Consider the following 56,536-nt stretch of genomic DNA (forward strand, 5'->3'; position numbering starts at 1 on the left):
GGGGGCGGGGGGTGGCCGCGCGGGGGGGGGGGGGCGGGGCGCCCCCCCCCCCCCCGGGGGGGGGGGGGGGGCCCCCGCGCCCCCCCCCCCGCCTCGCGTCGTCGTCAGTCGCGGAAGTGCGTGCTGCTCCAGCCGCCGTCCACCGGGATGGTGAGGCCGGTGACGAAGGCCGCCTCGTCGGACGCCAGGAACGCGACGACCCGCGCGACGTCGATCGGCTCCCCGACCCTGGGCAGCGGGCGCGACCGGGTCACCAGGTCGTCGAAGGCGCCCGCGGCGATCTTCGCGCGGGTGGCCGGGGTCTCGATCAGGCCCGGCGCCACCGCGTTGACCCGGATGCCGCGCCGGCCGTAGTCGGCCGCCATCTGGCGGGTGAGGCTGGAGACCGCGCCCTTGGCCGCCGAGTACGGCGCGGACCCCGCGACCCCGGTCAGCGCGAACGCCGAGGACGTGTTGACGATCGCCCCGCCCGCGTCGCCGAATGCGATCACCGCGCGGCGGCTGAGCGCGAACGTCGTGCCGAGGTTGGTGCGCAGGAAGAACTCGAAGTCCTCGTCCGTGGTGTCGGCCGCCGGGCGGTCCCCGGCCTTGCCCGCGATGTTGGCGAGCACGTTCGGCGCGCCGACGGTCTCGGCGCAGTGATCGAAGACCAGCTCCGCCGCGCCCGCCGCGGTGAGGTCCGCGGCCAGCACGGCCACCTCGCCGCCCGCCGCCTCGTCCCGCAGCCCCAGCAGGCCCTCCTCATTGAGGTCCACAGCGAGTACCGCAGCGCCGCGGGCGGCGAACAGCGCGGCGGTCGCGCGTCCAATGCCCGACGCAGCCCCGGTGACGATCGCCGTCTTGCCGCGCAACTGCCCGTTCATGAAGCCTCCAGAAACCCGATGTCCATGCGCACCGATCATGCGCGTTGGCACAGTGCCCGGCCACCTGCGGCATTCCGCTCAATGAGAACGGGTCCTGGCGGCCGGAGCCCGCGTCCGGTCAGCTTGGGCCATGGATGTACGTGGACTGCGGGTGACGTTCCCCTCCGAAGGAATCGCGCTGCTGGAACTGGACCGGCCGCACCGCCGTAACGCGTTGGACCGCACCCTGCTCGACGGGCTGCCCGCGGTGCTGCGCGAGCTGGACGGTGACGCCACCGTACGGGCACTGGTGGTGACCGGGCGCGGCGGCGCGTTCTGCGCGGGCGGCGATCTGGACGCGATCGGCGACCTGGGAAACGAGACGCCGCAGGAGGCGCGGGAGCGCATGACCCGCGAGTTCTCCATCGCCGAACTGCTGCTGGAGTTCCACGCGCCGACCGTCGCCGCCGTGGACGGCGCGGCCGTCGGCGCGGGGATGGCCCTCGCCCTCGCGTGCGACCTGCGGATCGGATCGCCCGGCGCGGTGTTCGCCAGCCCATTCATCAAGATGGCGCTGGTCCCCGATTTCGGCGTGTCGTGGCTGCTCGCGCGGGCGGTCGGCGCGGCGCGGGCGACGGAGCTGGCGCTGTCCGGGCGCAAGGTCGCGGCTGAGGAGGCCGTGCGGATCGGCCTGCTCGACGTCGTCGTGGCCGACCCGCTCGCGCACGCGCTCGGCCGCGCCGAGCAGCTCGCGGCAGCACCCCCCGAAGCGGCGAGGGCGACCAAGCGCCTGATCGCCGCGGCGGCCGGTGGCGGGTTCGCCCAGGCGGTGGACCGGGAGATCGCCGAGCAGATTCGGGCGACGCGCTCGCCCGAGTTCGGGCGGCGGTGGGCGGAGTGGTCGCGCGCGGTGCGTGGCCGCTGACCGCGTTTCCCGGCGGATGGAAACCGTTCGTTGAGCGTGCGCCGATGGCACGCGGAGAGTGTACGGCACACCGAGAAAGAGGAGGACCAGGGGTGGAATCGTTCGGGCATGTCATCGCGGGCGAGGAGGTTGCCTCGGCCGATGGGACGACGTTCGAGTCCGTGGACCCGTGGACTCGGGAGCCGTGGGCCACGGTGGCACTCGGCTCGGCCGATGACGCGGGGCGCGCCGTACTGGCCGCGCGGTCGGCTTTCGACGAGGGGCCATGGCCACGGATGGGCTTCGCCGAGCGCGGCGCGATCCTGCACCGCCTCGCCGACCTGCTGGAGAAGCACATCGACGAGCTGGCGGCGGCCGACACCACGGACATGGGCAAGCCGATCACCCAGACCACGGGCCACGACGTCCCCCGCGCGGCGCGGAACTTCCGGTTCTTCGCCGATCACGCGCAGCTCACCCCCGCCGAGACGTTTCCCATGCCGGCCGGGCACCACGCCTACACCCAGTACGACCCCGTGGGTGTCGCGGCCGCCATCGCACCGTGGAACTTTCCGCTCATGATGGCGAGCTGGAAGGTCGCGCCCGCGCTGGCATGGGGCAACACGGTCGTGCTCAAGCCCGCAGAGCAGTCGCCGGCCTCGGCCACCATCCTGGCCCGGCTGGCGATCGAGGCGGGCCTGCCGCCCGGCGTGTTCAACGTCGTCCACGGGTTCGGGCCGAACTCGGTGGGCCAGGCGCTGACCGAGTCGCCGCTGGTCGACCGGATCACCTTCACCGGCGAGTCGGCCACCGGCCGGCTGATCTCCAGGGCCGCGGCGGCCAACCTCACCCCGGTGAGCCTGGAAATGGGCGGCAAGGGCGCGAACATCGTCTTCGCCGACGCGGATCTCGACCAGGCGGTCAGCTGGTCCATCCAGGCGATCTACAGCAACAGCGGGCAGGTGTGCCTGGCCGGGAGCCGGCTGTACGTGCAGCGCGAGGTGTACGAGGAGTTCCTGGCCAGGTTCACCGCCGCGGCCGACGCGCTCGTGCTCGGCGACCCGAAGGACCCGGCGACGCAGATCGGCCCGCTGTCCTCGTGGGAGCACTTCACGAAGGTGGCCGGTTACCTCGACCTCGCGACCGCGGCCGGCGCGCGGCTGCACACGGGCGGCGTGGGCGAGGGGTGGTCCGTACGGCCGACCGTGGTGGTCGGCGCGGGGCAGCGCGACCGGGTCACCCAGGAGGAGATCTTCGGGCCGGTCGTGGTCGTGCTTCCGTTCGACGACGAGGCGGACGCGGTGGCGGCGGCCAACGACACGCCCTACGGACTGAACGCCATGCTGTTCACCCAGGACCTCTCCCGCGCCCACCGCGTCGCACGCGCGCTGCGGGTCGGCACCGTCTGGGTGAACTGCTTCTTCGTCAGGGACCTCCGCGCGCCCTTCGGCGGCGCGAAGAACTCCGGCGTCGGCCGCGAGGGCGGAACGTACAGCCGGGAGTTCTTCACCGAACCCAAGGCCGTCATCATGGAGATCTCGTGACGGCGGTCGCCGCACCGCGACCGCACGTCCGACTCAAGGAGCAGGTCATGACCGACATCCGACCCGTCAGCACCCGCAACGCACCCACCGTGGGCTTTTCCACGGGTACGGCCGCGCCGCTGTCCCAGGCGATCGTGCACGGCGACACCATCTACTGCTCGGGCACCGGGCCGCTGGACCCGGAGACCCGCACCATCGTCTCCGACGACTTCGCCGAGCAGGCCAAGCAGACGCTCGCCAACCTGGTCGCGGTCGTCGAGGCGGCGGGCGGCAGCCGGGAGACCATCCTCAAGTGCACCTGTTTCGTGCGCGACGTGGCGAACTTCCCGGTGTTCAACGCCGTCTACCGCGAGTTCTTCGAGGGCAATCCACACTTCCCCGCGCGGACCACGGTCATCGCGACCCCGCACCGCACCGGCGTCCAGGTGGAGGTCGAGTGCGTCGCCGCCGTGAACCGGCCATGACCCTGGTGACCGACCTGGTCCTGCTCGGCGGCCGGGTGCACACGCTGGATACGCGCGGCACGGTCGCCGAGGCGGTTGCGATCACCGGTGGCCGGGTGTCCGCGGTCGGCCCGGCCGCCGACGTCGCACGCCTGGCCGGCCCGTCCACCAGGGTGGTACACCTGGCGGGCCGGACCGTGATCCCCGGCCTGGTCGACTCGCACTGCCACTTCGAGAACGCGGGCATGGACGGGCACACCGTGTCGTTCGCGGGCGTCCGCACGCTCGACGCCGCACTGGACCGGATCGCCGCGCTGGCCGCCACCCGCGAGCCCGGCGCGTGGGTGCAGGGGCAGCCGTGGAACCCCGCGCTCCAGCTCGTCGAGGGCCGCGGGCCCGACCGGCGTGAGCTGGACCGCGCGGCGGGCGGGCGCCCGGTGTACCTGCCGGAGGGCCACGCCGCGACGGCCAGCACCGCCGCGCTGGAACGGTCCGGCATCGACCCAGGCGGGCACGACGGCAGGCTGGTCGAGGGCGCCATGCACACCGTCGCGCGGGTGGTCCCGGATTGGACCCGCGAGGAGCGGGCTGCCCAGCTCACCGCCGCCATGCGGGCGCTCAACCGGCGTGGGATCACCTCCGTCGTGGCGGGCGCGCTGCGACCGGCAGACGTCGAGACGGTGCGCGAGCTGGCCAGGGACGGATGCTCCACGCTCCGCGTGGCCGCGATGGTCATGCCGACCGGCGAGCTCAACCCGTCCGTCCCGCTCGCGGACTGGGAGGCGCTGCTGGCCTCCGGCCCGCCCGCGCCCATCGGTCAGCACTACCTCACCCGGGGTATAAAGCTCCAGGTGGACGGTGGCATGACGCTCGGCACCGCGGCCACGCGCGAGCCGTACCTCACCCGTCCCGGCTACCACGGCGAGCTGTTCGCCGGCCGGGACCGGCTGGCCGAGCTGGTAGGCGCGGCGCACCGCGCGGGCTGGCCGGTCGGCACGCACGTGGTGGGCGACGCCGCGATCGACCTCGCGCTCGATGTCTATGAGGCCACCCGGCACCGGGGCCTCCTGCCGGACGTGCTCATTCACGCCAGCCTGATCCAGCGTGACCAGATCGCCCGCGCCCGCGCGCTGGGCGTCCAGGTGGCCGCGCAGATCCCGTTCCTGTGGCGCAATCGGGCGGCCATCGCCGGCCACCTCGGCGATGCCCGCACCGAGGCCGCCGTGCCGCTGCGCGACCTCGTGGACGGTCTCGGGCTCGACGGCGTCGCGGCCGGCACCGACTATCCGATCAACGCGCTCGACCCGTTCCAGAACATCTACGCCATGACGACCAGGCGCGATGCGGCGAGCGAGGTCGTGGGGGGCGCGCAGGCGGTCACCCGGGCGGAGGCCCTGCGCCTCTACACCACGTCCGGTGCCGCGCACACCGGTGAGCAGGAGGTGAAGGGCCGGCTCACCGCGGGTGCGCTCGCCGACCTGGCCGTGCTCGGCGCCGACCCGCTCACCGCGTCCGACGACGAACTGCGCGCGACCGAGGTCCTGATGACCGTCGTCGGCGGCCAGATCGTGCACGACACCGGCCTGCTCGGCTGAGCAACACACCAGGAGGTAGCAATGCACCCCAGCCAGATGCCCATCGTCGAGTTGCGGAAGGCGGCCGGTGAACTGCGGGAGAGCGGTCGGCGGGTCAAGGTGTTGTGGCAGGAGAGCGAGTCGCTCGCCTTCCTCGCCCGTGGCCGCGAATACCGAAGCGAGTTCCACCTCAACCCGAGCGACGAGGTGATGTTCATGGTGCGGGGCTCCATGGACCTGCACTACCGCAGGCCGGAGGGCGGCTCGGACATCGCGGTGATCCCCGAGGGCGGGACCATTTTCACGCCGACCGGCATCGCTCACTCGCCCAGGTTCGCGCCGGACGCGTTCGTACTGGTCATCGAACGGCTGCGGCGGCCGGGCGAGCTGGACCGTTTCCGCTGGTTCTGTCCCGCCTGCGATGAGTTCCTGCACGAGGAGGCCGTCCACGTGAGCGACTACCGCACCGACCCGGTGGCGGGCGCCTACCAGCGGTTCTACGGCGACGTCGCCGCGAGGACCTGCAAGTCCTGCGGCACGGTCATGCCGGATGAGCGGCTGTGACGGCGATCGGCGGGCTGGTGCTCGACGCGTTGCGCGCGCGATCCGGCCACGTCGCGTTCCGGCACGGAAGCGCCGAGGTGACCTACCGCGAGGCGGAGCGGCTGGTGCTGGGCGTGGCGGACGCGCTGGCCGGGGCCGGCCTGCGGCCGGGCGACACGGTGCTGCAGATCCGGCCCAACGACCCGCTGCAGTGGCTGGTGAACGCGGCCTGCTACGTGGCGGGTCACCGCTCCGCTGCCCTGCCGCCGGGGGCCCTGCGCGGCGCGGCGCTGGCCGAGCGGCTTGACCTCGTCGCGCCGGACGCCGTGCTCGCCGAGCCGGGCGACCCGGATCTGGACGCGTGGCTGCGGGCCCGTCCGGAGGTTCGCGTGCTGACCGATCGTGACCTGACCGCCGTGCGGGAGCCGGCCGTACGTGCGGTCGTGCCCGCGAGCGCGGTGGTACGGCTGGCGTTCACCTCCGGCACCACCGGGCCGGTCAAGGGCGTCGAGCTGTCCGGCGGCGCGCTGGGCGCGGTGGCGACCGCGCTGCGCGACACTCTTCCGTGGCCGGAACGGCCGCGCGTGCTGTGCCCGGAGTCGGTGTCCGGCGGCTTCGGCAACATGGTGCTGCCGACGCTGATGCTGGGCGGGACGTTCGTCATTCCGGAGCGTCCCGGCCCCGACGCGCTGCTGGAGGCCGCTGCGGCGCACCGCCCGACCGTGCTGATGGCGATGCCGCCCGCGCTTCGCGCCCTGCTGGCCCACCCGGGTGCCGCCGGGTACGACTGGTCGTCCCTGGCACTGGTGGTCTACAGCGGGGCCTCGTTCACCGGTGAGGAGATCGACCGTGCGCACGCGCTGTTCGGCGAGGTGCTGTGCGGGGTGTTCGGCCAGGTCGAGGTGCCCAAGACGATCGCGTGGACCCGGCCGGCCGACCACCTGGACCCGCGATTCCGCTCCTCGCTCGGCGTGCCGTTTCCCGGGACCGAGGTCCGTGTATGCGGTCCCGGCGGCCGTGACCTACCGGCGGGGCAGGCGGGGGAGCTGTGGGTGCGTGGCCCGACCACCGCGCACGCCTACGCCTTCCCCGCGGGCACGCCGGTCGAGGACGGGTGGCTGCGCACCGGAGACGTCTGCCGGCGTGACGCCGACGGCTGCCTGCACTATGTGAACCGCGTCCAGGACGTGCTGCGGATCGGAGACGCCTACGTGTGCCCGAGCGACCTGGAGGCCGTCGTGTCGCGGCACACCGGGCATCCGGTGGCGGTCGTCCCGACCGGCCCCGCGAGCGTCGCCGTTCTCGTCGAGGGCGTCGCGCCGCTGGACACGCTGCCGAGGGAAACGGTGGAGAAGGCCGTGCGCGACGCGCTGCGCGACGCCCCCGTCACGATCGACGCCGTCGTCCCGGCCGAGCGGCTGCTCCGCGACGTCATGGGCCGGCTCGACCGCGCCCGGCTCGCCGAGGTGGCCGGATGAGCGACATCACGCCGATGCCCGGTCCGGTGATCGACGTGCACAGCCATGCGCTGCCGACGCCCTTGCTGACCTGGCTGTCCGGCCGCGGCCTGGCCGATCTGTCCGACCTCGCCGCCGGCGTGGTCAGGATCGACCCGCGGGTGTCCGGGATACCGAAGGGCGCGCCGATACCGCTGCCGGCCGCCCAGTACGACGTCGCCGTGCGGCTGGAAGACCTGCGTCGCACGGGTGTCACCCGCCAGCTCGTGTCGGTGCCGCCGTTCGTGACGTGCGCCGACGCCGCCGAAGAGCGGGACGTCCTGGCTGTGGTCCGCCGCGGCAACGACGCGCTCGCCGACCTCCTCACCGGGCATCGCGGGGTGCTCGACCCGCTCGGGTACGTACCGCTCGGCACACCTGCCGCGCCGGACGAGGCCCGCCGCTGCCTGGACGAGCTGGGGTGCGCGGGCATCGCCATCGGCACCCGTGGCCTCGGCAGGGAGCTGGACGATCCCGTGCACGAGCCGCTGTGGGAGTTCCTCGCGGAGCGCCGGGCGTTCGTCTTCCTGCACCCCAACAGCGTCCCCGGCGGCCCGCGGCTCGCTGACTACTGGCTGCCCCAGCTGGCGGGCTACCCGATGGAGACCGCGCTCGCCGTCTCGCGGCTCGTGCTCGGCGGTGTCCTGGAGCGGCACGACCTGCGGCTGTGCCTCGCGCACGGTGGCGGGTGCCTACCGTCCCTGCTCGGCAGGTTGGACCTCGGCTGGTCGCGCAAGCCGGTCGCCCGCACCACGCCGCGCCCGCCGAGCGACTATCTACGCCGCCTCTACTACGACACCGCCACCTTCTCCCCCCCGCTGTTGCGGCGGCTCGTCGAGGACTTCGGCGTGGACCACGTGCTCGTCGGCACGGACTACCCCTTCGAACTCGCCGACACCGACCCGCTCGGCACGGTCGCGGCGCTCAGGCTCGCGCCCAGGGACGCGGCGACCGTCCGGGCGGGGACGGCTACCGCGCTGCTGACCGGATCGGCGTGACGGTGCCGGGCGGGCCGCCGACCTCCGGCCCGCCCGTGTAGCCCTTGGCCAGCTCGCGGGAGATCGACTTCGCCGCCAGCCGTAGCGCGGGCTCCACCGCTGCCAGCGACCGCGCGTGGGTGACGGTGTGCGAGACGACGGAGAGCGCGGCCACGACCCGGCCGTCGGGCCCGTGGATGGGGGCCGCCACGGAGGCCGTGCCCAGCGCCAGCTCCTCGGCGCACCGGGCGATGCCGGTCTCGCGGATTTCCTGCAGCGCCCGCATCAGCAGGCCGGGCATGACGATCGTGTGCGGCGTGTAGCGCTTCAGCCCGGCCGCGAGCACGGCCTGTCGCAGCTCGTGCGGCGCGTAGGCCAGCAGCACCTTGCCGACCCCCGTGACGTGCAGCGGTTGGCGCCCGCCGACGCGGCTGGCCACGCCGACCGAGCGGGGTCCCCACACGCGCTCGACGTAGAGGACCTCGTCGCCGTCGAGCACCGCCAGGTGGACGTTCTCCGCCGTGGCCTCGTAGAGGTCATGGATGAACGGCAGCGACACGTCCCGCAGCGTGCGCGGCTGCGGGCACAGCGAGCCCAGCTCCCACATGCGCAGCCCGATCCGGTAGGTCCCGTCGCGCCCCTTCTTCAACGCCCCCAGCTCGACCAGTTCGGCTGCGATGCGGTGCACGGTCGAGACCGGCAGCCCGGTGACGGCGGTCAGCTCCACGAGGCGGAGGGCGGGCCGTTCCTGGGAGAATGCGTCGAGCAGGGCGAAGACCCGGCTGGACACCGTCCGGCCGGTCTTGCGGGCGTCTCGCAGCGCGGTCATGGGGATAATCGTGGTTTCGGCTGTCGAAAACTCATCCATCCGGTTCACCGATGGTACCTTTCCGGGCGTCGCAGGTCATGAGCGAGTATGACGATTACGGCCGCCGCGACCACGGCCATCGCCACCGCGAGCGCGCGCGGTTCGGTGGGCACGGCGGGGTCGCCGGGAGCGAACGCGCCGACCAGCCCGACCGCGAGGATCGCGCCGACGTAGCGGGCCGACTGGAACAGGCCGCCGACCACACCGGACATACCGGCGGGCGCGCGCTCGTACATCAGCCTCTGCAGGCCGAGGTTGCACAGCCCGTACGGCACGCCGAGCACCACGCCGTCGAGCACGATGGCCCATGCGGGCGTCGCGGTATCGAACGTGGTGATCGCGGCGACCCCGGCCAGCAGCAGCCCGCCGCCGGCCAGCAGGGTCCGCCCGACGCCGAGCCGGCGCATGATGGGACCGCCGAGTACGGTCGCCACGACGCTCGTGGCCGCGATCGGCATGATCAGCAGCCCGGTGTGCGCCGCGTCGAACCCGAGTGCGGTCTGCAACCACGGCGGCAGCCCGTAGAACGCGCCGTAGTAGGCCAGGTTGAACAGCACGAACGTGCCGAGCACCGGCACCAGCCCGCGGGCCGAGCCGAGCGCGCGGACGTCCACGAACGGCTCGGCGGCACGCCGTTCCCACCACAGGAACCCGGTCCCGGCGACGACCATGGCGGCCAGGCCGGGAACCGAGACCCTCGGGAGGGCGAGCATCAGATCCAGCAGGCCGACCACCGCCACCGTGAACAGGACGACCCCCACCGGATCGATCGCACGGACCAGGCCCCCGTGTGCGGCCTGTCGCTCCTCGGGACCGATCGCGCGCCACGCGAGCACCAGCGCCCCCAGCATGACCGGCAGGTTGACCCAGAAGATGGCCTGCCACCCGGCCCAGGAGGTCAGCAGCCCGCCGAGCACCGGGCCGACCGCCCCCGCGGTCGTGTTGACCGTCGCGACGGCGGACAGCCGCGTCGCGTCGCCGTGCCGCCGGATGACGACCATCGCGCACGGGAACGCGGTCGAGACGCCGGCGGCCTGCACGCACCGGCACAGCACGAGCAGCGGCAGCGACGTGGCCGTGGCCGCCACCGCGGAGGCGACCGCCGCCACCGCCATCCCGGCCGCGAACAGTCTGCGCGGGCCGACGCGGTCCGCCACCCGGCCGAGCACCGGCTGGCAGACGCACGCGGTCAGGTAGAAGACGGTGACGACCCACGTCGTCGTGGCCAGCGGCTGGGCGAGGTCGCGCTGGATGGGCGTGAGCGCCACCGCGACCATCGAGGAGTTGAGCGGAGCGAGCAGGGTGCCCGCGAGCAGCGACGCCAGCGCCATCCTCGCCCTGCGGTCCGGACGGACGGCGGTCGTCATCCCGTCGGACCGCCCGCCCGCAGCAGCAGCTTGCCCCGGACCCGGCCGTCGGCCAGCTCGCGCAGGGCACGCGGCCCCTGGTCGAGCGGGAGCACGTCGTGCACGTGGTGGCGCAGCCGGCCGGCCGCGGCCCAGTCGAAGATCTGGCGCAGGTTCCGCTCCTGGGCCGCCCGGTCCCGCCGGACGAACTCGCCCCAGAACACCCCGACCACCGAGGAGCCCTTGACCAGTGGGATGTTCAGCCCGACGCGCGGGATGCCGCCGGAGGCGAACCCGACCATGAGATACCGGCCGCCCCACGCGGCGGCGCGCACCGCCGCCTCCGCCACCGCGCCGCCCACCGGGTCGAACACCACGTCCGCGCCCGCTCCGCCGGTCAGCTCCTTGATCGCGGCCTTGGCGTCGCCGGCGTCGCCGTAGGAGAAGGTCTCGTGCGCGCCGTGTCGGCGGGCCGACTCCGCCCGCTCCGGCGTGGAGGCGCCCGCGATCACTCGGGCGCCGAGCAGATCTCCCACGTCCACGGCGGCGGAGCCGACCCCGCCCGCGGCGCCGAGCACGGCGAGCGTCTCGCCCGCGCGCAGCCCGGCCCGCTGGACGAGCGCGTGGTAGGCGGTCGAGTAGGCCACCAGGATCGCCGCGGCCTGCCGGTCGGTGACGTCACCGGGCACTTTGGTGACCCGGTCCGCCCTGACCAGTACGGCGTCGCGGGCGCACCCGTACTCCTCGTTGCCCGCCACGCGGTCGCCGATCCGTACGGACGTGACCCCCTCGCCGACGGCCAGCACCGTGCCCGCGTACTCGCTGCCGGGGGAGAACGGCGGCTCAGGTCTTACCACGTGTGTGCCCGCGATGATCAGTGTGTCGTGGAAGTTCAGCCCCACGTGGCTGACCGCGACCACCACCTCGCCCGGCCCCGGGCTCGGCGTCGCCACGTCGGCCAGCTCAAGATCCTCGGGCCCGCCGAGCCGGGCGCAGACCAGCGCGCGCCCGATCACTCCCCGCCTCCGGGGGCGGACACCACACCCGCGGACAGGAAGCCGTCCACCTCGTCCGGGGAGAACCCGGCCGCGCGCAGCACCTCCACGGTGTCCGCGCCGAGTTCGGGGGGCGCCGTGCGCAGGCCGGGCAACTCGCCGTCGTAGCGGACCGGGTGCCGCAGCACGGTCGCCCGCTCCTCGCCCACCGGGAATTCCGCGAGCAGTTCTTCCGCGGCCACCTGGGGGTCGTCACGCACGTCGTCGTAGGTGGCCACCCGCTCGAACCAGAACCCGCGCGGCTCCAGCAGGGAGGCGACCTCCGCGTAGGTCATCCCGGCGAGCACACCTGCCACCGCCGCGGTGTACTCCTCCCGCTTGGCTCGCCTGGCCCCCTGGTCGTAGCCGGCCAGCGCGGGGGAGCCGAGCGCGTCGCCGAGGCCGTCCTCCGACCCGTTCAGCGCGATCACCATCGACGCGTCCAGCAGCCGGTACACGCCGTAGGGGGCGTCGATCGACCAGCATGCCAGCTCGGCGGGGCGGCGGACGTCCGCCTCGGTCCTGCGGCCGGAGTAGTACAGCGCGAGCGATTCCGCCTGCAGGTCGAGCCCCGCGCCGAGCAGGCTCGACTCGACCCGCGTGCCCTCGCCGGTGGTCAGTCTGCGCGCGTAGGCGGCCAGCACGCCCATCGCGAGCAGCGCCGCGCCGTGCTGGTCCACGACTGGCGTGCCGGCCGCGGTGGGGCGGTCGCCGGTGACGTCCAGCAGCCCGGTGCGTGCCTGCACGAGCAGGTCCACCCCCGGCCGCCCGGCCATCGGGCCGCGAGAGCCCCAGCCGCTGGCCGAGGCGTAGACGATATCCGGCTTGATCGCGCGCACCGCCTCGTACCCGAGGCCGAGCTTCTCCAGAGCGCCGCCCCGATAGTTCTCCAGCAGCACGTCGGCCTGCTCGATGAGCGGGCGGAGCACGGTGCGGGCGTCGGGGTGCTTGAGGTCGACGGCGATCGAGCGCTTGTTCCGGTTGACCGACAGGAACGTCACGCTGCGCCCGGCGACCCGGATCCCCGCGCTGCCGATCCTGCGCTCCCACGACCCGCCGGGCGGCTCGACCTTGACGACGTCGGCGCCGAGGTCGGCCAGGTACTGCGAGGCCGCGGGCCCCTGTACGAAGTGCGAAAAACTCAGCACTCTCATCGAGTCGATCATTTAGCCTCCCAGCAGCGGTGACACCGGCGGTACGACCGTAGGAACACGCGGTCCCAGCCCCCAACGCCGCGTTCCCGCTGGGCGGAAACGCGGCCACGCCGGGCGGGCCTCGGTCCGGCACCATGGCCGCCATGACAAGAGGGTCGTCCCCGATACGCGTCCGGCTCCCGGGCTACGTGATCAACTGCGTGGTCGCGGGGCAAGGACCCGCGGTGCTGCTCCTTCACGGGTGGCCGCAGACCGCCCACGCGTGGCGCGAGGTGGTGCCGCTACTCGCCGACCGGTACACCGTCGTGGCCCCCGACCTGCCCGGCTTCGGGGCCAGTTCGCGGCCGGATGGCGGGTACGACAAGCGCACGGTGGCGAGCACTCTGGCCCGGCTCATGGCCGCCCTCGGGCTGACCCGTTACCACCTCGTCGGCCACGACGTCGGCGGCCAGGTCGCCTACCCGCTCGCCGCGCTGTATCCGGAGTCGGTGCGCAGCCTGACGTTCGTCGAGGCAGGCATCCCCGGGCTCGGCGAGAGCCTCGCGGCGGCGAACCCGCTGACCGGCGGGTCCTGGCACTTCGGCTTCAACATGGTGCCCGACCTGCCGGAGTTCCTGATCGCCGGTCGCGAGCGCGGCTATCTGGGGTTCATGTTCCGCCGCGACACGGTGGGCCTGTACGTGACCGGGGCGATCGACGACGCGGCCATGGACGTCTACGCGCGTGCTTTGGCCGCCCCCGGAGCGGTGCGCGCCATAATGGCCTACTATCGGGCGCTGCCGATTGATATCGCCGACAACCGGGAGCTGTGCGCCGCCGGGCCGCTGCGGATGCCCGCGCTGGTGGTGGGCGCGCGGCACGGCGTGGGGCTCGGCTGGCTGGACACGGTCCAGGAGGCCGTGGCGGACGTGTCGGCGCGCTGGGTGGAAGAGTGCGGACACTACGTGCCCGAGGAGCGCCCCGCCGAGCTGGCGCGGCTGCTGGCGGAGGCGTGGCAGGAGGTCGAGTCGCGTGACCGGCACGAGTGACGTGGTGCTGATCCACGGGGCCTGGCACGGGGCCGGGCACCTGGTGGCTCTCGCCGGGGCGCTGACCGCCAGGGGCCACCGCGTCCTGGCGCTCGACCTGGTGGGCCACGGCACCCGGGCCCGCTTCCCGGCGAGCTATCTCACCGGGGACGTCGCCGCGCTGCGCACGGAGGTGTCCCCGCTCGCGGGCCTGAGCCTCGACGACGTGGCGGCGGACGTGGTGGCCACGCTGCGCCCGTTCGCCGCCCCGCCGGTCGTGGTCGCGCACAGCATGGGCGGGACGGTGGCCACCCGGGTCGCCGAACTGGCCCCCGAGCTGGTGGCCGGGCTGGTGTACGTCACCGCGTTCGTCCCCACCTCGCTGGGTCCCGCGGGCGCGTACCTGGCCCTGCCGGAGGCGCAGACCGCGCTCGGCGGCGGGCTCTACCTGGGCGATCCGGCGGCCATCGGCGCGGTGCGGATCGACCCGCGCAACACCGACCCCGCCTACCAGGACGAACTGCACGCGGCCTACTTCAGCGACCTCGACCGCCCCGGCTTCCTGGCCATGGCCGCCTCCCTCACCCCTGATCAGCCGATGGCGTTCCTCACCACCCCGACCGGGGCCACGGCCGAGCGCTGGGGGACCGTGCCCCGGACCTACATCCGCACCACCCGTGACCGCGCGCTGCCCGTCGCGCTCCAGGACGTGATGATCCGGCACGCCGACGAGCTGGCCCCCGCGACCGCGTTCGCCCAGGCGACCCTCGACGCGGGGCACGCCGTCTTCGCCGGCGCCCCGGCCGAGGTGGCGGACATCATCCACCACGCCCCGGCACGACGGTGACGACCATGCCGATCACGCCGATCACGCCGAGGTGCGGCCCACCGGCGGCCCACCCGGGACGGCGGCCAGCAGCTCGCGGGTGAACGGCGCCTCGGGGGCGGCGAGCACACCGGCGGTCGGGCCGGACTCGATGATCCTGCCGTCCCGCATCACCGCGAGCCGTCCCGCGGCGGCGGCCACCACGGCGAGGTCGTGCGAGATGAGCAGATAGGCCATCCCGTGCCTGTCCTGGAGCCGGCGCAGCAGCGCGAGGATCTGGGCCTGTGTCACCGCGTCCAGGGCGGACACCGGCTCGTCGAGCACGATCAGGTCGGGCGACGGCGCCAGCGCGCGGGCGATGGCGACACGCTGGCGCTGCCCGCCGGAGAGCGCCGATGGCCGCCGCCGAGCGACCTCGGGGGGCAGGGCGACATCCTCCAGCAGGCGTCGCACCCGTTCCCGGCGCTCCGCCCGGGTGCCCGCGCGCAGCGCACGCAGTGGTTCCGCGATGATCCGGCCCACGCTCATCAGCGGGTCGAGCGACGCGTACGGGTTCTGCGCGACGAACTGCACCCGTCCGGCCCTGACGGGCGCGCCGTCCAGCAGTACGCTCCCGCCCGTCGGCTCGACGAGCCCGGTGATCATGCGGGCGATGGTCGACTTGCCCGACCCGGACGCGCCGACCAGCCCGAGCGTGCCCGCCCGGTCCAGCGTGAACGAGGCGCCCTCGACCGCGACCGTGCCGCCCGGGTACACCTTGCGCAGGTCGCGGACCGCGAGCAGCGGGTCTCCCACGGTCGGCGCGGGCCCGGTCAGCGGCCGGGGGACCGAGTCGAGCAGCAGCCGGGTGTAGGCGGCCTCGGGGCTGCCGAGCACCCGCTCCGCCGGGCCTTCCTCCACGACGCGGCCCTCGCTCATGACAGCCACGCGGTCCGCGCGGTCCGCGGCGACGCCGAGGTCGTGGGTGATCAGGAGAATGCTGGTGCCGTCCCTGGCCGCGACCTGCTGAACGAGATCGAGCACGGTCTTCTGCACAGTGGTGTCGAGCGCGGAGGTCGGCTCGTCGGCGATCAGTAGCGCGGGCCGTCCGGCGAGCGCCATGCCCAGCAGCACCCGCTGCCGGAAGCCGCCGGAGAGCTGGTGCGGGTGGCGGTCGAGCACCGCCGCCGGGTCGGGGATGCCCACGCGGTCGAGCGCGTCCTCAAAGGCGGCCTCGCCGGGCCGAGGGATCCCGGTCAGCCGCAGGGCTTCGGCGAGCTGGGCGCGCACGGTCATCAGCGGGTTGAGCGCGGTCCCCGGGTCCTGGGGCACGAACGCGATCCGCCGTCCGCGCAGCCGCCGCCATGCCCGCTCCCGCAGGCCGTCCACCCGCTCGCCGCCGAAGGTGACCCCGCCGCCGGTCACTCTGGCCGTGTCCGGCAGCAGGCCGGCCAGCGCGTGCGCGAGCGTGGACTTGCCCGACCCCGACTCGCCGACCACCGCCACGATCTGCCCGGCCTTCACCGTCAGATCGGCGCGGTCCACGGCCGGCCGGCCGCGCCCGGACGGCCCGTAGCGGACGGTCAGGCCGCGTACGGCCAGCAGGGGTGTCATCGTCTCTCCGATCGCGTGCGCAGCACGTGTCCAAGGTGGTTGACCGCGAGCACCACGGCGACGATGACAAGACCGGGCACGGTCGTCAGCCACCACGCCGAGGCGAGGAACGGGCGCCCCGCGGCGATCAGCGAGCCCCACTCGGGCGCCGGCGGCGGGGCCCCGAAGCCGAGGAAGCTCACGGCGGCGACGGTGAGGACGGCGTTGCCCAGTTCGAGCGTCGCCAGCGCGGCGAGCGGCCCCGCGGCGTTGGGCAGGACGTGGGTCAGCAGCACGGTGGGACGCCCGGTCCCGCACACCGCGGCGGCCTCGACGTACCCGGACCCGCGGACCCTGATGACCTCGGCGCGCATGATCCGGGAGAACACCGCCGCGGCCGACACGCCGACCGCGACGGCCACCTCGCGCGTCCCCGGCCCGAGCACCGCCACGACCACGAGGATCAGCAGGAACGACGGCACGGCGAGCAGCACCTCAACCCCGCGCATGACCAGGTCGTCCAACCGCCCCCGCGCGGTTCCCGCCACCAACCCGATCGCCGAGCCGGCCAGGACGGCGATGCCCACCGCGATGACGGCGGCCTGCAGCGAGGGGGCGGATCCGTGCACGACTCTTGCGAACACGTCCCTGCCCAGCTCGTCCGTACCGAACAGATGCGCGGCTCCCGGGGGCAGCAGCCGTTCCGTGAGATCACCGCGCAGCGGGTCGGCGGCGGAGAACAGGGCGGGCGCGAACGCGGCGGCCATGGCCGCCAGCAGCACGAGGGCCGACGGCACGACGCCGAGCCGCCTCGCGAACGTCATGCGGCACGCTCCCGCAGCCGGGGGTCCACCAGCGGATGCGCCATGTCCACCGCGAGCGTGAGCAGCGTGACGACCGCCGTGGCCACCACGACCAGGCCCTGCAGCATGGGCAGGTCCCGGGTCGTGACCGCCGACTCGATCAGCCGGCCGAGCCCGTTGCGCGCGAAGACCGTCTCCACCACGACCGACCCGGACACCAGCCAGCCGGCCAACAGCGCGATCATCGTCAGCGCGGGCATGGCGGCGTTGCGCAGCGCGTGCGCCGTCACCGCTCGCGCCCGCGACGCGCCCTTGGCTCGCGCGGTGTCGACGTACGGCTGCCGCATCTCCACGGTCAGCCGTTCGAGAAGAACCTGCGCCATGAAAGCCGACGACGGCACCGCCAGCGTCACAGTCGGCAGCACCAGACCGGCGAGCCCGTCCTCGGCCCTGGCGGGGAACAGCGGCAGCCCGAACGAGAACGCCTGCAACAGCACCAGCCCGAGCCAGAAGGTCGGGACGGACAGCGACAGGCCGGGCAGTGCGCCGAGCAGGCGGCGCAGCCACATGTGCCGGGTGTACGCGGCAGACCAGGCGATCAGGAAACCGAGCGGGAGCGCCACCAGCAGCGCGCCGCCCGCCAGCGCGAGGGTGCGCGGCGCCGCCTCGGCGATCGTCGCGCCGACGTCCCGCCCGGTCTGGAACGACGTGCCAAGGTCGCCGCGCAAGGTGTCGAGCAACCCGTCGAGATAGCGCTCGACCGCCGGGCGGTCCAAGCCGTACTCGGCCCGCAGCGCGGCCACCCGAGCCTCGTCCACCCCGTTCTCCGGCCCCATCATGATCCGCACGGGATCGGCGGGCAGCATGTCGAAGGCCGCGAAGGTGAGCGTGTAGGCCGCCAGCACCACGGCCGCCGCCTGCGTGAGGCGCCGCGCCACGAACCGGGTCATCTCAGCTCCGGATGTCCAGGAGGATCCGCTGCCCGCCGATCTCCTGGCCGGTGTAGAGCACCACGTTGCCCGGCCGGAGCCTGCCGAGCAGCGCGAGGGTCAGCGCGCGCTGCCCCCCGGTCGGGATGACGCCGCCCTCGGGCACCGCCACCTCCCCGTCCTGCCGGAGCACCGCGCACCCCGACCAGGCGTCGATCGCCGTGGCCGTGGCCGGCGAGTCTTCCGAGGCGGCCGGGCGGGCGGCGTAGCGGTGACCGCGCAGCGCGCGCCCGAGGTCGGCCGTCCACTCGTGGCCATCGAAGCCCACCACCAGGCTGAGCGTACGGGTCGCACCAGGACCGGGCGGGCCGGGCACCAGCCGGTCGGTCAGGCTGACCACCTCGACGTCGCCGATCACGCGCGCCGGGGCGGACAGCGTGCCCGCGGACTTCCCGTCCTGAAGCCCCTGGACGAAGTACGCGGTGTCCTCGGCGACCAGCGTCCCCTCGTGCCGGCTCAGCAGGTACGCCGGGCCGAGCAGTTCGCCGTCGAGGGCCACCGGCGGCAGGACCACCGCGCCCCCGTGCTGGAACCCGTAGGCCCCCTCGGCGTACCCGCCCGTCACGGCCTCGGCGGCGAACCGTACGATCGCCGCGTGGGCGATCCGCCGGGTCATCACCTGGACGGCGAACCAGTCGCGGGCGTCCTGGAGCCTGGTCAGACCGTCGGTGTCGGCGAGCACCCGCACCCGCGACGGGTCGGTGAACGGGATGAGGGCGTCCCGCAGCAGCACGAGCTGCCACAGCCACTCGTTGTAGAGGTTGCGCGCGGCGTGCAGGCCGGGACCGGCGATGAGCCGTTCGACCACCGGTGGAATCCAGGCGTACCCCACGCAACTGCTGTGGATGTCCGACGGACCGGGCGCTCCCGTGCCGGGCACGGTCCTCACCAGGTCCAGGACCACCTCGGACACCGCGATGGCGTTCTCACGCAGCTCGCCTCTGACGCCCTGGTCGGCGAGTCCGGCGTCCAGCCGCAGCGTCGCGTAAGGGCCGGACGTGCTCAGGCCGGCCTGGAGCCCGGCGATGAAGTCGGCCCTGGTGGCCTCGCCGCCGCCCGCGGCGGCGACCGCCGACTCCAGCAGCGTGCTCGCGGCGGCGACGAAGGTCACGGGATCCACCGCGCGGCCTCCGGCGAAGTCGTTCCATGTCATGCGCGTACCTCCGCGTCCTGGAAGATCGGCCGCCCCGACGCGTCGAGGCGGACCCCTGTCACCCGCTCCGCGAGCCCCACCGACGACGCCTGCTCGAAGAGCGGGATGCCGTGGCCGCCGGAAAGGATCGCCTTCGCCGCGGTCTCCACGGCGCCGGCGCGCTCGGCGGGATCGAGCACCGTGGCGATTCGGGCGATCGTGCTGTCCACTTTGTCCGGCTGAGTGCGCCGCAGCGGGTTCGCGCTCTCCACCGGGTACACGCTGGCGAGGACCGCGGGATCGCCCCTGGTCACCGCCCAGGAGACGAAGTCGTAGTCGCCCGAGCCCTGCCGCGCGCTGTTGGTGGCGTCGTCGAGCGGTGTCGGCCGTAACTCGATCCCGACCTCGGCGAGCTGCTGGGCCATGAGCTGGTACACCGAGCCGTAGGGTTCGTTGGCCGAGTAGACCAGGTCGAACGACAACCGTTGCGATCCCATGACGCGCACGCCGTCCGGACCGCGCCGCCAACCGGCCTCGTCGAGCAGCCGGGCCGCCTCGTCGGGCGCGAATGCCAGGTCGGCGGAGCGGTCGGCGTAGCCGGGCGTGGTGGTGGCGAGCACGTCGGTCGCCGGGCGTTCCCCCGCCGCGAGCAGCGGCGCGAACCGCGACCGGTCGAGGGCGGAGCCGATGGCACGCCGTACCGCGGGGTCGCGCAGCGCGGGCCGCGACTCGTTGGGCAGCAGCGTGAACACGATGCCGGGCCGGGTGGCGGAGAGCAGCCGGGGACCCCGCTCGCCGAAGGACCGCTGGTCCTGCTGGAGCACCTGCAGGTCGGCGTCCAGCTGCCCGGAGAGGAGGCTGCCGTGCCTGACGCTCGGGTCGGTGACGATGGCGAAGGTCAGCGCGCGTACGCGCGGGACGCCCTGGTGGGCGGCCAGCTCGCTCGCCCAGGCGTATCCGGTGCGCGCGGAGAGCCGTACCTCCTCGTTGAGCGCGACCTGGCCGAGAACGAACGGCCCGGAGCCGGCGAGTGCGCCCGCGCAGCGCTGCTCAGGGGTCTTCCCGAGCGTGCCCGGGGAGAGCATGCCGAGCGTCACTGTCGAGGTGGCCTGGAGGAACTGCGCGCTCGGGGCGCCGAACCGCACCTCGACGGTCTTCGCGTCGGGCGCGGAGGCTCCCGCGTACCCGGCGAGGTAGCCCGAGCCGAGCGGGGACCGCGCGCCGAGCCTGGAGATGTCGTCGAGGTTGGCGACGACCGCGGCGGCGTCCAGCGGCACGCCGTCGCTGAACGTCGCACCGTCGCGCAGGGTGAAGGTGAACCGCTTGGCCTGCTTGTCGACCTTCCATGACGTCGCGAGCCACGGCACGATCTCTCCGGTGCGCGGGTCCTGGTCGGTGAGCGAGTCCACGAGCTGGCGCGACACCTGAAGGTTGGAAGTCTGCGGGGTCTGGTGCGGGTCGAGGCAGCTCACCGGCGCGGCGAGCCCGACGGTGAGGGCGTCCCCGGCGGGCCGCTCGGCGTCCGCGGTTCCGCAGGCCGCGAGCAGTACGGCGCAGCACGCGAGTACAGAGGTCAATCGATGCACGGCCACCACTCTGCGAGCCTGCCCCCGAAATCCCGAGGCCCCGTTCTCACTCTGTGGAAAGCGGGCCGGGGTTTCCGCTCAGTGGAACCCGGGCGCCCCACCCCCTGCCACCAGACGATGTCCTACGGCGGGGTGCCCTTGAGGAGGAACCCGGCCGCGCCTACGCGCAGCGCCCGCAACAGGTGTGCGTCGGTGTGGAAGGTGGTCAGGACCGGTACCTCCGGAGCGCCGGACCTCACCCGCGAGCAGGAATCCGTGCGGCCGGATACTTAAGTACATCCATCGACCGCAGACGGCCGACTTTGGTCGCCGCGTGACCGTCCTAAGCCCGATTACGCGCCGGGCGTCATCTGCCTACCGTGGAGCCATGACCTCCACCGACTCGAAATCCCCCCTGGCCGGCCTGTCGGGTCTGCTCTGCTTCATCCTGGTCGCCGGTGGCGCGAGCGGCCTGCTGCACGAGTGGTTCGGCTGGATCCATTTCATGGGCTTCCTCCGGTTCCTCGCTCCCGAAGGCTACGAGATCTACAGCTACGCCTTGATGATCGTCCTCGGTCTTGCGATAGGCGCGGCCGGCAACGCGCTCACCCGACGAGGCCGCAGGTGAACCACTTCGGGTGACCGTCTCGGGGCCTGGGAGAAACGGATACGCGGGTCGGTGTCCGTGCCGCGCCACGCTGCTTGTAGCGTCCGCGTGTGACCGAGGAGGAGTGGGCCGAGCACCGGCCGGCGGTTTTCGGGGCGGCTTATCGGCTGCTCGGCAGTGTCGGCGACGCCGAGGACGTGGCGCAGGACGTCTGGCTGCGCGCGGCCGGCGCCGACCTGTCCGGGGTCGAGGATCTGCGGGCCTGGCTGGTGACGGTCGCCGCCCGCAGGTCCTACGACATCCTCCGGTCGGCACGGGTGCGGCGTGAGACGTACGTCGGTCCGTGGCTGCCCGAGCCGTTGCTGACCGGCCCGGACGCCGCCGAGCCGGTGCTCGTCGACGAGTCGGTGAGCATGGCGATGCTTCTCGTCATGGACCGGCTCACGCCGCCCGAGCGAGTCGCGTTCGTGCTGCACGACGTCTTCGAGGTGCCTTTCGACCGCATCGCCTCCGTACTCGGCGTCACTCCCGCCGCCGGCCGCCAGCTCGCCTCGCGGGCGCGGCGCCGGGTGGCCGCGACGCGGCGGCAGCCACGCGCGAGTCGCCCGGAGCGCGAGCGGGTGCTCGCGGCGTTCCGCGCCGCGTACGAGACGAGCGACCTGAAGGGGCTGGTCGAACTCCTGCATCCCGACGCGGTGTACGTCACCGACGGCGGCGGCAAGGTCTCCGCCGCGCGCAAGGTCATTTCCGGCGGTGAGCGGATCGCCATGGTGCTGTCCCGGGTGGCCGGGCGGTGGGGGCTCTTCCCGCTCGTTCCCCGCGAGGTGGGTGGGGAGCTCGCGCTGGTGGCGTACCGAGATAGGCGGATCGTCCTGGTCGATACCTTCGACATCGCGGCCGACGGCCGGATCCTGGAGATACGGCGGGTGGTCAACCCGGACAAGCTTTCGCATGTCGGCCCGGCGCGCTGATTTTTTCTGGCAAAGGCCGTCACATCGGCGGGTGCCGTCTCGTCTCCCTGGTGAGAACCGAAAGAGAGACCGGGAAAGGTGGGAGCACGATGTCACGCTTGAACATCGCCGAGGTGGCGCCCGAGATTTACAAGGCGTTCCTGCACACGGAGCAGGTGATCTCGAAGGGGCCGCTGGACGCCGTGGTCCGTGAGCTCGTCAAGATCCGTGGCTCGCAGCTCAACGGCTGCCTCTTCTGCATCGACATGCACATCCATGAGGCGCTGCGGCTCGGTGAGACGCAGGATCGGATCTACCAGCTGTCCGCCTGGCGGGAGTCGGAGCTGTACACCGACGCCGAGCGGGCCGCGCTGGCGTACGCCGAGGCCGCCACGGAGCGGCCCGACGGCGTGTCGGACGAGGTCTGGGACGCGGTGGCCGCCGCCTTCAAGCCTGAGCAGGCCGGGTACCTGGTCGCCCAGGTGGCGCAGATCAACCTGTGGAACCGCATCGCGGCGCCCATGCACACGCTCCCTCCGAAGCGAGGCTGACGGGGCGCGCCGGGACTCCCGGGTGACCTGGGTCGTCTCGTTCGGACAGGTCGGAGCGTCGGCCGGACCGGCACGACGCCCCGGGCCCCGGCGGGGGCGCCGTGCCGGTCCGGGGCGTCGTGCCGCCGTTCAGGAGTCTGGCCGCGACGGCGGCTCTGACCTCGTACGTGAGCTCGGACAGATCCTATGTACCGACATGGCGGGATCGGACCTCGTTGATCTCCGCCTCGTGGAGCACCGCCCAGTCCGCCAGTGCCGACAGCGGTTGGAGCAGGGTGCGCCCCAGCGGGGTCAGGCTGTACTCGACGCTGGGCGGCACGGTCTGGTGCACCTCGCGCCGCACCAGCCCGTCGGTTTCCAGGCTGCGCAGCGTGCGGGTCAGCATGCGCTGGCTGATGCCCTCAATGGCACGGTGCAACTCGTTGTACCGGTATGGGCGCCTCCCGAGCAGGACCACCAGCAGCATGCTCCACTTGTCGCCCATGCGCCGGAACACATCACCGACCGGGCACGCGGCGAGCTCGTCGGCCGGCACCGGGCGAGGCAGCTCGTGGGCGAGTACCGAGGGAACACCGGTGTTCGTACCGGACATGAAACTGCCTTCTTTCAGTCTGCGGCGGGACGACTCACGATGGACCAGTTGATGTCGAGCCTATGGAGGACACCGTGCCGAGCCAACCGTCGAAGACCGTGATCATCAGTGGTGGTACCGACGGTATGGGCCGCGCGACCGCCCTGGAACGGCTTTCGAGGGGTGACCACGTCACCGTGATCGGCAGCAGCGAGGCCAAGGGACGTACTCTGCTCGACCAGGCCGGGCATCCGAACCTGCGGTTCCTGCGGGCGGACCTGTCCTCGATCGCCGAGGTCGAGCGGGTGATCGCTCGCATCGGCGAGGAACACGACACCGTCGATGCGCTGGCGCTGTTCGCCAACCGGGTGAACCCGAAGCGCAAGGAGACCGCGGATGGCTTGGAGTCCACCTTCGCCCTGTACTACCTGAGCCGCTATCTGCTCAGTCACCGATTGCGCCCGCTACTCGACGCTGGCTCCGACCCAGTGATCATCAACGTCGCCGGTGTCGGAAACACCGCGGGCCGGATCCACTGGGACGATCCCCAGCTGACGCGCCGCTACGGCCAGGTGCGTGCCCAGCTTCAAGCCGGCCGGGCGAACGACCTGCTGGGCGTCATGTTCGCCGGCCAGGCCGGGAGTAAGGCGCGCTACGTTCTCTACCACCCTGGATTCACCCGCAGCGGGGTCGACGGCCACCCGAATCCAGTGGTCCGGGGATCGCTCAAACTGCTCGCGAAATTCTTCGCCCGCTCGGTGGCCGACGCGGTCCAGCCGATCGTCCAGTGGATCGACCGACCGCCGGCGGACCCGCTTTGCGCGATCGACCGGGGCAAGCCGGTCGAGAAGTCCCTGAAGACCCTCGACCCCGACGCCGCCGCCCGCCTGGCCGCCTACACCGAGAGCCTGCTCCGCGGCCGCTGAACCCGCACGAAGATGCCCGTGACAGCCTGTCCGCCGCTCGCACGCGGTCGAGCCTCGCGGCGACGTTCGCGTTCAGCGAGGTTCTCCCTTCGCCCTTGCGGCGTACCAGTTGGTGGAGCAGGGCTCCCGGGGCGTGATGCCGAAGACCTGGCCCGGCCCCCCAGGCCTCCCCGAAGCTGGGCGGCTCGAAGCCGGTCGCGCCGCGCACCGTGCTGCGCAGCCCATCCGGCCCGACCGCCAGGTCGTGCTCCTCGTGCAGCGTCAGCTGCCAGCGCTCCCACCCCGGGCGGTCGGCCATGCCTGTCAGAGGTGCGGTTGATTCTCACTCTCCCCACAGTTTCGCGGTCGTGTCGCCGCTGCCGGTGGCGAGGGTGGTGCCGTCGGGGTCGAACGCCACCGCGTTGATCGCGGCCTCGTGTCCGGTGAGGGTGGTGGTGAGTTCCCCGGTCTTGGTGTTCCACAGTTTCGCGGTCGCGTCGAGGCTGCCGGTGGCGAGGGTGGTGCCGTCGGGGTCGAACGCCACCGCGTAGACGCTGTGCGTGTGTCCGGTGAGGGTGGTGGTGAGTTCCCCGGTCTTGGTGTTCCACAGTTTCGCGGTCGCGTCGATGCTGCCGGTGGCGAGGGTGGTGCCGTCAGAACTGAAAACCGCCGAGGGAACCGAATCCTTGTGTCCGGTGAGGGTGGCGATGAGTTCCCCGCTCTTGGCGTTCCACAGTTTCGCGGTCGTGTCGCCGCTGCCGGTGGCGAGGGTGGTGCCGTCGGGGCTGAAGGCCACCGCGAAGACGCTGTTCGTGTGTCCGGTGAGGGTGGTGGTGAGTTCTCCGGTCCTTGCGTCCCACAGTCTCACGGTCCCGTCGTCGCAGCCGACGGCGAGGGTGGTGCCGTCGGGGTTGAACGCCACCGCGTGGACCCACCCCGTGTGTCCGGTGAGGGTGGTGGTGAGTTCTCCGGTCCTGGCGTCCCACAGTTTCACGGTCTCACCGCTGCTGGTGGCGACGGTGGTGCTGTCCGGGCTGAACAGCGCTCCGAAACTCCTATTCGTGTGTCCGGTGAGGGTGGTGGTGAGTTCTCCGGTTCTTGCGTTCCACAGTCTCACGGTCCCGTCGAGACTGCTGGTGGCGAGGACGGTGCCGTCGGGACTGAACACCACATCCCAGACCTCACGCTTGTGTCCGGTGAGGGTGGTGATGAGCTCTCCGGTCCTGGCGTTCCACAGCTTCGCGGTCCCGTCGTCGCTGCCGGTGGCGAGGGCGGTGCCGTCAGGACTGAACACCACCGTCTGAATCGACCTCTTGTGTCCGGCGAGGGTGAAGAGGAGGTGGTGTTCGCGGTAGTCGGGAGGCCCGGACTCGGTACTGACGCCGGGGGAGGTGGGGCTTCGCCTGGGTGCCGGGGAGTCGGTTTCGGGGTTGATGGCGACGAGGGCGAGGGGGACGGCCGCTGCGAGGGAGAGAGCGGCTGTGGTGAGGACGATTCGGCGAGATGGGCCGAGGCGGTGGCCGGGCGGGATGGGGCGGTGGTGGGGGACGATCGGAGGTTCGCCGGGAGGACGGGGTGCGGTGGCGGGGGGTGTGAGGCGCTGTTCGATGTGGTGCAGGTGGGTGAGGACGTCGTGAGTGTGGGTGGGACGCCGGTCGGGTTTCTTGGCCAGGAGTTTGGCGATGAGCTTGTCGAGCGCGGCGGGGACGTCGGGGTGATCTGCGCGAACTCTGGGGGGTTTGATATTCAAATGCTGCCCCATCAGCCCTTCGGCCCTGTCGCTGTTGAACGGCGGGTGACCGGTCAGCAGGGTGTACAGGATGCCGCCCAAGGCATACAGGTCGGTACGGTGATCGGTCTCCTGACCCAGCCATTGTTCGGGAGCCATATAGCTTGGGGTGCCGACAGGTCCGTCAAAGGTCTGCGCGGTGGACGCATCGACCATTTGCGCGATCCCGAAATCGCAGATCTTCAGCTGGTCTCCCGGCAGCAGCATCAGGTTCGCCGGTTTGAGGTCGCGATGGACCACCCCAATGCCATGCGCGGCCACAAGCGCGTCGGCCAGTTGCACCGCCAGCGACAACACCCGCCGCGTCGGCAACCCACCAGGGTGGTCGGCGAGCTCGGCCGCCAGATCACGGCCGTGCAGGAACTCCATCACCAGATACCATCGGCCGTCCCGATCCTCGCCGAAGTCGTCCACCCGGGTGATACCCGGATGTTCCAACCGTACCGCGATCTTCGCTTCCTGCCGGAACTTCGACAACACAATCGGATTCGACACCGAGATCTCCCGGTGCAGGAACTTGATCGCGACCACCTGATCCCGTAATAGATCGGTGGCTCTCCATACTTCACCGAAACTCCCGCCCCCCAGAGTTCGCTCCAACCGATACCGGCCCGAGACCTCCAGCCCAGCCTCCACCCAGTCACCCTCATTCGCATGGTCAAGAGCGATAATCGTCTACTGTGCGCCCGGACTTCAGAAAGAAATACATTAAGGCGATTATGGACCTAACCCGCGGTGCAGGCGGCCAAATAACCCCCATGTCGCCACTGCAAGCCTTAAATCCTCAAGGAAATGCAGCCCTGCGACCGCCGATCCGACCCCTGAAAATGGCCGAGGCGCTCAGGTGCCGCCATGTGGTCGAACAACGGTTCGGGTGCTGTTTTGGGAAGACCGTGGCCCGCGAGAGCACGCCTCGGTCTACGGGCTTGACAACAGTGGAGTCAACGCAAGACCCCTGGGACCTGTTTCGGAAGTCGGTCAGGGGATCTTCGATCTTGAGAGGGAAGTGCTGGTTTCCACCCGCTCGTCTCGGATGACAACTTGGGCCGGTGGCCCGTAGGGAACCGGGAGTCCTGGGGCGAGTAGATCGCGATGACGCCTCCGTACCGGATGGTTCAGTCGTCGAGGACCGTCAGGTCGAGCTCACAGAGGCGTTCGGGGGCGGCCAGTACCTCGATCGAGACGATCTTTCCGTCCGTAACGGTGAAGGCCATGACGGACAGCGGCCGGTGAGAACCTGTCTCTTGAGGGGGCCACTGTGGGCGAGTGGGTGCGGTAGCGGATCGGTCTGGTCCTCCGCTCCGCCGAGTGACCTTCCCGCCACTCGGCAACGGCCGTCCGGGGCCTCTCCGCGCCGCCGGAGACGTCAGGCGGTCAAAGGTCCAGGCCGGAGCCGCCGAACCGGTCCTGCAGGAACCTGCCCTGGTCGCGCAGGGCCTGCTCGTCGCCTTGGTAGACCGACTCGGCCACCTTGCGCAGCTGGGTGTCCAGCAGGTCGAGCTGGGCGAGCAGTTCCTCGTGGGCGCTGCGCTCCCGCTCGCCGCGCCGGGTGAGCGCGTACGAGCGGGGCAGGTTCGCGTACGCCTCCAGGCTGGACGGCAGGTAGTCTCTGATCGTCTGCGACACGATGTGCAGGTGGTCGGGTGCGGAGGTGAGCGTGTCCGCCCGCCGGAGGATGTCGCGCACCACCTCGGCCAGCACGCCGACCCTCGCCACCACGTCGTCGGGGAACCGGTTCCCGCCGATCTCGGTCAGCAGGGTGTCCAGGTCGGCGTGGAGCCGCCGGGACTCCACCTCCGCGTGTGAGATCGTGAGACGTACCCGGTCCGCCGGGGCCAGCAGCGCCCCGACGCCGTACAGCCCGGCGACCACGAAGGGCCAGAACGACCCGGCGACGTCGAGGAAGACCAGGGCCACCCCGACGAGTGCCAGGGCGCACCCGGCGATGTTCCTGGTCGACCCGGCGTAGGCGAGGATCCGGCCGCCGGGACTACTGGTAGCCACGGATCTCCTTGAAGGCCGCGGCCAGCGAACCCTTCCGGGCGTCGAAGGTCGCCCCACCGGTGAGCTGGGCGATCTGCCTCATCTCGTTGACGTCGCTCTGGTCGGCTCCGTCGAGCGTTCCGGCGTACGACAGCGCGATCCGCACGCCGATCGCGTCCTGGGCCCGCCTGAGCAGCGGTTCCAGGTCGCCGATCTCGCTTCCCGCGAGGACGCGGAGTACGTCGGGACCGTCCACGGGGGTGGCCGGCGCGTCGGCCCCGCCGCACGCGGCCGATGCCATCAGCAGGGTCAGCGCGGCCAGTGCCCGCCTGATCGGACGAGAACCCGTTCGTGCTCTCATCGCGGGAGCGCCCCTTCGCCGTCGTGCCGGGAGCGTTCCAGGTAGGTGCGCGCGTGGTCGAGTTCGACGGTCAGGCTGTCCACGGTGATCGCCATGTTCTCCACGGCCTTGGCCTTGAACGTGTCGATCATGTCCATGGTGGAGTAGACGTTGTCGAACGCCTTGCGTAGCGCGTCCATGTCGACCGTGGTGGATGCCGCCTGGGTCTGGATGTCGGCCGCCTGTGTGCGCAGCATCTCGCTGGTCGCCACGATCAGGTCGGAGGTGGTGGCGTTCAGCGTCGTGATCTGGTCGAGCACCAGCTTCTGGTTGGCGAGAGCCTGCGCCACGGTCACGGCTGTGCGCAGCGCCGCGATCGTCGTCGTGGTCGCCCGGTCCACGCCCTTGATCAGTTCGAGGTTGTTCCTGCGGATCAGATCCAGCGCGAGGTAACCCTGGGCGGACACCGCGAGCTGGGTCAGCAGGTCCTGGTGCTTCTGCCGGATGCCGAACAACGCGTCCGAGCGGAGGGCGGTGGCCTTCTCCGGGTCGGCCGCCTCGACATGCATGATCTTGTCTTCCACCGCGGCGTCGAGGGCGGCGGCGAGCAGGGCGTACTCCTGCAGGCGCTTCATCGACTCCCACAGGTCGGCCTTCTCTCCCTCGATGGCCGCGTTGTCCTTGCGCAGCTCGTCCTGTCCGGACTTGAGGGCGCGGATGATGTCGTCGATGTGCCGCTGTGCCGACTGATATTTCGCGAAATAGTCGCGCAGCTTATTGCCGAACGGGATCAGTCCCAGCAGCTTCCTGCCCGGACTGGACGCCTGCTTGGGGTCGAGGTCGACGATCGTCCGGCGCAGCGCGGTCAGCTGCCCGGCCACCACCGCCTGCGGGTCCTTGCCCTCGCCCCTGGCGGAGGCCAGCGCGGCCACCGGACGCTTCAGCATGCGGTTCGCCACCTGGGAGGAGGCTCGGATCTCCGAGTCGCCCATGGAGGTGATGTCGTGCACCTTGCGGGTGAACTCCGGCGACCGCGGGTCCAGGCCGCTCAGCTCCTCGGCGAAGTCACCCGCCTTCTCCGCCAGTTCGGCGCCTCGCCCCTCAGGGACCGGCAGCATGGTGGCCGCCTTCTCCACGGGCACCTTGGCCACGGGTTCCGGCGGGCTGAGCACGAGATCGCTCACGGTGGTCTCTCCTCGAAGCGGTGGGAAGGCGAGGTCAGGGGGTGGGAGGAGGGTGTGCTTGCTGAGGACCGTGGGCGAGGGGTAGAGCAGCCGCATGTCGGGGCGGATCAAGCCGTCCCGCGCGAAGAGGTGCGAGGCGTACTGCGCCTCGTAGATCATGACCATGGGCGTCTTCCCCATCCCCAGGTAGTCCTCGAACGGAGCCTCGGTGGAGGTCTCGGAGTACCCCTGGTCGAGGAAGAGGGGAGCGACGGCCCCGGCGACCTCGGTGCCCTGCGCGCTTGAGGTGATCACGTCGTCGCCGTTGGCCACGTAGCCGGCGATCGAGAGGTACATCGCCGCGGAGTTGGAGGTGCGGATGTCGGTGGTGGTGAGCAGGACGCGCTTGCGTGCCGGGTAGGCGGTGTTGCCCGGCAGCCTGTCCCACCGGGTGCCCTTGACCACCAGATCCAGATATTTCTTGATATCGAGCACCCGGTAACCCTGGCCGGAGTCCCGCACGACGCCCGCCTTGGCGAGCACGTCCGCGATCGGCTCGAAGGTGGCGATCGCCATGGGGGAGGAGAACGGTGCGAACGTGTGGGTGGCGCCCCGGTCACGCTTGATCTTCTCGGCCGCCGGAGCGCTGGACGGAAACGCGAAACCGTACTTCCTGAGATCCACCGAGGCGGCGATCTGGCGTGATCCGGCGGTGTCGACCTCCACCCGGAGGCCGTGTTCGGCGAAGACCGCCCGCACTCGCCGATCGTCGAAGAACGGCTTCTTCTCCGATCCGATCACCCCGCGCACCAGGGTGAGCTCCCGCGTCTCCGCGCCGCCACGGTTGCCCACCACGACCGCCGCCACCACGGCGGCGCCGAGGAGCAGCGCCAGCCCGACGCCGATCCAACGCTTCATGTGATTCCTCGAAAGCTTGCCTCATATAGCCATAAATCAGCGTTCTGCATTGAATTATGTGAGATATGACGACAGGGCGGAGTGAGGCATCCATGATGCGCTGATAATTCAGCTTTCATTCACCTGCGCGCCATAAAGTAAGGCGGGAATGCCGTCACCTACCGCGTACCGCGATCTCGGCTGTCCCAGTCTCCTGGTTCCGCACACCTTGAGCGGGTCCGGCGGCGATTTCCATGGATTCACCCGGAGCGGGGCCCGAAAAGCCGGTGTCGGCGTGAGATCCCAGGAGATGGGGCCGGGTGACGGGGGCGAGGCCTCACCGGTATCGGTGAGCACCTGTGGACGACCTCGACCATGGACCAGAGGCCGAGCCCGGGGTCACCGCCCCGGGAGGAGGCCGGTGTCGAATCGCACCTCGACGTCGTCGCTGACTTTGAGCGCGCCGAAGAACGCCGAATACGGCCGGATGCCCCACTCGGTCTGCACGATGGTCACCGAGCCGCGTACCCGGTCCTCGGCCAGCAGGCCCTGTAGCGTGACGGGCCGGGTGACGCCGACGACGGTGAGATCACCCTCGATGCGGAACGATTCCGCCGTTCCGCCGATCCGGGTCGACCGGAACGTGATCGTCGGATGACGATCGACGTGCAGGACCTTCTCCTGAAGGTTTTTCTTGATCTCCCGGCGATCGGAGTCCGTGAGCGGCTTGACGCCGCCGGTTCCCTCCCGGACTTCGAACGACCCGGCGTCGACCTCGACGGTCACCGAGGAGCCGGCCGGATCGGCGATGTCGATCGTGGCCTCGCCGTGCCAACGGGTGACCTCGATGGTGAGGTCGTGGCCGGCCTTCGCGCCCAGCCCGCTACGGGTCGTGTCGACGACGAGCCGGCCGGACTCAGGTCCCAACGTGTAGCTACCAGAGGTGATGCCCACCACGTCAGGCTATCCCGCACCCGAGAGCTCACCCTGGCACATGCGTCGGCATGGCGAAGACCGGGACCGGAGCCGACGCGTTTTTGGCCACCGGTCGCTTCTCGCGGGCGGGGATCGGGTAGCCGCGATCCGGTTTCGGTACGCGCGGAGCCGGCAGGGGGCTCGCCGGGGCCCGAGCCCGGTGAGGCCGGTGTACCGACGAATAGGACTTCCTTGACAATTTAATTTGTCGGTCATAGCCTGTGGTCATGCAGGACATCGCCGTGATCGAGGATCCGGCCGCCGCCGAGGTCTCGCTGGACCCCATCCGGGCCCGGTTGCTGGCCGAGCTGAGTGAGCCCGCCTCCGCGACCATGCTGGCCGCCAAGGTCGGCCTGCCCCGGCAGAAGGTCAACTACCACCTCAAGACGCTTGAGGCGCACGGGCTCGTCGAGATGATCGAGGAGCGGCGCAAGGGCAACGTCAACGAGCGCATCATGCGCGCGACCGCGGCCTCCTACGTGATCTCCCCGGCCGCGCTGGCGTCGGTCGAGCCCGACCCGGCCCGCTCTCCCGACCAGCTGTCGGCCGGCTGGCTGCTGGCCGTCGCGGCCCGGTTGGTCCGCGACGTCGGGGCGCTCATCGCCGGCGCCGCCAAGGCGCGCAAACGCGTCGCGACCTTCGCGATCGACGCCGAGGTGCGCTTCGCCTCGGCCGCCGACCGGGCCGCGTTCGCCCAGGAGCTCGCCGGGGCCGTCACGGCCCTGGTGTCCAAGTACCACGACCAGTCCGCCGAGCACGGCCGCGACCACCGGATCGTCGTCGCCGTCCACCCGAGCACGAAGGAAACCCGATGACGCACCCGTTCGAGCTGAACCAGGAGATCGAACTCAGCGCCACGCCCGAGCAGGTCTGGGACGCGATCGCGACCGGGCCGGGCGTCGACTCCTGGTTCATGGGACGCACCGAGCTGGGCACCGCCGAGGGCGGCCCGGCGAACCTGACCATGCTGGGCCAGACCGAGCAGGCCACGATCACCGCCTACGAGCCGGGCGCCCGCCTGGCGACCCGCAGCGAGCAGGCCCCCGACGGCCAGTTCATGGCGTTCGAGTACCTCATCGAGGGGCGCGCCGGCGGCACCACCGTGCTGCGGATCGTGCAGAGCGGCATGCTCGGCGACGACTGGGAGACCGAGTTCGAGGCCATGCAGGCCGGCTGGCCCATCTACCGGGAGACCCTCAAGCAGTACCTCGCGCACTTCACCGGCCGCACCCCATCGGTCACCACGGCCTTCCGGCCCGGAGCGGGCGGCCCGGACGCGGTCTGGAAGACCGTCACCCGGGAACTGGGCGTCACGCCGGACGTCGCCGAGGGCGACGACGTCCGTCTCCCGGACGGCTCCGCCGGGGTCGTCTACTACGCGAACCTGCCCGTCAACCTGGGCGTCCGGACGGATGAGGGCCTGTACCGGTTCATCCACTCCGGTACCGACCGCGGCGACGCCCTCGTGCTCGGCCACCAGAACTTCGCGGGCCGCGACGAGCAGCCCGCGTGGGACACCTGGATGGCCGAGCACTTCGGCTGACCGGCCGGTGCCGGACCACGACGAGCAGCACCTTCATCCCCCCGTACCGCGACCAGATCAGCGGTGCCGGAAATCAGTGACGCGAACCCGGAGGAGCCAGTCCCATGCGCATCGTGATCATCGAGTTCATCAGCTTGGACGGCGTCGTGCAGGCGCCGGGCGGACCCGAGGAGGACACCGACGGCGGTTTCGCCCACGGCGGCTGGTCGCACCCGTTCTTCGATCCGGAGGTGGTGGGCGGCGCCTTCGACGACGCGGTGGCCAAGGCCGGGGCACTGCTGTTCGGGCGCCGCACGTGGCAGACGATGGCCGCGGCGTGGCCCGGGCGGGCCGGTGACCCGTTCGCCGACCGGATGAACGCCATTCCGAAGTACGTCGTGTCCAGGACGCTGGGCGACGACGAGCTGACCTGGAACAACACCGTCCGCATCCCCGGCGACGAGGCCGTCGCCGGCATCCGGAAGCTGCACGGGAGCGACGGCGGCGATCTGGTGGTGATGGGGAGCCCCACGCTCGCGCGCACCCTGCTGAGCGAGGGCCTGGTCGACGAGCTCCGACTTATGATCATGCCGGTGCTTCTCGGTGGCGGGAAGACGATCTTCCCCGACGGCGGTGCGTCGCGCACGCTCGAACTGACCTCCACGGCCATCAGCGACAAGGGCGTGCACCTGTGCACCTACCGGCCGGTCGCCGAGGGGTAGGTCGGGTAGACGGCGGCGAACCTCACCTTCGAGCAGGCGGCCGTTCCCGTCTCGGCCTGCACCGTCCTGCGGAGTCTTCACGGGGCGGGAAGGGCGCAGAAGGTTCTGATCATCGGTGCGGGGGGAGGTGTGGGGACGTTCGCGGCGCGGAGGCCACCGGCGTGTGCGGCAAGGTCGTCGTCACCGTGTGAGATGTGACCGGTGGGGGCACACCTTTCAACGCGCCGTTGCTCCTGCCGCGAGGCCTGTCATCGCCGGCCGGTGCTCGACTTGATCGCGGGATCTCCGAATTGGATTCCAGTGTCTGGGGATGCTCTTCGTCGTTCTCCGTACACGCTCGGGGAAATCGGCGCCACGATCGATCGAAGGGTTGGCAGGGCATGACGACACGTATTCCGCCGTTGCCCGAGGGCGAGGGGGATGAGCAGGCACGGCGCCTGCTCGACGGGCTGGCCGTGGGGGGTGACCGGGTGCCGAACATCTTCACCACGTTCGCCAGGCATCCCCGGCTGCTCCGGCGCTGGCTCGGTCTCGGGCAGCACCTGCTGCGCGAGTCGACGCTGCCCGCGCGGGAGAGGGAGATCGTGATCCTGCGTACCGCCGCGCTGTCGGGTTCCTCCTACGAGTGGGCGCAGCACGTGGTCATCGGGCGGCGGGCCGGGCTCACCGAGGAGGAGATCGACCGCATCGCCGCGGGCTCCGAAGATCCCGGCTGGGCGGACGACGACCGCGTACTGCTGCGGGCGATCGACGAGCTGCACGGCGGGCACGACCTGTCGGAGGCGGCCTGGACGTCGCTGTCCACCCGCTGGGACACCCACCAGGTGATGGACTTCACGATGACCGTCGGCTTCTACACGATGACGGCGATGGCGCTGAACACCTTCGGCGTCGAGATCGATCCCGACCTGGCAGGTGCCTCGTGACCGACCGGCTGGAGGGGTACGCCGCGATCATCACCGGTGCCGGACAGACCCCCGGCCAGATGATCGGGAACGGCAGGGCGACGGCACTGGTCTTCGCCCGGGAGGGCGCCAAACTCGTCCTCATCGACCGCGACCTGGACTCGATGCTGGTCACGGCGGGGTTGGTCGAGGAGCAGGGCGGAACCGCGGTCACCGTCCAGGGTGACGTGTCGGTGGCCGACGACTGGTCGACCGCGGTCGCCACCTGTGTCGAGAGCTTCGGCCGCCTCGACGTGGTGCATCACAACGTGGGCGTGGCCATCGGCGACGGCTCGGCCACCTCGGTCGAGCCCGACGACTGGGCGCGGACCATGATGATCAACTCTGGCAGCATCCTGCTGATGGCCCGGGCGGTGCTCCCCGTGATGCGGGCCGCCGAGCGCGGTGTGATCACCAACATCTCCTCCATCGCGGCCATCGCCGGAAACCCCTCTCCCGGCAATCCGCCCATCACCTACAAGATGTCCAAGGCGGCCATGAACGCCGCGACCCAGCAGCTGGCCCTGGAGAACGCCCGCTACGGAATCCGGGTCAACGCCATCATGCCGGGCCTCATCGACACCCCGCTCGGCGTCGACCTGGGCGCGGCGGCGTACGGCTTGGACAGGGAGGAGTACGCGGCCCGCCGCCACCAGCGGGTCCCGCTCAAGGGCGGCATGGGCACGGCGTGGGACATCGCCAACGCGGCCCTCTTCCTGGCTTCGGAGGAGGCCCGGTTCATCACCGGCGTCCTGCTCCCGGTCGACGGAGGGCAGAGCGCCAGGATCGGCTGAGACACCGGTCTCGGCGCTGCCTCGCGCGCTGTGGGCGCGCCCCGCCGGAGGGGACGGGAGCCATGCGGCCATGGTCCGCATGGCTCCCGCCACCGTCAATGACGAGAGGTTTCCGGCCGGTCCGCTTCCCAGGGAAGCGGACCGTCATCCGTTAGCGGGGTCGGGGAGGCCATGGCGGCGGGTACGGAGGCCGCCACGGGACCGGGTACGAGTTCGGGTACGGCGGTCGCCAACCTGGGTACGGGGGCCGCCAGCCCGGGTACGGCGGGCGCCAGCCCGGGTACGGCGGGATCGGGTACGAGTTCGGGTACGGCGGTCGCCAGCCGGGATACGGCGGTCGCCAGCCCGGGTAGGGAGGCTGCCAGCCCGGGTAGTACGGCTGGCCGACGGGGCCGGAGATGGGCACGCAGTCGTACTGCGGGCACGGCGTGGTGAAACACTGCTTGGGAGAGGGCACGCAGACGCGGCCGGGGCCGCAGTTGACCGCCGCGCACGGCGATCCCGGGTCGCACTTCCCCGCCTGCTGCGCGGCCGGCGCGGCGGCGATGGCCGCCTGCGCGGCCGGAGCGGTGGACACCCCGTCCGCCCAGGCCGTGGTCGTGGCGGCCGGTGATCCGGCCGCCACGACCACGGCCAGCGCCAGGATTAGTTTTCGAAGCATTTTTCCCCCAGATGTCATGATCGGTTCTGCCTCTCTGGCGATGCTCGCACCGGCCATTCCTGCTGAGGGCAAAGCGACCATCAGAAAGTCGGCTGTCTTGCGGAGGATTAGGTATTGCTTCTGGGCGACCGGCATTTTAGCTGGAAATATCATGTCAATTCGGGCAGCCCAACTGCCGAGTGCGACACTTAAATCAGCTTATGACGTGATACTCAAATCAACCTATAGATAACGCATAGCGTAAAAAGCTGCTTTAAGTGCTGGTGTCGTCTATGTATTGATTCGGAAGGGCAGCAGGCAGACGAGCACGTCCGTGTGCTCCCGTAGCACGACCATCAGGAAAAGGTCACGCTGGTTGTGCAGTACCCGATGGCGGAAGTGCCGCGGCTCGACGGTGGGAATGAGCACGGCGACCCATTTGCCGCTGTCGGCGACCTGCCGGATGTAGTCGAGAACGGGACGGACCACGGTGTGCTGCGGGCTGTCGAGGATCTCAAGACGGACCCCCGGATCCCACAGGTTCCACCGCGTCCGCAGGTCGTGCACCTCCTCCTCGGTGAAACACACCGCGACGACCACCACCTCACCACCGAGGGCCAGGCCCGCGCTGACGGCCCGTTCCGTCCTGGTGGTGACGTCAGAGACCGGGATGATGATCACTTTCCCGGCCTCGGCGACCGCCGCGGGCCGGGTGGGCCTGGGCGGTGTCCGCCCGACCCCGAGCTGCTTTTCGACCGCGGTGTAGTAGCGCTCGATGCGGGCGAAGAGCAGGATGAGCAGCGGGATGACGATGGCGACCACCCAGGCGCCCTCCAGGAACTTGGTGGTGAGCAGCACCAGGGTGGCGCCGGCGGTCAGCAGGGCGCCGGTGCCGTTGAGCAGCGCCCTGCCGAGCCAGCGGGGCGGGCGCAGGGTCGCCCAGTGCCTGACCAGGCCGACCTGGCTGATCGTGAAGCCGATGAACACCCCGATGGCGAACATCGGGATCAGCCTGTGGGTCCGCGCGTCCACCGCGATCAGTATCACGGCCGCCGCCACCGCCACGGCCACGACGCCGTAGCGGTGGACGGGACGTTCGGTGCGCAGCGCGAACAGGTGGGGCAGGCGGTTGTCGCGGGCCAGCAGGCTCAGCAGGACCGGCAGGCCTCCGAAGCTGGTGTTGGCGGCCAGTGCCAGGGCGAGCGTGACCACGAGGTTGGTCGCGTAGTACGCCCAGCCCGTGCCGTAGGCACCGGCGGTCAGCTGGGCGAGGACGGTGACGTCGTGCCGGGGCTGTACCCGGTCGCGGTGGATGAGCAGCGCCAGCCCGACCAGCATCGTGCCGAGCAGCGCGCCGAGCAGCAGTTCGGTCCGCTGTGCCCGCGCGACCCTCGGCTCGCGGAACATGGGCACGCCGTTGGCGATGGCCTCGACGCCGGTCAGCGCGGAACATCCGGAGGAGAACGCCTTGAGGATCAGCAGCACCCCCAGCGTGTCGGTCACCGGGACGTGCATGGGAGCCCCCACCACGGCCGCCGGATGGGAGCGGGCCAGCCCCAGCACCACGACGCCGAGGACGCTCACCACGAACAGCGCGGTGGGCAGCATCAGCACCCGCGCGCTCTCGGCGATGCCGTACAGGTTCACCGCGGTCAGCAGGGCCAGTCCCACCAGGCAGATCGCCAGGAGATGCGGGGCCAGGACGGGGAAGGCCGAGGCGAGGCTGGCGGCGCCGGCCGCGAGACTGACCGCCACGGTGAGCACGTAGTCGACGATGAGCGCCGCGGCGGCCAGCAGGCTCACCCGCTCGCCGAGATCGCTCTTGGCCACCGCGTAGGAACCACCGCCGTTCGGATACGCGGCGATCACCTGACGGTAGGAGATCACCAGCACGGTGAGCAGCACGACGATGGCCAGGGTGATCGGCAGCGTGTAACCGATCGCGGCGCCACCGGCGGCGACCAGGATGAGCGCGATCGCCTCCGGCCCGTAGGCGACCGAGCTGAGAGCGTCGAGCGACAGTGCGGCCAGCCCCTGCAGGCTGGTCAGATGCTGCCTTTCACCCTCACCGTGGCGCAGCTGGGGCCTGACGCGCCAACTGACGTGAACAGGGCGGTTCAGTGGGCGGCGCGGGGTCATGGTGACGATCCGTCACGGCGACCGCCGGGCTCACCCCTCGGCAAAGCCCACGTCCGAGCCGGCGCGCTGCTCCTCCTCGGTCGCTCGCATCCGGAACAGCCTGTCGACCGCCTTCCCGATGACGAACGTGACGATGAAGCTGTACAGGCCGACGGCCAGGACACCGGCCACCTGCTTGCCCAGCAGTGCGACCGACCCGCCGTAGAAGAGGCCGGGGGTCCCGACGAGCTCGCCGGTGGCGAAGAACCCGAGCAGCACGATGCCGGTGATACCGCCGGCCCCGTGGAAGCCGACCACGTCCAGGGTGTCGTCGTAGCCCAGGACCAGTTTCATCTCGACCGCGTACGTGCACACGAGGGCGGCGATGATGCCGACGACGAGCGCGCCCTCAACGTTGACGAACCCGCAGGACGGGGTGATGGCCACCAGCCCGGCCAGGGCGCCGCTGGTCGAGCCCATCCTGGTCAGGTGGCGGAAGCGGATCCACTCCACCAGCCGCCAGGTCAGCATCCCCGCGCAGCCCGCGATCATCGTGCTGAGGAACGCCCGGGCGGCCAGCGGGCCGTCGGTCAGCGCGGAGCCCGCGTTGAAGCCGAACCAGCCGAACCAGAGCAGGGCCAGGCCGAGCAGGACCATGGGGATGTTCTCCGGCGTCGGGGCGCCCCTGCGCCGGAAGGCGACACCCGGCCCCAGCACCAGTGCGAGTGCCAGCCCGGAGATGCCCGAGTTCAACTCGACGACCAGCCCGCCGGCGAAGTCCAGCAGGCCCCACCTGTGCAGCCAGCCGGAGGTGGAGAACACCCAGTGCGCGACCGGCGCGTAGACCAGGGTCATCCACAGGACGCCGAAGAGCATCCACGGGCCGAACCGGGCCCGTCCCGCGATCGAGCCACTGATCAGCGCGACCGTGATGATGGCGAAGGTCAGCTGGAACAGCGCGAAGACGTACGTGGGGATCTGCTGGTGCAGCGTCTCGGGGGTGATGTTCGCGAACCGGAAATTGCTCCAGCCGATGAGCCCGGCACCACCGAGGTCATTTCCGAAGGCCAGCCCGTATCCGTAGGCGAACCAGATGACGGTCACCAGGCTGATCGAGATGAAACTCATGTAAAGCGTTGTGAGTAGATTATTGGAACGGACCATGCCGCCGTAAAAGAAGGCCAGTCCCGGAGTCATCAGCAGCACCATCGCGGTGCTGGTCAGCATCCAGGCCGAATCACCGGTGTTCAGCCCGCTCGATATCCAGCTGCTCATTCCGACTGACATTATGGCCCCTTCGTCCTTTTTTACCCCTTCGGCTCTTTCCGTGCCCGCCGGCGGAGATGCCCTGACCCACATGGTTGGCGTCTAAGTCGGGAGTTAACCTCAGCACCTTTGATATTTGACCGAATGCTGGCCTTGGTTGATTTTTGCCGGTTCGGCACGTGGAAAGTAGTGCTGTGTGCCCACATCGTGGATTCACCGTTGACGGCCGTCCGCGGGCGGGATGTGCGCCAGTGGTGGGAAGGGCGACGTTTATGACATCGGCGTTTCCGTCATCGGGCTCACCCGGAGGTGAGCACCCTGCCAAGGGGCGTCGCGCGCTGGAGTACCTGTTGACGATCCCCCGCGGGGTCGCGCAGGTCGATTTCCAGCCCAACCAGTGGACGGGCCTGGTCTTCATCGTCGCGTTGTTCGTCGGTGGCTGGCGGTTCGGTGTCTTCGGCCTGCTGGGCACGCTCGTCGCCACGGTCACCGCGTACCTGTTCGGCGTCACCTGGGACCGGGTCTCGGTGGGACTGGAGGGTTTCTGCGGCACGCTGATCGGTGTCGGCCTGGTGCTCTACCTGGAAGTCCGGTGGATGACCGTGCTCCTGGTCATCGCCGGGGCGATCGCCGGGAGCGTGCTCACCTCGGCGCTGAACGTGCTGCTCACCCCGTACGACCTGCCGACCTTCACCGCGCCCTTCTGCGTGATCACCAGCGTGATGGTGATCGGCGGGCCGTCCTTCAGCCGGATCTGGGCGGAGCACGCGCGCTCGGCCCCGCCGTCGGCCACCGCTCCGGGCACCGCGATGAGCTGGCACGACTTCTGGCGGGGCACGCTCAGCGGCGTCGGCCAGGTGTTCTTCCAGAACCAGTGGTACGTCGGCCTGATCTTCCTGATCGGGTTGTTCGTGGCCGGCTGGGTGACCGGGCTGGTCGCGCTCCTCTCCAGCCTGGTCGGCCTGCTCACCGGCTGGGTGCTGGGCGCGCAGGCAGCCGATCTCGGAGCCGGCCTGTACGGCTACAACTCCGTGCTGACCGGGCTCGCGCTGTGGGGCACGTTCGTGCTGGTGAACAGGGTGAGCGCGGTCTACGCGGTGATCGGCGCGGTGTCCGCGGCCGGTCTGACCGCCGCCATCGGCAACCTGTTCGCCGTCACCGGCGGTCACACCCTCACCTGGCCGTTCGTCCTGGTGAGCTGGGTGTTCCTGGCGGCCATCCCGATGTTCAAGAAAATCCAGCGCGCCGGATAGCCGTGCGGAGAAAGGACCCCGATGAATCTCACACCACGCGAGATGGACAAGCTGCTCATCTTCCTCGTGGCTCAGCTGGCCGAGCAGCGCCGCGGGCGCGGACTGAAACTGAACTACGGCGAGACGGTGGCGTTGATCAGCTCGACGATCGTGGAGGCGGCCCGGGACGGCAAGACGGTCGCCGAGTGCATGGAGTTGGGCAAGCAGGTGGTCGGGCCCGACGACGTGCTGCCCGGAGTGCGCGGAATGCTGAAGCTGCTGCAGGTCGAGGCCGTCTTCGACGACGGCACCAAGCTGGTCTCCTGCCATGATCCGGTCGGCGGGAAGTGATGCCCGGGGAACACGCGCTCCTGCCGCGCTGCGGACCGTCGTCAGCGGCGGCCGGACACCACCACGACCACGACGACCATCACCACGGCCTCCGGGCGGTGGCGAACCCGAAGGGGGCGACATCCCGTGTCGGATGACGACGTCTACATCTATGGCGAGGGACGGATCGAGCTGAACGCCGGTCAGCCCCGGGCGAAGCTGACCGTGCACAACACCGGCGACCGGGCCGTTCAGGTGGGCTCGCACTTCCATTTCTTCGAGACCAACCGCGCGCTGAGATTCGACCGGGACAAGGCGTTCGGCAAACGCCTGGACATTCCTGCCGGTACCGCCGTCCGGTTCGAGCCCGGAGACACCAAGGAAGTGAACCTGGTCGAGTACGGCGGGGGTCTGCGGATCGTCGGTTTCGGTGGGCTGCTCAACGGAAGCGTCCGCTCGCGCGAGGCGCATCGCGAGGCGCTGAAAAGGATGCGCGAACGCGGTTACCTCGACGAGCCGGGTGATTCCACAGCGGCCTCGTCGAAGAAGAACGGCTCCTCAGGCTCCAAGAAGAAGGGCTGAATCCCGATGACCACGATGAGCCGTAAGCAGTACGCGACCATGTACGGCCCCACGGTGGGCGACCGGATACGCCTCGGGGACACCAATCTCGTCGTCGAGGTGGAGAAGGACCACACCGAGGGGCACTACGGGGACGAGGCGCAGTACGGAGGCGGCAAGACGGCCCGCGACGGGATGTCGGCCGACCCGGCCTCGCAGAACGCCACGGTCGCCCTCGACGTGGTGATCACCAACGCGGTGGTCATCGATCCGGTCCTGGGCATCGTCAAGGGCGACATCGGGATCAAGAACGGCAGAATCGCCGGGATCGGCAAGGCGGGCAACCCGCACACCCAGAACGGAGTCGACCGGCGGCTCGTCATCGGCGCGGGCACCGAGGTGATCTCCGGCGAGAACCTCATCGCCACCGCCGGTGCGATCGACACCCACGTCCACTTCATCTCCCCGCGACAGGCACAGAACGCGCTGAGCAACGGGATCACCACCCTGGTCGGCGGGGGGACCGGTCCCGCCGACGGCACCCGCGGCACCACCTGCACCCCGGGACCGTGGAACATCGCCCGCATCCTGCAGGCGTACGAGGCCATCCCGATCAACGTCGGGGTGTACGGAAAGGGGAACAGCAGCCTGCCGGCCTCCCTGGAGGAGCAGCTCAAGGCGGGGGCCTGCGGGCTGAAGGTGCACGAGGACTGGGGGACCACGCCGGCCGTCATCGACTGCTCGCTGTCCGTCGCCGACGCGTACGACATCCAGATAAGCATCCACACCGACACGCTGAACGAGGCCGGGTTCGTCGAGGACACCATCAGCGCGATCAACGGCCGGGCGATCCACACCTACCACTCCGAGGGCGCCGGCGGTGGGCACGCCCCGGACATCCTGCGGGTGACCGGGGAGCCCAACGTGCTGCCGGCCTCCACGAACCCGACGCTGCCCTACACCGGCAACTCGGTGGACGAACTGCTGGACATGACGATGGTCTGCCACCATCTCAGCTACGACGTCCCCGAGGACGTGGCGTTCGCGGAGAGCCGGGTGCGCGCCGAGACCATCTCCGCCGAGACCGTCCTGCACGACCTGGGCATCATCAGCATCATCGGGTCGGACTCGCAGGCGATGGGCCGGGTGGGCGAGTCGTTCACCCGTACCTTCCAGATCGCCCATCACTGCAAGGACAAGCGGGGCGCGCTGCCGGAGGACTCCGAGCGCAGCGACAACTTCCGGGTGCTGCGATACCTGGCCAAGCTGACCATCAATCCGGCCCGCGCCTGCGGGATGGCCGACACGATCGGCTCGCTGGAGGACGGGAAGCTGGCCGACATCGTGCTCTGGCAGGTGCACTCCTTCGCGGCCAAGCCCTACCTGGTCGTCAAGGGCGGAATGATCAACTGGGCGCCGATAGGCGACCCGAACGCGTCCCTGCCGACGCCGCAGCCGGTCTACTACCGGCCGACGTTCGGCGCCTTCGGCACCGCGCTGAAGGAGACCTGCGTCACCTTCATGTCGCAGGCCGGGATCGAAGCGGGCGTGCCCGAGCGGCTCGGCCTGCAGCGGATGGTCCGGGAGGTACGCCAGTGCCGTACCGTCGACAAGCGCCACATGCTGCGCAACTCGACGCTGGCCGACATCATGGTCGATCCGGAGACCTACAAGGTCTCGGTGAACGGCAAGCCGGTCAGCATCGAGCCGGCCACCAAGCTGCCGCTGAACCGGCTCTACTTCATCTGATGAGCCTGGCCGGCCTGGGCCCGCTGCTCGCCCAGTTGCAGCTCACCGACTCCGGTTTCCCGAGCGGGTTGTACACGCTCTCGCACGGACTGGAGGGGTACGTCCAGCTCGGCGCGACCGGATCGGCGGACCTGCGCGGCCTGCTGACCGATCTGCTGTACAACTCGGTCGGGCCGGGGGACGCGACGGCCCTGGTGCTGGCGCACCGGGCCGCCGGAGCGGGCGACTGGGACCGGCTGGTCGAGGTCGACCGGCGGCTGCACGCGATCAAACTCAACCGCGAGCAGCGCTCCGCCTCGATCAGGACCGGCCGGCAGGTCCTCGACACGGCGGTGTGGGCGTTCGCCTCGCCGGAGGCGGCCCGGCTGGCGGCCCTGGTGGCGGAGAGGGCCGCGCCGGGCAACCACGCGGTCGTGGTCGGCGTGATCCACGCCGGCATGGGCGTGCCCGTCGCGCACGCGGTGGCCGGTGACCTCTACGCCTTCGCCGCGGGCTGGACGGCGGCGGCGGTGCGGCTGGGCCGCACCGACTTCCGCCGGGCCCAGCGGATCCTGGGCGAGGTCCGGCCGGACCTCGCCCGGGTCGCACGGGCGGCGCTCGCCGCCGAGGACCCCATGGACCTGAACGGCTCGGTACCCGTCGCCGACACGGTCTCGGCCGCGCACGAGCGGGCAGCGGCCCGCCTGTTCATCACCTGAGAGGGCACGAGATGGAACCGCGGAAGGTGTTCAAGGTCGGTGTCGGGGGGCCCGTCGGGTCCGGCAAGACGGCCCTGATCGAGATGCTGGTCCCCGTTCTGATCGCCAGGGGGCACAGCCCCGGCGTGATCACCAACGACATCTACACGCAGGAGGACGCCGAACACGTCCGCCGCACGATGGCCGGGGTGCTCGACTCCGAGCGGATCGTCGGGGTCGAGACGGGATCCTGTCCGCACACCGCGGTCCGTGACGATCCGAGCATGAACCTGGCGGCGGCGGCCGAGCTGCTCGACCGGTTCTCCGACATCGACATGCTGCTGTTCGAGAGCGGCGGCGACAACCTGACGCTCACCTTCAGCCCGGTGCTCGCCGACGTCTACATCTTCGTCCTGGACACCGCCGCGGGCGACAAGATGCCGCGCAAGCGCGGTCCGGGCACCACGGACTCCGACCTGCTGGTCATCAACAAGATAGACATCGCCCGGTACGTGCGCACCGACCTGTCGGTGATGGAGAGGGACGCGCACACGGTGCGCGGGGCGGGACCGGTCGTGCTGACCGACTGCCTGGCCGGCACCGGTGTCGCCGAGGTCGCCGACTTCATCGAGGCGCGGATGGAGGCGATGTGCGTTCCGGGCCGGTGATCGACCATCTGGCTCCGGAGCGCTACCAGCCGGGGTGGCTGCCGGGCTCGGTGGCGCGCCATGCCGCCGGCCTGGACATGCTGCCGGTCGGCAGCCCCGGCAAGGTCGGGGTCCTGCACCTGGCGTTCGAGCGGGTCGGCGGGCGGACCGAGCTGACCGGTCACTACCAGAAGACACCGCTGCAGATCGCCCGCCCGCTGTACTACGACCCCGAGCGCCCGGACATGCCGTACCTCATGTTCATGTCGTCCGGCGGCGGCGTTCTCCAGGGCGACCGCTACCGCATCGACGTCTCCTGCGGCGAGGGCTCGTCCGTCCACCTGACCACCCAGGCCGCCACCCGGCTCTACCGGATGGAACAGGACTACGCCACCCAGCTGGTCAACCTCACCGCGGGACCGGGCGGATACCTGGAGTACCTGCCGGACACCGTGATCCCGTTCGCCGACTCGCGGTACTACCAGCGGCTCCGCGTCACCGTCGCGGCGGACGCGACGGTGGTGCTGGGCGAGACGCTGATGGCCGGCAGGCTGGCGCGGGGGGAGCGGCACGCGTACACGGCCTACTGCAGCGACGTCGAGGTGCGTGACACCTCGGCACGGCTGCTCTTCGCCGACCCGCTCCGCCTGGTGCCGGGGGAACGGCCGGTGACCGGACCCGCGGTGATGGCCGGATTCGGGCTGCTGTCCTCCCTGTACGTCGTCACCGCCGCGCAGCCCGCGCGACTCGTGGCCGACACGATGCACGCGGTGCTCGCCGGCACCGGGCTGCGGGCCGGGGCCAGCGTCCTGCCCGGGGATCGGGGGGCCTGGGCCCGCATCCTCGGGGACAGGTCTCCCGAGGTCGAGGCGGCACTCCAGCTGACCTGGAACGCCGTCCGCGAGCTGCTCCTCGGAGTGCCCGCGCCGGACCGCCGCAAGCAGTGACATTCGCGTATATCGCCGTTCGGTGGCCGGGGCGGAGATGACGCGGCGGGCCGGAGAGACCCGAGGACCAGCATCTATCGCTTAAAGTCGGGCGAATGGCCCCGACTCCCTCCCGGCTGGCCTGGCTGGACGCCCTGCGGGGACCCGCCGCGCTGGCCGTCACGCTGCACCACTCCGGGTGGACCTTCATCCCGGGCCTCTGGGCCGAGGTGGACCGCAGGATCGACGTCGGCACCTGGGGCGTCTTCGTGTTCTTCCTGGTCAGCGGCTACATCATCCCCGCCTCCCTGGAGCGGCGCGGCGACCTGCGGGTCTTCTGGACCGGACGGGCGTTCCGCCTCCTGCCCCTGTTGCTCGCCGCGCTCGGTCTTGCGCTCCTGCTCGCCTACGCCGGTGCGCTCGCCCTCCATCCGGGCGTGAGCACCCGACCCGCGCCGCTCGTCGCCCTGGGGAACCTGACGATGCTGCAGGAACTGCTCGGCGTGCCGGCCGTCATCGACGTGATGTGGACGCTCTCCTACGAGATGGCGTTCTACCTGATGGCGGCCGGGCTGTTCACCGTGCGGCAGGCACACCGGTCGGCGGCGGTCGCGATCGTCCTGGCGGTGTCGGCGGTACCTCTCGGACTCCTGCTGACCCGTCCGGTCATCGGTGGCCGCGCCGACCTGGCCGCCGCGCTCCTCGGCGTCGCGGTCGTCGTGGTCATCGTGGTGTCGGCGACCGCGCGCGGCGGGGCGCGCACGGCCGCCGCGGTGACGGGCGGCCTGCTCGGGCTGGCGCTGGTGATCCTGGGCAGCAGGATCGGCGCCTGGCAGGGCCTGACCGTGCTGGCCATGATGTTCGCCGGTACGGCCGTCCACCGTGCCGAGCAGGGCGCGATCCGATGGCCCGCCGCCATCGCCGCCGTGCTGACGGTCCTGGCCTGCGGGGCCCTCGCCAAGGACGATCCCGGTTGGGCACCCGCGCTTTTGCTGGCCGTCGCCTTCTTCGGCGGCGCGTTCGCGCTACGGCACAGGTCGTTCCCCCGGTGGCTCGCCCACCTCGGGGTGATCAGTTTCTCCCTCTACCTGCTCCACCCGCTGCTGCTGCGGGTGAGCCCGAACCTCCCGCTCTTCCTCCTCGCGCTGCTGCCGCTCTGCCACCTGACCCACCGGCTGATCGAGGCCCCGGCCCAGCGCCTCGGCAGGCGGCTGGGCCGGGGCTGAACCGGGTCACGGAGCGGCGTAGTGTCCGGCGTAGGCGGCGGACGGCTCGGTCGGGGTGATCACGTCGATGAGCACGCCGCCGGGTGCGGCCACGATGAAGTGCCGCTGCCCGAACTCCTCGGTGCGCAGCGTCAGCTCGACCGGGAGCCCCGCCCGTCGTACCAGCCTGTCGTGCTCGGCGTCGACGTCGGCCACCTCGAAGTTGAGGATCAGCCCTCGCACCGCCGAGCGGTACTTCTCCGGCACGGTCGGATGGTCGTGGTCGACGAGCGCCAGCTCGTAGTGAGGCGGCTCCGGGCGTCGCAGGCTCACGTACCAGTCCGCCTCGAACACCGTCTCGAAGCCGAAGAACCGCCGGTAGAAGTCACGGGACTCGGCGATCCGATCGGTGCAGACGACCGGATAGAAGCTGGTGAGGGACACGTCCCCCTCCTTTCCGCATATTGGCATACCGATGGTATGTGGAGTTAACATACCATCGGTATGCCAACGATGGGAGCCGCGATGGATCGCGTACGGCAACGGCTGGAGACCAGGCGGACGCTGGTGGCGGAGGCCAGGACGCTGTTCGCGCGGCACGGGTACGCCGCGGTGAGCCTGGCGCAGGTCGTCGGGGCGGCGGCCGTGACCAAGGGCGCCCTCTACCACCACTTCGACAGCAAGGCCGACCTCTTCCACGCGGTCGTCGAGCAGGTGCAGCAGGAGGTGGGCGAGCGGGTCTCGGCGGCGGCGGACGCGCACGACGACCCGTGGGAGCAGCTGGTCGCGGGATGCGGGGCCTTCCTCGCGGTGAGCCGCGACCCCGACGTACAGCGGATCATGCTCGTCGACGGCCCCGCGGTGCTCGGCTGGAACGAGTGGCGGGCCATGGACGAGGCGTCCTCGGCGCGGCACCTCACCGAGGCGCTCGTCACACTGATCGAGGCGGGAGTCATCGCCCGCCGGCCCGTGGAGCCGTTGGCCCACCTGCTGTCCGGCGCGATGAACGAGGCGGCCCTGTGGCTGGCCCGCTCGACGGACCCCGGCGACCTCCCGGCCGTCACCGAGGAGCTGTCGCGCCTGCTCGAATCCCTGCGAGACCACCGGTAGGCGGCCAGGGCACGCTCACCTCCGAGTCCGGAGCGGGAAGGCCCCGCTCCGGTCGGAGAGCGGGGCGTCGACGGCGGTGTCAGCCGGTCGCCTGGGCGACGCCCTCGGGGGCGCCGTGCCGGATCATCGCCACCACCGCCTCGTGTATCCCCTCGCCCCTGCCCGCTGAGACGGGGAGCGGGCTGCCCGTGGCGACGTACCACTCCTCCGCGCCGGTGTACTGCACGCGGACTGCGGCCTGACCACCGGCGACCTCGGTGACCACGGTGAGGTCTCCGGTGACGGTTCCCACCTCGTCGGTCATCACCCCACCGGGGCCGGCGGTCACCTCGGACCGGTACCGCTCGTTCATTCCGCGCCGCAGGTGTCGAGCATGCTCTGCAGGGCCGCCCGCTCGGCGTCGGTCACGGTGAGGCCGTAGTCGAACTTCACATCGGTCCAGGCACGCGCGTAGGTGCACCAGTAACTCACCAGCGGCGGGCGCCACTGGTCGGGGCCCTGGTCGCCCTTGCTCCTGTTCGACGCGGCGGAGACGGCGATGAGCTGGGAGTTCTTCAGGTCGTTCGCGAACTCGCCCCGCTTCTCGGTGGTCCAGACGTCGGCGCCGGAACGCCACGCGTTGGCCAGCGGGACCATGTGGTCGATGTCGACCTGGCTCGCGGAGCTGATCATCCTCCCGTCGTAGGCCGACTTCCAGGTGCCGGAGATGGGCCGGCACCGGCCGTCCTGGAAGACGAGCGAGCCCTCCCTGGCGAGGACCTTCTCGCGGGTGTTGCAGGCGCCGCCCTGAGCGGACCAGTGCGGGAACCTGGCGCGGGAGTAGCCGGTCATCGGGCGCGGCTCCGCGGTCTTCAACTGGTCGAGTTCGGCTTGGGCGACGGTGACGGACGGCGGCTCGGGAAGAGCCGCCGGTGCCGTCGCGGCGATGGCGGGCAAGGACAGGACGAGGGCGGACGCCGCGGCGCCCGTCAGCATGAGGATCTTCACGCGCCAGCACCGTAATGATCGATACCGCCGCCCGGCCGCTCCAGCGCGCGCTCATGGAGATCCCTGCCGGAGCGATGACGTGATCATGACTCGGTTCGGCCCCGGCACGGGTTCCTCGGCCGCCGCGGAAGGGCGGGAATGCGTAATAGTGCACTCTCCGGGATGAGTGTGGATTCGTACGCAGAAGGGTTCTTCGTAACTTCCTAACGTCTGGGGTGTCCGAACGACAAGTCTCCACACCGCACTCACGGGAGCATGAACATGAGCACGAAGCGCGCACTTCTCGCCGGAGCGGCCCTGGCCGGTTCACTGCTGGCCGGCGTGGCCGTGGCCCCGGCGGCGACGGCCTCGACCGCCCCGCAGCAGGCCCAGACCTTCAGCAAGCACTTCTTCGGCCCCTACTACTCCGGCTTCGGCCGAGGCGAGGACTTCGGGCACCGGTCCTACTACAAGGGTTACTGGACCAAGGAAGGTGGCCGCTACTGGTTCTACGGCGACCTGTTCGACCGTGACCGCGACCGCTCCTACAGCTACGTGTGGTTCAAGTGGCACGACCGCTTCGGCTCGCACACCAAGGTCTTCAAGACCCTCGGTCACGGTGACATCGACCGGTTCGGCGGGTTCAAGAAGAGCAGCGGCTTCGACGACTTCAAGATCCGGGTCTGCGAGGGCACCGACAAGTTCGACGACTGCGGTCGCTGGGGCGACGCCTTCTGACCTGATGGGCGTCTCCTCGCACGGGGTGCGGGGGCAGCGCACGGGGCCCGGTCGATGATCGACCGGGCCCCGTCGGGCTTTATCGGGCGCCGACGTGCACTGGGGAGCACGTGCCCGCGAACAGCGCACCCCGGTGGTGCGCCCGGCTTTCGGCCGCGAAGGAGATGGCCGGCCGCGGCGTTGAAATCCCCCAGGCGGTGACCACGTTCCGCGTCGAACTCGGTGTCCCGGAGGCTGACGCAGTGATCCGCAAGTGCCTCACAATCGGCTCTCGCCACGCTTGGTCCTCCAGGAGAGGAGAAGCGGATGTGGGTTCCGGGACGCGCTGCCATATGTCTGCTGACGGCATCCCTGTGCGAGCTGGTGGTCGCGGGAGTCAGTCTCGTCGTCAGAGGAGAGCTGGAGAGGGAGGAGGAGAGGCTCGTCGATGGGCCGAGCCTCTACGGTGAGCTCGCGCTGAGCAAGGTCGAGAACTTCCTGTGGGGCAGTGCCGTAGCCGGGATGATCACGCTGACCCTGGCGGCTCTGGCGTGGCGGCGGGGCGGGACCGAGGGGGTGCGGGCCGTCATGGGAGCGGGCCTCGTCCCGTACACACTGTTCTGTTGGTATTTCTGCTTCCTGTCGATTTTCAGAGCCGGTGAGTTCCTGGGCGGATACTCGCATCTGACCTTCGGGCTGACGAGCGCGGCCGGTGTTCTCTATCTCGCGGGGACGATATCGCTGTTCCTCGCCAGACCGAAGTTTCGTCAAACCGGTTAGAGCCTCCTGGGAGACCTGGAAGAGGGAGGGCGCGGCTCAGGCGTGTCCCTTGTCGGTCACGCCCCCGAGGGGGACGTCACGCAGGCTGAGCAGCATGAGCAGGGCGCAGCTTGCGACGAGGGCGATGTCGGCGACGTTGCCGACGAACAGGCCGCCGTAGTCGATGAAGTCGACGACATGACCCCGGCCGAACCCGGGGGAACGCAGGAGGCGATCGAGCAGGTGGGACGTGGCGCCGCCCAGGAGCCCGCCCAGCACGGCGGCCCAGGCCGGCGAGCGCAGCCGCCGCCCCACATACAGGATGCCGATGACCGCGATGGCCGCCGCCAGCGCGAACACCCACGTCGCTTCCGCCCCGATCGAGAACGCGGCACCGGGGTTGTACAGCAGTCGCAGGTCGATCAGCTGTGGGATCACCGTGACGCGCTCGCCGTCCGAGAGCGCCGAGACCGCCCAGACCTTCGACGTCTGGTCCGCGAGAAGGACGACCGCGGCCAGCGCGAGCATCCACCCGTACAGCCGTAGCTCTCCCTTCGCCGTCTGTGAACCTCGTCCGATCGGCACCTTTACCCCCACAATCTGGAATCGCCTCGTATCGATCTTAAAGAGCGGCCCTGCCCCCTGAGCGTCGCAGGACTTGAGAAGCGGGCGGGACGGGCAACGTCTGGCCGGTGAGGTTACCGGTCGAAGTGCTCCCGGGCACAGGCGTTGAACGGGGACACCGGGCATACCCGGACCGCGGTGCCGTCTGACGCCCGTTCGACGGCGCTCCCCGGCGGTGACGTGAGATCGTCCGCGAACGGCTGGGCAGGCCGGTGACCGGTGGGCAAAGGCATGGCCAAGCGGTACGTGTCGTGGCCCCGGGCCGGGGTCGCGGAGTGTCTGCTGTGCAACAGCAGTACACCGCTTACCTGGAGGGTCGGAGATGAGGAAGTTGCTTCATGCCGGCGTGCTCGCGTTCGGGGTGTTCGCGGCCGGGTGCGGCGCCGCCGAGGACGGGAGCACGACGGAGCCGATGGTCGCGAGCCAGGTCAACGCGTCACCCACCTCACCCGGGACCGCCACCCCGTCTTCGCCCTCACCCTCGGCCTCGCCGGCGACCAGGGCCGAGGTCCGGCTGGGAGATACGAAGATCGGAAAGGTGCTGGTCGGTGAGGGGGACCGCACGCTCTATCTCTTCGAGAAGGACAAGGGCGGGAAGTCGTCGTGTTCCGGCCCCTGCGCGCAGGCGTGGCCGCCGTACCTCACGGATGGAAGGCCCAGAGCGGGCAAGGGCGTCAAGGAGAAGCTGCTCGGCACCACCAAGCGAGATGACGGCACGGCTCAGGTGACCTACAACGGCCACCCGCTCTACTACTTCATCAAGGACACCAAGGCCGGCGAGACGAACGGGCAGGATCTCAACAGTTTCGGTGACGACTGGTACGCGGTCGACGCGGACGGGAAGAAGGCGCACGACTGAGCCGGCCGGACTCTATCCGGATCGCACGTTACGCGGAGCGGAAGAGGGCGCACGGCTGAGTCCCGCCCGGACCGATGATGGGCCCTTCGTACGTCGCGCGGATTTCGCACCCACTCCCGGCCGGGGAGGTTGTTTGTCCAGTGCGTGAGACATGTGCTGGACAAACCGGAAACCGCTAAACAAGTGGGTAAAGCCCGTCGATGAGACGGTTCGCTGATCGAAGGGACGCCATGTGACATTCTCCCCGGTGTCGAGGTTAGAGATGTAGCCCCGTTCGCATCCGCGTACCTTCCTGACCGCGCCCGTCACGAGCGCCGCGAAAGCGGCTGCACGACGTGCGGCGCGCCCGAGCACCGGAACCCGTCTCCGCCTACATCGGTCCGCAGGCCGAGGTCGGTTCGGGCGGTGCCCGGCCGCCGGCCCTCCGCTGGGGAACGGAGGAGCCGGCGCTTCGCCACCGGATCGCATGAGAACGATTCCGAAACGGCGGCACGAGAACCCCCGCACCGTTTTCTCAAGGGGCCGGTGCGGGGGTGAGGTGCCCATCGGCGACGTCGTTTTCGACGGGCGCCGGTCCCGTCGTGCCCACCAGGGATTCCCGCCATCCACTGGACCTGTAGGGCCAGGCATGGTTGCATCTCGCTTGTCCAGATTCGATCTTCGGGAGAAGACGAGCGACGATCGGGTGTCGGCGGGGGCTGAATGGGGCGACCGGAAAGGGCTCTCGATCCCGATGCGGGCCCGCTACAGCGGTTCGCGTCAGAGCTGCGGCAGTTGCGGACCGAGGCCGGGCGGCCGAGTTACCGGGAGCTGTCCCGGCGTGCGCACTACTCGGTGACCGCACTGTCGGAGGCGGCCGGTGGGGAGGTCTTCCCCACCCTCGCGGTCACCCTGGCCTACGTCGGGGCGTGCGGCGGCGATGCCGAGCTCTGGGAGAAGCGGTGGCGGACGCTGGCCGCGGAGTTCGCCTCGGCCGACGCGGCGGAGCGGGCCGACAAGGACGCGGACGCCCCGTACCTGGGGCTGGTGACCTTCGATCCCGGTGACGCCGACCGGTTCTTCGGGCGCCGGGAACTGGTCGGTGAGTTGTGCGCGCGGCTGGAGGACACCTCGCTGCTGGCGGTCTTCGGCCCGTCGGGGAGCGGCAAGTCCTCGCTGCTGCGGGCGGGTCTGCTGCCGGCGCTGTGGGACGGGGCACTGCGGGGGAGCAAGGCGTGGCCGACGCTGCTGCTGACCCCGGGCGAGCATCCACTGGAGGAGCTCGCGATCGCCATGGCGAACGAGATGGGGACCGGTGCCTCGGTGCTGCACGCGGGGCTGCTGGCCGAGGACGGGAGCGCCCGCCTCGACATCGGCCAGTTGCTTGAGGGACGGCCGAAATCGGCACGCGCCGTGATAGTGGTCGACCAGTTCGAGGAGGTCTTCACGCTCTGCCGCGACGAGCGGGAGCGGATGGCCTTTCTCGACTGGCTGCTCACCGCGGCGGACGGTACCGACGGCCGGGCGCGGGTGGTGCTGGGGGCCCGTGCGGACTTCTACGCCCGGTGCGCGGAGTACCCGCCGCTGGTGGCCGCGTTGCGCGACCGGCAGCTGCTGATCGGCCCCATGGACGAGGAGGATCTGCGGCAGGTGGTCACGGGACCGGCGGCCCGGGCCGGGCTCAAGGTCGACCGGGCGCTGGTCGAGGCGATCCTCGGCGACTGCCGCCGGGAGCCGGGGGCGTTGCCGCTGCTCTCGCACGCGCTGCTGGAGACGTGGAAGCGGCGTAGAGGCGACGCGATGACACTGGCCGGGTACCGCGCCGCCGGTGGCATCCAGGGGGCGATCGCGCAGAGCGCCGAGCGGGTCTACGACGAGGCCGGCGACCGGGAGCGACCTCTGGTCAAGAACGTGTTCCTGCGTCTGACCGCGCTGGGCGAGGGTACCGAGGACACTCGCCGCCGCGTCGCTCCCGCCGAGCTGCTGTCCGGACCGAACGGCACGGCGGTGGCGACCGTGCTGACCAGGCTCACCGAGGCCAGGCTGCTCACCGTCGACGAGGACAGCGTCCAGGTGGCGCACGAGGCGGTCATCCGCTCGTGGCCCAGGCTGCGGGGCTGGCTCGCCGAGGATCGGGAGCTGGTGCGCCTGCACCGGCGTCTCACCGAGGCCGCGGCGGAGTGGGAGCAGCACGGGCGTGCGGACGAGCTGCTCTACCGGGGGATACGCCTGACCGCCTGGGACGGTCGCGAGCTCGACCGGCTCAACGACTCCGAGCGCGCCTTCCTGGAGGCCGCGCGGGCGCGCGAGGCCCGCGAGCGCGCGGCGGCCGGCCGACGGGCCCGCCGTCTGCTGATCAGCGTGACGGCGGTCGGCATGGTGGTCTGCGCGCTGGCGGTGATGGCCCTCGTCCAGGCGGATCGGGCCAGGTACGAGCAGAATCTCGCCTACTCCCGCCAGCTCGCCGCCGACGCCCGGGGACAGCTCCAGCTCGACCCCCAGCTCAGCCTGCTGATGGCCCGGCGGGCATACGAGGTCAGCCCCACCGCCGAGGCCGCCGCGATCCTGCGGCAGGCGGTCGTCGACTCCCGGGTGCGCCTCATCCTGCCCGTCGACGGGGGCAAGGTCTGCGGTGTCGCCTTCTCCCCGGACGGGCGCCTGCTGGCCACGAGCAGCGGTGACGGGACCGTACGGGTGTGGCGGACGACCGGGCGGGGTCTGCCGGTGGGGGACCCGGTCGTGCTGCGGGGGCACGAAGGCCAGGCGTGGAGCCCGGTGTTCAGCCCCGACGGGCGCTACCTGGCCACCGCCGGCGTCGACGGCACCGTACGGGTGTGGGATCTGACCGGTGGTGACCGGCCCGCGGTTCTCCGGGGGCACACGGGAGAGGTCTGGAACGTGTCCTTCAGCCCGGACGGGCGGCGCCTGGCCAGTGCCGGCGACGACGGCACGGTACGGGTGTGGAAGGCGGTAGACGGCGGATGGGCCGGTGCCGAGGCCCCCTCGGCCGTGCTCCGCGGACACAGGGGGCGGGCCCTGGGGGTGGCGTTCAGCCCGGACGGGCGGCACCTGGCCACCGGGGGCGGCGACGGTACGGTGCGGCTCTGGGACCCGGAGGGCGAGGCACGGCCCACCGTGCTGCGAGGGCACGAGAACTCGGTGGAGAACGTGGCGTTCAGCCCGGACGGCCGGCGCCTGGTGAGCGCGAGCACCGACGGCACCGCGCGGCTGTGGGACATACCGGGCGACGGTTCCTCCATGGTGCTGCGCGGGCACGACGGCACCGTGGAGGGGGTGGCGTTCAGCCGCGACGGGCGCAGGATCGCCAGCGTGGGCAACGACGGCACGGTCAACGTCTGGAGCGCGGGCGACACCATCGCCCCACTGCTGCTGAGCGGTCACCGGGGGACCGTGTGGGGTGCCGACTTCAGCCCCGACGGCCGGATACTGGCCAGCGCGAGCGATGACGGCACCGTGCGGCTCTGGGACGTGACGGCGGTGGGCGACGCCGTCATCATGCGTGGTCACACCGGAGAGGTATGGGACGCGGCGCTCAGCCCGGATGGGCGGCGGGTGGCCGACGCCGGCAGTGACGGGACGGTCCGCATCGGGGATGTCACCGGCAAGGGCAGTACGGTGGTGCTGAGTCCCGGTGGCGGGGAGATGCTCGGCGTCTCCTTCAGCCCGGACGGGCGGCGGGTGGCGAGCGCCACGCGGGACGGCGTGGTCCGGGTCTGGGACGCCTCCGGACGCGGTGAGCCGATCGCGCTCCGCGGTCACCTGGAGACGGTGTGGAACGCCGCGTTCAGTCCGGACGGGTGGCGGCTGGTCAGCGGCGGCAGCGACGGCACGGTCCGGGTCTGGGACCTCTCGGGACGTGGAGAGCCGCTCGTGCTCCGCGGCCATCGGGGGTTGGTCAGGCAGGTCGCCTTCGGCCCCGACGGGCGGCGGGTCGCGAGCGCGGGTGAGGACGGCACGGTCCGGGTCTGGGACGTCTCGGGGCACGGTGAGCCGGTGGTGCTCCGCGGCCACCAGGGGATGGTGTGGGGGGTGTCCTTCAGCCCGGACGGACGGCGGCTGACCAGCGGCGGCAGCGACGGTACCGTCCGGGTCTGGGACGTCTCGGGACGCGGTGAGCCGGTGGTGCTCCGCGGCCACCGGGGGTTGGTGTGGAGCGTGTCCTTCAGCCCGGACGGGCAGTGGGTGGCCAGCAGCGGCAACGACAACACGGTCAGGATCTGGGCGGCCGCGGGTGTGGGCGAGCCGGTGGTCTTCCATGGTTACGGCGCCTCCGTCGAGAGCGTGGAGTTCGCCCGGGACAGCCGTGACCTCGTCACCGCACACGGCGACGCCACGGTGCGGGTCTGGCGGTGCGACGTGTGCGGCCCGATGGAGGAGGTGCTCAGGCTCGCCCGTGACCGCACCGTCCGCGAACCGACCCCGGACGAACGCAAGGCGTACCTGCAGACCTTCCGCTGACCGGGGCTCGCGGCCGGTGTGTCAGGTGGACTCCCGGATGACCAGCTCGGTGGGCAGGATCGCCGACGAGGCGGGGCCTCCGTCGATCTGGCGCAGGAGCAGGCGCACCGCCGCCCGTGCCTGGTCCGTCCTGGGCGCGCGTACCGTGGTGAGCGCGGGGACGGTGTGGGAGGCGGCCTCGATGTCGTCGAACCCCGCGATCGCGACGTCGTCGGGCACCCGTCGCCCCGACTCGCTCAGCACCCGCAGGGCGCCGATCGCCATCAGGTCGCCGGCCACGAAGACCGCGTCGAGCGCCGGGTCGTCCCGCAGCAGCTGGCGCATCGCGTCCGCGCCCGAGGCGAGGGTCAGGTCGCCGAC

Annotated in this window: 54 protein-coding genes and 2 pseudogenes (1 of these 56 cut by a window edge); 31 read left to right on the forward strand and 25 right to left on the reverse strand. The window is 71.0% G+C overall.

Annotation, left to right across the window (positions count from 1 at the left end; translation table 11 throughout):
- Positions 1–104: 104 nt before the first annotated feature.
- The gene (locus tag AB0K21_RS25205; protein WP_343961419.1) at positions 105–863 is read right to left on the reverse strand and encodes an SDR family NAD(P)-dependent oxidoreductase; all 759 of its coding nucleotides are present in this window, start codon (positions 861–863) and stop codon (positions 105–107) included.
- A 130-nt stretch (positions 864–993) separates the two neighbouring features.
- Here AB0K21_RS25205 and AB0K21_RS25210 point away from each other — a divergent pair, with 130 nt between their 5' ends.
- The 7 genes from AB0K21_RS25210 (at position 994) to AB0K21_RS25240 (ending at position 8,344) form a co-directional block, all read left to right on the forward strand.
- Entirely contained in the window at positions 994–1,767 is a 774-nt protein-coding gene (locus AB0K21_RS25210; protein ID WP_343961421.1) for an enoyl-CoA hydratase/isomerase family protein, read from the forward strand.
- A 92-nt stretch (positions 1,768–1,859) separates the two neighbouring features.
- Positions 1,860–3,290, forward strand: coding sequence for an aldehyde dehydrogenase (locus AB0K21_RS25215; protein ID WP_343961423.1), 1,431 nt, complete (start codon positions 1,860–1,862; stop codon positions 3,288–3,290).
- A gap of 47 nt (positions 3,291–3,337) precedes the next feature.
- Entirely contained in the window at positions 3,338–3,754 is a 417-nt protein-coding gene (locus tag AB0K21_RS25220) for a RidA family protein (RefSeq protein WP_343961425.1), read from the forward strand.
- A complete protein-coding gene (locus AB0K21_RS25225) occupies positions 3,727–5,328 on the forward strand; it encodes an amidohydrolase (RefSeq protein WP_343961428.1) in 1,602 nt (533 codons plus the stop codon). Before AB0K21_RS25220 ends, AB0K21_RS25225 begins: the two co-directional genes overlap by 28 nt.
- 21 nt (positions 5,329–5,349) lie before the next feature.
- On the forward strand, positions 5,350–5,871 hold the full coding sequence (locus AB0K21_RS25230; RefSeq protein ID WP_364153686.1) for a hypothetical protein: 522 nt from the start codon (positions 5,350–5,352) through the stop codon (positions 5,869–5,871).
- A complete protein-coding gene (locus AB0K21_RS25235) occupies positions 5,868–7,328 on the forward strand; it encodes an AMP-binding protein (protein WP_343961433.1) in 1,461 nt (486 codons plus the stop codon). Before AB0K21_RS25230 ends, AB0K21_RS25235 begins: the two co-directional genes overlap by 4 nt.
- Positions 7,325–8,344 carry an amidohydrolase family protein gene (locus AB0K21_RS25240; RefSeq protein ID WP_364153689.1) on the forward strand — a complete coding sequence of 340 codons (1,020 nt, stop codon included), beginning with the start codon at positions 7,325–7,327 and terminating at the stop codon, positions 8,342–8,344. The genes AB0K21_RS25235 and AB0K21_RS25240 overlap by 4 nt, the downstream gene beginning before the upstream one ends.
- Here the strand turns inward: AB0K21_RS25240 and AB0K21_RS25245 are convergent.
- The 4 genes from AB0K21_RS25245 to AB0K21_RS25260 are packed head-to-tail and all read right to left on the reverse strand — an operon-like array spanning position 8,316 to position 12,737.
- A complete protein-coding gene (locus AB0K21_RS25245) occupies positions 8,316–9,152 on the reverse strand; it encodes an IclR family transcriptional regulator (protein WP_343961438.1) in 837 nt (278 codons plus the stop codon). The genes AB0K21_RS25240 and AB0K21_RS25245 overlap by 29 nt on opposite strands.
- A gap of 44 nt (positions 9,153–9,196) precedes the next feature.
- Entirely contained in the window at positions 9,197–10,558 is a 1,362-nt protein-coding gene (locus AB0K21_RS25250) for an MFS transporter (protein ID WP_343961440.1), read from the reverse strand.
- Complete coding sequence (locus AB0K21_RS25255; RefSeq protein ID WP_364153694.1) at positions 10,555–11,553, reverse strand: NADPH:quinone oxidoreductase family protein; 999 nt, start codon at positions 11,551–11,553, stop codon at positions 10,555–10,557. Before AB0K21_RS25255 ends, AB0K21_RS25250 begins: the two co-directional genes overlap by 4 nt.
- Positions 11,550–12,737, reverse strand: coding sequence for a CoA transferase (locus tag AB0K21_RS25260; protein WP_364153697.1), 1,188 nt, complete (start codon positions 12,735–12,737; stop codon positions 11,550–11,552). The genes AB0K21_RS25255 and AB0K21_RS25260 overlap by 4 nt, the downstream gene beginning before the upstream one ends.
- A gap of 131 nt (positions 12,738–12,868) precedes the next feature.
- Between AB0K21_RS25260 and AB0K21_RS25265 the strand changes: the two genes are divergently transcribed.
- Both AB0K21_RS25265 and AB0K21_RS25270 read left to right on the forward strand, forming a co-directional pair.
- Complete coding sequence (locus AB0K21_RS25265; protein ID WP_364153700.1) at positions 12,869–13,753, forward strand: alpha/beta fold hydrolase; 885 nt, start codon at positions 12,869–12,871, stop codon at positions 13,751–13,753.
- Positions 13,737–14,579 (forward strand): alpha/beta hydrolase, encoded by an 843-nt coding sequence (locus AB0K21_RS25270; protein ID WP_364153703.1) that lies wholly within the window; start codon positions 13,737–13,739, stop codon positions 14,577–14,579. The genes AB0K21_RS25265 and AB0K21_RS25270 overlap by 17 nt, the downstream gene beginning before the upstream one ends.
- Before the next feature lie 21 nt (positions 14,580–14,600).
- On the opposite strand, the gene AB0K21_RS25275 is transcribed toward AB0K21_RS25270, so the two are convergent.
- The 6 genes and pseudogenes from AB0K21_RS25275 to AB0K21_RS25300 form a co-directional block, all read right to left on the reverse strand.
- The gene (locus tag AB0K21_RS25275; RefSeq protein ID WP_364153706.1) at positions 14,601–16,151 is read right to left on the reverse strand and encodes an ABC transporter ATP-binding protein; all 1,551 of its coding nucleotides are present in this window, start codon (positions 16,149–16,151) and stop codon (positions 14,601–14,603) included.
- Positions 16,148–16,954: an ABC transporter permease gene (locus AB0K21_RS25280; RefSeq protein ID WP_343961454.1), complete on the reverse strand. Its 807-nt coding sequence runs from the start codon at positions 16,952–16,954 to the stop codon at positions 16,148–16,150. The genes AB0K21_RS25275 and AB0K21_RS25280 overlap by 4 nt, the downstream gene beginning before the upstream one ends.
- Complete coding sequence (locus AB0K21_RS25285) at positions 16,951–17,883, reverse strand: ABC transporter permease (RefSeq protein WP_343961456.1); 933 nt, start codon at positions 17,881–17,883, stop codon at positions 16,951–16,953. The genes AB0K21_RS25280 and AB0K21_RS25285 overlap by 4 nt, the downstream gene beginning before the upstream one ends.
- A gap of 1 nt (position 17,884) precedes the next feature.
- Positions 17,885–19,075 (reverse strand): hypothetical protein, encoded by a 1,191-nt coding sequence (locus AB0K21_RS25290; protein WP_343961459.1) that lies wholly within the window; start codon positions 19,073–19,075, stop codon positions 17,885–17,887.
- A complete protein-coding gene (locus AB0K21_RS25295) occupies positions 19,072–20,640 on the reverse strand; it encodes an ABC transporter substrate-binding protein (RefSeq protein ID WP_364153711.1) in 1,569 nt (522 codons plus the stop codon). The genes AB0K21_RS25290 and AB0K21_RS25295 overlap by 4 nt, the downstream gene beginning before the upstream one ends.
- A gap of 125 nt (positions 20,641–20,765) precedes the next feature.
- Positions 20,766–20,867, reverse strand: a pseudogene (locus tag AB0K21_RS25300) (DNA-binding response regulator); the annotation flags it as partial.
- A 140-nt stretch (positions 20,868–21,007) separates the two neighbouring features.
- Here AB0K21_RS25300 and AB0K21_RS25305 point away from each other — a divergent pair.
- From AB0K21_RS25305 to AB0K21_RS25315, 3 genes are all read left to right on the forward strand, one after another.
- Positions 21,008–21,247: a hypothetical protein gene (locus tag AB0K21_RS25305; RefSeq protein ID WP_343961463.1), complete on the forward strand. Its 240-nt coding sequence runs from the start codon at positions 21,008–21,010 to the stop codon at positions 21,245–21,247.
- 89 nt (positions 21,248–21,336) lie between these two features.
- Positions 21,337–22,197 carry an RNA polymerase sigma factor SigJ gene (gene sigJ / locus AB0K21_RS25310; protein WP_364153715.1) on the forward strand — a complete coding sequence of 287 codons (861 nt, stop codon included), beginning with the start codon at positions 21,337–21,339 and terminating at the stop codon, positions 22,195–22,197.
- An 89-nt stretch (positions 22,198–22,286) separates the two neighbouring features.
- Complete coding sequence (locus AB0K21_RS25315) at positions 22,287–22,727, forward strand: carboxymuconolactone decarboxylase family protein (protein ID WP_343961468.1); 441 nt, start codon at positions 22,287–22,289, stop codon at positions 22,725–22,727.
- Between the two features lie 184 nt (positions 22,728–22,911).
- Here the strand turns inward: AB0K21_RS25315 and AB0K21_RS25320 are convergent, their stop codons facing one another.
- Entirely contained in the window at positions 22,912–23,319 is a 408-nt protein-coding gene (locus AB0K21_RS25320) for a helix-turn-helix domain-containing protein (protein ID WP_343961470.1), read from the reverse strand.
- 74 nt (positions 23,320–23,393) lie between these two features.
- On the opposite strand from AB0K21_RS25320, the gene AB0K21_RS25325 reads away from it, so the two are divergent.
- Positions 23,394–24,224, forward strand: coding sequence for an SDR family NAD(P)-dependent oxidoreductase (locus AB0K21_RS25325; protein WP_364153720.1), 831 nt, complete (start codon positions 23,394–23,396; stop codon positions 24,222–24,224).
- Between the two features lie 322 nt (positions 24,225–24,546).
- Here the strand turns inward: AB0K21_RS25325 and AB0K21_RS25330 are convergent, their stop codons facing one another.
- From AB0K21_RS25330 to AB0K21_RS25350, 5 genes are all read right to left on the reverse strand, one after another.
- Positions 24,547–26,628 (reverse strand): protein kinase, encoded by a 2,082-nt coding sequence (locus AB0K21_RS25330; protein ID WP_364153723.1) that lies wholly within the window; start codon positions 26,626–26,628, stop codon positions 24,547–24,549.
- A 738-nt stretch (positions 26,629–27,366) separates the two neighbouring features.
- Positions 27,367–27,996: a hypothetical protein gene (locus tag AB0K21_RS25335; protein ID WP_343961476.1), complete on the reverse strand. Its 630-nt coding sequence runs from the start codon at positions 27,994–27,996 to the stop codon at positions 27,367–27,369.
- The gene (locus AB0K21_RS25340; protein ID WP_364153726.1) at positions 27,983–28,336 is read right to left on the reverse strand and encodes a hypothetical protein; all 354 of its coding nucleotides are present in this window, start codon (positions 28,334–28,336) and stop codon (positions 27,983–27,985) included. The genes AB0K21_RS25335 and AB0K21_RS25340 overlap by 14 nt, the downstream gene beginning before the upstream one ends.
- Positions 28,333–30,396 (reverse strand): toxic anion resistance protein, encoded by a 2,064-nt coding sequence (locus AB0K21_RS25345; protein ID WP_364153729.1) that lies wholly within the window; start codon positions 30,394–30,396, stop codon positions 28,333–28,335. The genes AB0K21_RS25340 and AB0K21_RS25345 overlap by 4 nt, the downstream gene beginning before the upstream one ends.
- A gap of 378 nt (positions 30,397–30,774) precedes the next feature.
- The gene (locus AB0K21_RS25350) at positions 30,775–31,329 is read right to left on the reverse strand and encodes a YceI family protein (RefSeq protein ID WP_364153732.1); all 555 of its coding nucleotides are present in this window, start codon (positions 31,327–31,329) and stop codon (positions 30,775–30,777) included.
- A gap of 248 nt (positions 31,330–31,577) precedes the next feature.
- On the opposite strand from AB0K21_RS25350, the gene AB0K21_RS25355 reads away from it, so the two are divergent.
- The 5 genes from AB0K21_RS25355 to AB0K21_RS25375 all read left to right on the forward strand — a co-directional run bounded on the left by AB0K21_RS25355 (position 31,578) and on the right by AB0K21_RS25375 (position 35,332).
- Positions 31,578–32,165: a helix-turn-helix domain-containing protein gene (locus AB0K21_RS25355; protein ID WP_343961484.1), complete on the forward strand. Its 588-nt coding sequence runs from the start codon at positions 31,578–31,580 to the stop codon at positions 32,163–32,165.
- A complete protein-coding gene (locus AB0K21_RS25360; protein ID WP_364153736.1) occupies positions 32,162–32,893 on the forward strand; it encodes an SRPBCC domain-containing protein in 732 nt (243 codons plus the stop codon). Before AB0K21_RS25355 ends, AB0K21_RS25360 begins: the two co-directional genes overlap by 4 nt.
- Positions 32,894–32,997: 104 nt before the next feature.
- Complete coding sequence (locus AB0K21_RS25365; protein WP_364153738.1) at positions 32,998–33,594, forward strand: dihydrofolate reductase family protein; 597 nt, start codon at positions 32,998–33,000, stop codon at positions 33,592–33,594.
- A gap of 380 nt (positions 33,595–33,974) precedes the next feature.
- Entirely contained in the window at positions 33,975–34,520 is a 546-nt protein-coding gene (locus AB0K21_RS25370) for a carboxymuconolactone decarboxylase family protein (RefSeq protein WP_343961490.1), read from the forward strand.
- Positions 34,517–35,332, forward strand: coding sequence for an SDR family oxidoreductase (locus tag AB0K21_RS25375; RefSeq protein WP_343961492.1), 816 nt, complete (start codon positions 34,517–34,519; stop codon positions 35,330–35,332). The genes AB0K21_RS25370 and AB0K21_RS25375 overlap by 4 nt, the downstream gene beginning before the upstream one ends.
- A 151-nt stretch (positions 35,333–35,483) precedes the next feature.
- On the opposite strand, the gene AB0K21_RS25380 is transcribed toward AB0K21_RS25375, so the two are convergent.
- From AB0K21_RS25380 to AB0K21_RS25390, 3 genes are all read right to left on the reverse strand, one after another.
- Complete coding sequence (locus tag AB0K21_RS25380; RefSeq protein WP_364153742.1) at positions 35,484–35,993, reverse strand: hypothetical protein; 510 nt, start codon at positions 35,991–35,993, stop codon at positions 35,484–35,486.
- A 270-nt stretch (positions 35,994–36,263) separates the two neighbouring features.
- Positions 36,264–38,111, reverse strand: coding sequence for an APC family permease (locus tag AB0K21_RS25385; RefSeq protein ID WP_364153745.1), 1,848 nt, complete (start codon positions 38,109–38,111; stop codon positions 36,264–36,266).
- Positions 38,112–38,141: 30 nt separating this feature from the next.
- Entirely contained in the window at positions 38,142–39,365 is a 1,224-nt protein-coding gene (locus AB0K21_RS25390; protein WP_364153748.1) for an ammonium transporter, read from the reverse strand.
- 341 nt (positions 39,366–39,706) lie between these two features.
- Here AB0K21_RS25390 and AB0K21_RS25395 point away from each other — a divergent pair, with 341 nt between their 5' ends.
- The 8 genes and pseudogenes from AB0K21_RS25395 to AB0K21_RS25430 all read left to right on the forward strand — a co-directional run bounded on the left by AB0K21_RS25395 (position 39,707) and on the right by AB0K21_RS25430 (position 46,704).
- Positions 39,707–40,609, forward strand: a complete 903-nt coding sequence (locus tag AB0K21_RS25395; protein WP_343961503.1) for an urea transporter — start codon at positions 39,707–39,709, stop codon at positions 40,607–40,609.
- A gap of 21 nt (positions 40,610–40,630) precedes the next feature.
- The gene (locus AB0K21_RS25400) at positions 40,631–40,939 is read left to right on the forward strand and encodes an urease subunit gamma (protein ID WP_343961505.1); all 309 of its coding nucleotides are present in this window, start codon (positions 40,631–40,633) and stop codon (positions 40,937–40,939) included.
- 147 nt (positions 40,940–41,086) lie between these two features.
- Positions 41,087–41,371: pseudogene (locus tag AB0K21_RS25405) on the forward strand (urease subunit beta); the annotation flags it as partial.
- A 135-nt stretch (positions 41,372–41,506) separates the two neighbouring features.
- Positions 41,507–43,228, forward strand: coding sequence for an urease subunit alpha (gene ureC, locus AB0K21_RS25410; protein WP_364153753.1), 1,722 nt, complete (start codon positions 41,507–41,509; stop codon positions 43,226–43,228).
- Positions 43,228–43,926 (forward strand): urease accessory UreF family protein, encoded by a 699-nt coding sequence (locus AB0K21_RS25415; RefSeq protein WP_343961509.1) that lies wholly within the window; start codon positions 43,228–43,230, stop codon positions 43,924–43,926. The genes ureC and AB0K21_RS25415 overlap by 1 nt, the downstream gene beginning before the upstream one ends.
- Positions 43,927–43,937: 11 nt before the next feature.
- Complete coding sequence (ureG, locus tag AB0K21_RS25420; RefSeq protein ID WP_364153757.1) at positions 43,938–44,573, forward strand: urease accessory protein UreG; 636 nt, start codon at positions 43,938–43,940, stop codon at positions 44,571–44,573.
- A complete protein-coding gene (locus AB0K21_RS25425) occupies positions 44,555–45,499 on the forward strand; it encodes an urease accessory protein UreD (RefSeq protein ID WP_343961513.1) in 945 nt (314 codons plus the stop codon). The genes ureG and AB0K21_RS25425 overlap by 19 nt, the downstream gene beginning before the upstream one ends.
- 95 nt (positions 45,500–45,594) lie before the next feature.
- Complete coding sequence (locus tag AB0K21_RS25430) at positions 45,595–46,704, forward strand: acyltransferase family protein (protein WP_364153761.1); 1,110 nt, start codon at positions 45,595–45,597, stop codon at positions 46,702–46,704.
- 6 nt (positions 46,705–46,710) lie between these two features.
- Here the strand turns inward: AB0K21_RS25430 and AB0K21_RS25435 are convergent, their stop codons facing one another.
- A complete protein-coding gene (locus AB0K21_RS25435; protein ID WP_364153764.1) occupies positions 46,711–47,127 on the reverse strand; it encodes a VOC family protein in 417 nt (138 codons plus the stop codon).
- Positions 47,128–47,187: 60 nt separating this feature from the next.
- Here AB0K21_RS25435 and AB0K21_RS25440 point away from each other — a divergent pair, with 60 nt between their 5' ends.
- Positions 47,188–47,793 carry a TetR/AcrR family transcriptional regulator gene (locus tag AB0K21_RS25440; RefSeq protein WP_343961517.1) on the forward strand — a complete coding sequence of 202 codons (606 nt, stop codon included), beginning with the start codon at positions 47,188–47,190 and terminating at the stop codon, positions 47,791–47,793.
- A 79-nt stretch (positions 47,794–47,872) separates the two neighbouring features.
- On the opposite strand, the gene AB0K21_RS25445 is transcribed toward AB0K21_RS25440, so the two are convergent.
- Positions 47,873–48,097, reverse strand: coding sequence for a hypothetical protein (locus AB0K21_RS25445; protein WP_364153767.1), 225 nt, complete (start codon positions 48,095–48,097; stop codon positions 47,873–47,875).
- Positions 48,098–48,141: 44 nt separating this feature from the next.
- Positions 48,142–48,780 (reverse strand): HNH endonuclease family protein, encoded by a 639-nt coding sequence (locus tag AB0K21_RS25450; RefSeq protein ID WP_343961522.1) that lies wholly within the window; start codon positions 48,778–48,780, stop codon positions 48,142–48,144.
- A 261-nt stretch (positions 48,781–49,041) separates the two neighbouring features.
- Here AB0K21_RS25450 and AB0K21_RS25455 point away from each other — a divergent pair, with 261 nt between their 5' ends.
- Both AB0K21_RS25455 and AB0K21_RS25460 read left to right on the forward strand, forming a co-directional pair.
- Positions 49,042–49,497, forward strand: coding sequence for a hypothetical protein (locus AB0K21_RS25455; protein ID WP_343961524.1), 456 nt, complete (start codon positions 49,042–49,044; stop codon positions 49,495–49,497).
- A 306-nt stretch (positions 49,498–49,803) separates the two neighbouring features.
- The gene (locus tag AB0K21_RS25460) at positions 49,804–50,256 is read left to right on the forward strand and encodes a hypothetical protein (RefSeq protein WP_364153771.1); all 453 of its coding nucleotides are present in this window, start codon (positions 49,804–49,806) and stop codon (positions 50,254–50,256) included.
- Positions 50,257–50,292: 36 nt separating this feature from the next.
- On the opposite strand, the gene AB0K21_RS25465 is transcribed toward AB0K21_RS25460, so the two are convergent.
- Entirely contained in the window at positions 50,293–50,820 is a 528-nt protein-coding gene (locus AB0K21_RS25465) for a signal peptidase II (protein WP_364153774.1), read from the reverse strand.
- A gap of 361 nt (positions 50,821–51,181) precedes the next feature.
- Between AB0K21_RS25465 and AB0K21_RS25470 the strand changes: the two genes are divergently transcribed.
- Together AB0K21_RS25470 and AB0K21_RS25475 are read left to right on the forward strand one after the other, a co-directional pair.
- Positions 51,182–51,718 (forward strand): hypothetical protein, encoded by a 537-nt coding sequence (locus tag AB0K21_RS25470; RefSeq protein WP_364153777.1) that lies wholly within the window; start codon positions 51,182–51,184, stop codon positions 51,716–51,718.
- 702 nt (positions 51,719–52,420) lie between these two features.
- Entirely contained in the window at positions 52,421–56,176 is a 3,756-nt protein-coding gene (locus AB0K21_RS25475; protein WP_364153780.1) for a hypothetical protein, read from the forward strand.
- A 21-nt stretch (positions 56,177–56,197) separates the two neighbouring features.
- Here AB0K21_RS25475 and AB0K21_RS25480 read toward each other — a convergent pair whose 3' ends face one another.
- On the reverse strand, positions 56,198–56,536 hold the 3' end of the coding sequence (locus AB0K21_RS25480; RefSeq protein WP_364153979.1) for a LacI family DNA-binding transcriptional regulator. It continues 690 nt past the right edge of the window; only the last 339 of its 1,029 coding nucleotides appear in the window; its start codon lies off the right edge, out of view; the stop codon is at positions 56,198–56,200.

The sequence above is a fragment of the Streptosporangium sp. NPDC049248 genome, assembly GCF_040678965.1.
Taxonomy (GTDB): domain Bacteria; phylum Actinomycetota; class Actinomycetes; order Streptosporangiales; family Streptosporangiaceae; genus Streptosporangium; species Streptosporangium fukuiense.

Coding starts and splice junctions, on each gene's coding strand:
- AB0K21_RS25475 (WP_364153780.1), top strand. CDS start 52,421: ATGGGGCGACCGGAAAGGGCTCTCGATCCCGATGCGGGCCCGCTACAG.
- AB0K21_RS25340 (WP_364153726.1), bottom strand. CDS start 28,336: ATGAGAGCACGAACGGGTTCTCGTCCGATCAGGCGGGCACTGGCCGCG.
- AB0K21_RS25230 (WP_364153686.1), top strand. CDS start 5,350: ATGCACCCCAGCCAGATGCCCATCGTCGAGTTGCGGAAGGCGGCCGGT.
- AB0K21_RS25430 (WP_364153761.1), top strand. CDS start 45,595: ATGGCCCCGACTCCCTCCCGGCTGGCCTGGCTGGACGCCCTGCGGGGA.
- AB0K21_RS25370 (WP_343961490.1), top strand. CDS start 33,975: ATGACGACACGTATTCCGCCGTTGCCCGAGGGCGAGGGGGATGAGCAG.
- AB0K21_RS25385 (WP_364153745.1), bottom strand. CDS start 38,111: ATGACCCCGCGCCGCCCACTGAACCGCCCTGTTCACGTCAGTTGGCGC.
- AB0K21_RS25245 (WP_343961438.1), bottom strand. CDS start 9,152: ATGACCGCGCTGCGAGACGCCCGCAAGACCGGCCGGACGGTGTCCAGC.
- AB0K21_RS25360 (WP_364153736.1), top strand. CDS start 32,162: ATGACGCACCCGTTCGAGCTGAACCAGGAGATCGAACTCAGCGCCACG.
- AB0K21_RS25240 (WP_364153689.1), top strand. CDS start 7,325: ATGAGCGACATCACGCCGATGCCCGGTCCGGTGATCGACGTGCACAGC.
- AB0K21_RS25355 (WP_343961484.1), top strand. CDS start 31,578: ATGCAGGACATCGCCGTGATCGAGGATCCGGCCGCCGCCGAGGTCTCG.
- AB0K21_RS25445 (WP_364153767.1), bottom strand. CDS start 48,097: ATGACCGACGAGGTGGGAACCGTCACCGGAGACCTCACCGTGGTCACC.
- AB0K21_RS25400 (WP_343961505.1), top strand. CDS start 40,631: ATGAATCTCACACCACGCGAGATGGACAAGCTGCTCATCTTCCTCGTG.
- AB0K21_RS25315 (WP_343961468.1), top strand. CDS start 22,287: ATGTCACGCTTGAACATCGCCGAGGTGGCGCCCGAGATTTACAAGGCG.
- ureC (WP_364153753.1), top strand. CDS start 41,507: ATGACCACGATGAGCCGTAAGCAGTACGCGACCATGTACGGCCCCACG.
- AB0K21_RS25390 (WP_364153748.1), bottom strand. CDS start 39,365: ATGAGCAGCTGGATATCGAGCGGGCTGAACACCGGTGATTCGGCCTGG.
- AB0K21_RS25320 (WP_343961470.1), bottom strand. CDS start 23,319: ATGTCCGGTACGAACACCGGTGTTCCCTCGGTACTCGCCCACGAGCTG.
- AB0K21_RS25380 (WP_364153742.1), bottom strand. CDS start 35,993: ATGCTTCGAAAACTAATCCTGGCGCTGGCCGTGGTCGTGGCGGCCGGA.
- AB0K21_RS25210 (WP_343961421.1), top strand. CDS start 994: ATGGATGTACGTGGACTGCGGGTGACGTTCCCCTCCGAAGGAATCGCG.
- AB0K21_RS25205 (WP_343961419.1), bottom strand. CDS start 863: ATGAACGGGCAGTTGCGCGGCAAGACGGCGATCGTCACCGGGGCTGCG.
- ureG (WP_364153757.1), top strand. CDS start 43,938: ATGGAACCGCGGAAGGTGTTCAAGGTCGGTGTCGGGGGGCCCGTCGGG.
- AB0K21_RS25345 (WP_364153729.1), bottom strand. CDS start 30,396: ATGAAGCGTTGGATCGGCGTCGGGCTGGCGCTGCTCCTCGGCGCCGCC.
- AB0K21_RS25250 (WP_343961440.1), bottom strand. CDS start 10,558: ATGACGACCGCCGTCCGTCCGGACCGCAGGGCGAGGATGGCGCTGGCG.
- AB0K21_RS25280 (WP_343961454.1), bottom strand. CDS start 16,954: ATGACGTTCGCGAGGCGGCTCGGCGTCGTGCCGTCGGCCCTCGTGCTG.
- AB0K21_RS25265 (WP_364153700.1), top strand. CDS start 12,869: ATGACAAGAGGGTCGTCCCCGATACGCGTCCGGCTCCCGGGCTACGTG.
- AB0K21_RS25470 (WP_364153777.1), top strand. CDS start 51,182: ATGAGGAAGTTGCTTCATGCCGGCGTGCTCGCGTTCGGGGTGTTCGCG.
- AB0K21_RS25285 (WP_343961456.1), bottom strand. CDS start 17,883: ATGACCCGGTTCGTGGCGCGGCGCCTCACGCAGGCGGCGGCCGTGGTG.
- AB0K21_RS25440 (WP_343961517.1), top strand. CDS start 47,188: ATGCCAACGATGGGAGCCGCGATGGATCGCGTACGGCAACGGCTGGAG.
- AB0K21_RS25305 (WP_343961463.1), top strand. CDS start 21,008: ATGACCTCCACCGACTCGAAATCCCCCCTGGCCGGCCTGTCGGGTCTG.
- AB0K21_RS25290 (WP_343961459.1), bottom strand. CDS start 19,075: ATGACATGGAACGACTTCGCCGGAGGCCGCGCGGTGGATCCCGTGACC.
- AB0K21_RS25455 (WP_343961524.1), top strand. CDS start 49,042: ATGAGCACGAAGCGCGCACTTCTCGCCGGAGCGGCCCTGGCCGGTTCA.
- AB0K21_RS25365 (WP_364153738.1), top strand. CDS start 32,998: ATGCGCATCGTGATCATCGAGTTCATCAGCTTGGACGGCGTCGTGCAG.
- AB0K21_RS25220 (WP_343961425.1), top strand. CDS start 3,338: ATGACCGACATCCGACCCGTCAGCACCCGCAACGCACCCACCGTGGGC.
- AB0K21_RS25275 (WP_364153706.1), bottom strand. CDS start 16,151: ATGACACCCCTGCTGGCCGTACGCGGCCTGACCGTCCGCTACGGGCCG.
- AB0K21_RS25415 (WP_343961509.1), top strand. CDS start 43,228: ATGAGCCTGGCCGGCCTGGGCCCGCTGCTCGCCCAGTTGCAGCTCACC.
- AB0K21_RS25260 (WP_364153697.1), bottom strand. CDS start 12,737: ATGATCGACTCGATGAGAGTGCTGAGTTTTTCGCACTTCGTACAGGGG.
- AB0K21_RS25460 (WP_364153771.1), top strand. CDS start 49,804: ATGTGGGTTCCGGGACGCGCTGCCATATGTCTGCTGACGGCATCCCTG.